The sequence below is a fragment of the Kitasatospora sp. NPDC056181 genome (assembly GCF_042266225.1).
GTDB lineage: Bacteria > Actinomycetota > Actinomycetes > Streptomycetales > Streptomycetaceae > Kitasatospora.
Genome location: NZ_JBHJUK010000007.1, coordinates 57,672 through 115,158, shown reverse-complemented (window position 1 = coordinate 115,158; position 57,487 = coordinate 57,672). Strand labels below are relative to the sequence as shown.

The 57,487-nt window shown below is 73.5% G+C and carries 49 protein-coding genes and 1 pseudogene (2 of these 50 only partly in view); 30 read left to right on the top strand and 20 right to left on the bottom strand.

Going from position 1 to position 57,487, the window contains the following annotated elements; translation table 11 throughout:
* The 3 genes in view from ACFC1F_RS05465 to ACFC1F_RS05455 are tightly spaced (at most 30 nt apart) and all read left to right on the top strand, a layout consistent with a single transcriptional unit that may run on beyond the window.
* Positions 1-212 carry the end of a cytochrome P450 gene (locus tag ACFC1F_RS05465; RefSeq protein WP_376155889.1) on the top strand. The gene continues 1,039 nt to the left of window position 1, outside the view, so 212 of the gene's 1,251 nt are visible here — the last part of the coding sequence; its start codon lies beyond the left edge, outside the window; its stop codon occupies positions 210-212.
* A 30-nt stretch (positions 213-242) separates the two neighbouring features.
* Entirely contained in the window at positions 243-986 is a 744-nt protein-coding gene (locus tag ACFC1F_RS05460) for an SRPBCC domain-containing protein (RefSeq protein WP_376155887.1), read from the top strand.
* Between the two features lie 8 nt (positions 987-994).
* Positions 995-1,195 (top strand): hypothetical protein, encoded by a 201-nt coding sequence (locus ACFC1F_RS05455; protein ID WP_209413875.1) that lies wholly within the window; start codon positions 995-997, stop codon positions 1,193-1,195.
* A gap of 120 nt (positions 1,196-1,315) precedes the next feature.
* Here the strand turns inward: ACFC1F_RS05455 and ACFC1F_RS05450 are convergent, their stop codons facing one another.
* On the bottom strand, positions 1,316-2,263 hold the full coding sequence (locus ACFC1F_RS05450) for a hypothetical protein (protein WP_376155885.1): 948 nt from the start codon (positions 2,261-2,263) through the stop codon (positions 1,316-1,318).
* 407 nt (positions 2,264-2,670) lie between these two features.
* Complete coding sequence (locus ACFC1F_RS05445; protein ID WP_376155883.1) at positions 2,671-4,359, bottom strand: MFS transporter; 1,689 nt, start codon at positions 4,357-4,359, stop codon at positions 2,671-2,673.
* A 109-nt stretch (positions 4,360-4,468) separates the two neighbouring features.
* On the opposite strand from ACFC1F_RS05445, the gene ACFC1F_RS05440 reads away from it, so the two are divergent.
* The gene (locus ACFC1F_RS05440) at positions 4,469-5,083 is read left to right on the top strand and encodes a TetR/AcrR family transcriptional regulator (RefSeq protein ID WP_376155881.1); all 615 of its coding nucleotides are present in this window, start codon (positions 4,469-4,471) and stop codon (positions 5,081-5,083) included.
* Between the two features lie 377 nt (positions 5,084-5,460).
* Positions 5,461-6,252, top strand: a complete 792-nt coding sequence (locus ACFC1F_RS05435) for a maleylpyruvate isomerase family mycothiol-dependent enzyme (RefSeq protein WP_376155879.1) — start codon at positions 5,461-5,463, stop codon at positions 6,250-6,252.
* A gap of 139 nt (positions 6,253-6,391) precedes the next feature.
* On the opposite strand, the gene ACFC1F_RS05430 is transcribed toward ACFC1F_RS05435, so the two are convergent.
* Positions 6,392-7,195, bottom strand: coding sequence for a thioesterase family protein (locus tag ACFC1F_RS05430; protein ID WP_376155877.1), 804 nt, complete (start codon positions 7,193-7,195; stop codon positions 6,392-6,394).
* 272 nt (positions 7,196-7,467) lie between these two features.
* A complete protein-coding gene (locus ACFC1F_RS05425) occupies positions 7,468-8,412 on the bottom strand; it encodes a cupin domain-containing protein (protein WP_376155875.1) in 945 nt (314 codons plus the stop codon).
* Positions 8,413-8,503: 91 nt separating this feature from the next.
* On the opposite strand from ACFC1F_RS05425, the gene ACFC1F_RS05420 reads away from it, so the two are divergent.
* The 22 genes from ACFC1F_RS05420 to ACFC1F_RS05315 all read left to right on the top strand — a co-directional run bounded on the left by ACFC1F_RS05420 (position 8,504) and on the right by ACFC1F_RS05315 (position 32,731).
* On the top strand, positions 8,504-9,262 hold the full coding sequence (locus ACFC1F_RS05420) for an MBL fold metallo-hydrolase (RefSeq protein WP_209413868.1): 759 nt from the start codon (positions 8,504-8,506) through the stop codon (positions 9,260-9,262).
* Positions 9,263-9,777: 515 nt separating this feature from the next.
* Complete coding sequence (locus ACFC1F_RS05415) at positions 9,778-11,205, top strand: alpha/beta fold hydrolase (protein ID WP_376155873.1); 1,428 nt, start codon at positions 9,778-9,780, stop codon at positions 11,203-11,205.
* On the top strand, positions 11,202-12,791 hold the full coding sequence (locus tag ACFC1F_RS05410) for an alpha/beta fold hydrolase (RefSeq protein WP_376155871.1): 1,590 nt from the start codon (positions 11,202-11,204) through the stop codon (positions 12,789-12,791). The genes ACFC1F_RS05415 and ACFC1F_RS05410 overlap by 4 nt, the downstream gene beginning before the upstream one ends.
* Positions 12,792-13,023: 232 nt before the next feature.
* Entirely contained in the window at positions 13,024-14,715 is a 1,692-nt protein-coding gene (locus ACFC1F_RS05405; RefSeq protein ID WP_376155869.1) for an enoyl-CoA hydratase-related protein, read from the top strand.
* A gap of 133 nt (positions 14,716-14,848) precedes the next feature.
* On the top strand, positions 14,849-15,895 hold the full coding sequence (locus ACFC1F_RS05400; protein ID WP_209413866.1) for a hydrogenase expression protein HypE: 1,047 nt from the start codon (positions 14,849-14,851) through the stop codon (positions 15,893-15,895).
* 141 nt (positions 15,896-16,036) lie between these two features.
* The gene (locus ACFC1F_RS05395) at positions 16,037-17,821 is read left to right on the top strand and encodes a nickel-dependent hydrogenase large subunit (RefSeq protein WP_376155867.1); all 1,785 of its coding nucleotides are present in this window, start codon (positions 16,037-16,039) and stop codon (positions 17,819-17,821) included.
* A complete protein-coding gene (locus ACFC1F_RS05390; protein ID WP_209413864.1) occupies positions 17,818-18,285 on the top strand; it encodes a thioredoxin in 468 nt (155 codons plus the stop codon). The genes ACFC1F_RS05395 and ACFC1F_RS05390 overlap by 4 nt, the downstream gene beginning before the upstream one ends.
* The gene (locus ACFC1F_RS05385; protein WP_374106075.1) at positions 18,282-18,929 is read left to right on the top strand and encodes a DUF5947 family protein; all 648 of its coding nucleotides are present in this window, start codon (positions 18,282-18,284) and stop codon (positions 18,927-18,929) included. The genes ACFC1F_RS05390 and ACFC1F_RS05385 overlap by 4 nt, the downstream gene beginning before the upstream one ends.
* A complete protein-coding gene (locus tag ACFC1F_RS05380) occupies positions 18,926-19,603 on the top strand; it encodes a DUF6084 family protein (protein WP_376155864.1) in 678 nt (225 codons plus the stop codon). The genes ACFC1F_RS05385 and ACFC1F_RS05380 overlap by 4 nt, the downstream gene beginning before the upstream one ends.
* Complete coding sequence (locus ACFC1F_RS05375; RefSeq protein WP_376155863.1) at positions 19,600-20,970, top strand: hypothetical protein; 1,371 nt, start codon at positions 19,600-19,602, stop codon at positions 20,968-20,970. Before ACFC1F_RS05380 ends, ACFC1F_RS05375 begins: the two co-directional genes overlap by 4 nt.
* Positions 20,971-21,060: 90 nt before the next feature.
* On the top strand, positions 21,061-21,567 hold the full coding sequence (locus ACFC1F_RS05370; RefSeq protein ID WP_209413861.1) for a hydrogenase maturation protease: 507 nt from the start codon (positions 21,061-21,063) through the stop codon (positions 21,565-21,567).
* Positions 21,561-21,683, top strand: a complete 123-nt coding sequence (locus ACFC1F_RS05365) for a DUF6893 family small protein (protein WP_376155861.1) — start codon at positions 21,561-21,563, stop codon at positions 21,681-21,683. Before ACFC1F_RS05370 ends, ACFC1F_RS05365 begins: the two co-directional genes overlap by 7 nt.
* 98 nt (positions 21,684-21,781) lie before the next feature.
* Positions 21,782-22,129 (top strand): hydrogenase maturation nickel metallochaperone HypA, encoded by a 348-nt coding sequence (locus ACFC1F_RS05360; RefSeq protein WP_376155859.1) that lies wholly within the window; start codon positions 21,782-21,784, stop codon positions 22,127-22,129.
* A 62-nt stretch (positions 22,130-22,191) separates the two neighbouring features.
* Complete coding sequence (hypB, locus tag ACFC1F_RS05355) at positions 22,192-22,938, top strand: hydrogenase nickel incorporation protein HypB (RefSeq protein ID WP_376155858.1); 747 nt, start codon at positions 22,192-22,194, stop codon at positions 22,936-22,938.
* On the top strand, positions 22,935-25,250 hold the full coding sequence (gene hypF / locus ACFC1F_RS05350) for a carbamoyltransferase HypF (RefSeq protein ID WP_376155856.1): 2,316 nt from the start codon (positions 22,935-22,937) through the stop codon (positions 25,248-25,250). Before hypB ends, hypF begins: the two co-directional genes overlap by 4 nt.
* A gap of 6 nt (positions 25,251-25,256) precedes the next feature.
* Positions 25,257-25,586: a HypC/HybG/HupF family hydrogenase formation chaperone gene (locus ACFC1F_RS05345; protein ID WP_376155855.1), complete on the top strand. Its 330-nt coding sequence runs from the start codon at positions 25,257-25,259 to the stop codon at positions 25,584-25,586.
* Positions 25,583-26,707, top strand: a complete 1,125-nt coding sequence (gene hypD / locus ACFC1F_RS05340; RefSeq protein ID WP_376155853.1) for a hydrogenase formation protein HypD — start codon at positions 25,583-25,585, stop codon at positions 26,705-26,707. The genes ACFC1F_RS05345 and hypD overlap by 4 nt, the downstream gene beginning before the upstream one ends.
* Positions 26,700-27,785: a hydrogenase expression/formation protein HypE gene (gene hypE, locus ACFC1F_RS05335; protein WP_376155852.1), complete on the top strand. Its 1,086-nt coding sequence runs from the start codon at positions 26,700-26,702 to the stop codon at positions 27,783-27,785. Before hypD ends, hypE begins: the two co-directional genes overlap by 8 nt.
* 424 nt (positions 27,786-28,209) lie before the next feature.
* On the top strand, positions 28,210-30,018 hold the full coding sequence (locus ACFC1F_RS05330) for a protein kinase (protein ID WP_376155851.1): 1,809 nt from the start codon (positions 28,210-28,212) through the stop codon (positions 30,016-30,018).
* A gap of 270 nt (positions 30,019-30,288) precedes the next feature.
* Positions 30,289-31,065 (top strand): hypothetical protein, encoded by a 777-nt coding sequence (locus tag ACFC1F_RS05325; RefSeq protein WP_376155849.1) that lies wholly within the window; start codon positions 30,289-30,291, stop codon positions 31,063-31,065.
* A 269-nt stretch (positions 31,066-31,334) separates the two neighbouring features.
* Complete coding sequence (locus ACFC1F_RS05320) at positions 31,335-32,489, top strand: anion permease (RefSeq protein ID WP_376155847.1); 1,155 nt, start codon at positions 31,335-31,337, stop codon at positions 32,487-32,489.
* Positions 32,486-32,731 carry a hypothetical protein gene (locus ACFC1F_RS05315; RefSeq protein ID WP_209413852.1) on the top strand — a complete coding sequence of 82 codons (246 nt, stop codon included), beginning with the start codon at positions 32,486-32,488 and terminating at the stop codon, positions 32,729-32,731. Before ACFC1F_RS05320 ends, ACFC1F_RS05315 begins: the two co-directional genes overlap by 4 nt.
* 11 nt (positions 32,732-32,742) lie before the next feature.
* Here the strand turns inward: ACFC1F_RS05315 and ACFC1F_RS05310 are convergent, their stop codons facing one another.
* The 5 genes from ACFC1F_RS05310 to ACFC1F_RS05290 form a co-directional block, all read right to left on the bottom strand.
* A complete protein-coding gene (locus ACFC1F_RS05310) occupies positions 32,743-34,878 on the bottom strand; it encodes a SpoIIE family protein phosphatase (RefSeq protein ID WP_376155845.1) in 2,136 nt (711 codons plus the stop codon).
* A 687-nt stretch (positions 34,879-35,565) separates the two neighbouring features.
* Positions 35,566-36,036: a hypothetical protein gene (locus tag ACFC1F_RS05305; RefSeq protein WP_209413850.1), complete on the bottom strand. Its 471-nt coding sequence runs from the start codon at positions 36,034-36,036 to the stop codon at positions 35,566-35,568.
* A 554-nt stretch (positions 36,037-36,590) separates the two neighbouring features.
* Complete coding sequence (locus ACFC1F_RS05300) at positions 36,591-37,868, bottom strand: M14 family zinc carboxypeptidase (RefSeq protein WP_376155843.1); 1,278 nt, start codon at positions 37,866-37,868, stop codon at positions 36,591-36,593.
* A 3-nt stretch (positions 37,869-37,871) separates the two neighbouring features.
* A complete protein-coding gene (locus ACFC1F_RS05295; protein WP_209413848.1) occupies positions 37,872-38,138 on the bottom strand; it encodes a hypothetical protein in 267 nt (88 codons plus the stop codon).
* A 429-nt stretch (positions 38,139-38,567) separates the two neighbouring features.
* A complete protein-coding gene (locus ACFC1F_RS05290; RefSeq protein ID WP_376155841.1) occupies positions 38,568-40,433 on the bottom strand; it encodes a peroxidase family protein in 1,866 nt (621 codons plus the stop codon).
* A gap of 354 nt (positions 40,434-40,787) precedes the next feature.
* Between ACFC1F_RS05290 and modA the strand changes: the two are divergent.
* Positions 40,788-41,663, top strand: a pseudogene (gene modA, locus ACFC1F_RS05285) (molybdate ABC transporter substrate-binding protein); the annotation flags it as partial.
* A 502-nt stretch (positions 41,664-42,165) separates the two neighbouring features.
* Here the strand turns inward: modA and ACFC1F_RS05280 are convergent.
* The gene (locus ACFC1F_RS05280) at positions 42,166-42,933 is read right to left on the bottom strand and encodes an HAD hydrolase family protein (protein WP_376155839.1); all 768 of its coding nucleotides are present in this window, start codon (positions 42,931-42,933) and stop codon (positions 42,166-42,168) included.
* A 401-nt stretch (positions 42,934-43,334) separates the two neighbouring features.
* Between ACFC1F_RS05280 and amrS the strand changes: the two genes are divergently transcribed.
* Together amrS and ACFC1F_RS05270 are read left to right on the top strand one after the other, a co-directional pair.
* Entirely contained in the window at positions 43,335-44,345 is a 1,011-nt protein-coding gene (gene amrS, locus ACFC1F_RS05275) for an AmmeMemoRadiSam system radical SAM enzyme (protein ID WP_376155837.1), read from the top strand.
* On the top strand, positions 44,339-44,572 hold the full coding sequence (locus ACFC1F_RS05270; protein WP_376155835.1) for a radical SAM-modified peptide, FtsH ternary system-associated: 234 nt from the start codon (positions 44,339-44,341) through the stop codon (positions 44,570-44,572). The genes amrS and ACFC1F_RS05270 overlap by 7 nt, the downstream gene beginning before the upstream one ends.
* Positions 44,573-44,596: 24 nt before the next feature.
* Here the strand turns inward: ACFC1F_RS05270 and ACFC1F_RS05265 are convergent, their stop codons facing one another.
* From ACFC1F_RS05265 to ACFC1F_RS05220, 10 genes are all read right to left on the bottom strand, one after another.
* Positions 44,597-47,743 carry a hypothetical protein gene (locus ACFC1F_RS05265; RefSeq protein WP_376155833.1) on the bottom strand — a complete coding sequence of 1,049 codons (3,147 nt, stop codon included), beginning with the start codon at positions 47,741-47,743 and terminating at the stop codon, positions 44,597-44,599.
* Complete coding sequence (locus ACFC1F_RS05260) at positions 47,740-49,389, bottom strand: hypothetical protein (RefSeq protein ID WP_376155831.1); 1,650 nt, start codon at positions 49,387-49,389, stop codon at positions 47,740-47,742. Before ACFC1F_RS05260 ends, ACFC1F_RS05265 begins: the two co-directional genes overlap by 4 nt.
* Complete coding sequence (locus tag ACFC1F_RS05255) at positions 49,382-50,068, bottom strand: hypothetical protein (protein WP_376155829.1); 687 nt, start codon at positions 50,066-50,068, stop codon at positions 49,382-49,384. Before ACFC1F_RS05255 ends, ACFC1F_RS05260 begins: the two co-directional genes overlap by 8 nt.
* Positions 50,065-50,328, bottom strand: a complete 264-nt coding sequence (locus tag ACFC1F_RS05250) for a hypothetical protein (protein ID WP_376155827.1) — start codon at positions 50,326-50,328, stop codon at positions 50,065-50,067. Before ACFC1F_RS05250 ends, ACFC1F_RS05255 begins: the two co-directional genes overlap by 4 nt.
* A 19-nt stretch (positions 50,329-50,347) precedes the next feature.
* Complete coding sequence (locus ACFC1F_RS05245; RefSeq protein WP_376155825.1) at positions 50,348-51,139, bottom strand: hypothetical protein; 792 nt, start codon at positions 51,137-51,139, stop codon at positions 50,348-50,350.
* 95 nt (positions 51,140-51,234) lie between these two features.
* A complete protein-coding gene (locus ACFC1F_RS05240) occupies positions 51,235-52,401 on the bottom strand; it encodes an AAA family ATPase (RefSeq protein WP_376155823.1) in 1,167 nt (388 codons plus the stop codon).
* A 5-nt stretch (positions 52,402-52,406) separates the two neighbouring features.
* Positions 52,407-54,284, bottom strand: coding sequence for an ATP-binding protein (locus ACFC1F_RS05235; protein ID WP_376155821.1), 1,878 nt, complete (start codon positions 54,282-54,284; stop codon positions 52,407-52,409).
* On the bottom strand, positions 54,281-55,117 hold the full coding sequence (locus tag ACFC1F_RS05230) for a hypothetical protein (RefSeq protein WP_376155819.1): 837 nt from the start codon (positions 55,115-55,117) through the stop codon (positions 54,281-54,283). The genes ACFC1F_RS05235 and ACFC1F_RS05230 overlap by 4 nt, the downstream gene beginning before the upstream one ends.
* On the bottom strand, positions 55,074-56,129 hold the full coding sequence (locus ACFC1F_RS05225) for a JAB N-terminal domain-containing protein (protein ID WP_376155817.1): 1,056 nt from the start codon (positions 56,127-56,129) through the stop codon (positions 55,074-55,076). The genes ACFC1F_RS05230 and ACFC1F_RS05225 overlap by 44 nt, the downstream gene beginning before the upstream one ends.
* On the bottom strand, positions 56,119-57,487 hold the 3' portion of the coding sequence (locus ACFC1F_RS05220) for an effector-associated domain EAD1-containing protein (protein ID WP_376155815.1). 176 nt of this gene lie beyond the right edge of the window; the window shows 1,369 of its 1,545 coding nt (coding positions 177-1,545); its start codon lies beyond the right edge, outside the window; its stop codon occupies positions 56,119-56,121. Before ACFC1F_RS05220 ends, ACFC1F_RS05225 begins: the two co-directional genes overlap by 11 nt.

Below are 57,487 nucleotides of genomic sequence, written 5' to 3'. Positions count from 1 at the left end.
TCGACCTGTCCCGCCCCGGTAACCGGCACCTGAGCTTCGGCAACGGCCCGCACTTCTGCCTCGGCGGCCCGCTGGCCAAGCTCCAGGCCGAGGTGGCCCTCGGCACGCTGGTCCGCCGGCTCCCGGACCTGCGGCTGGCCGACGGGGCGGCGCTCGACTGGCGGCCCAACCCGCTGCAGCGGCGGCTCTGCGCCCTCCCGCTCACCTACTGACGACTGAACGACGACGAAGGAGAACTGACCATGGCCCGAGAGTTCGAGGTGCGCCGGGAGCAGGACCTGCCCGCCACCCCCGAGCAGGTCTGGCACGCGGTCGCCACCGGCGCCGGAAACCTCGGCTGGCTGTACACCATGGAGATCGAGCCGCACGTCGGCGGCAGGGTCTCCCGCGGTGACGGCACGGTGAAGGTGTGGGAGCCGCCGCAACACTTCGCCATCCGGGTGGCCATGGACAACGGGTTCTCCAACACGCTCACCTACCTGATCGACCCGGTGGACGGCGCGACGAGCCACCTGCGGATGGGAATCCACTGGGTCCACGAGGGCGTCTGGGACGAGACCTGGGACGTCAAGGCGGACGCGGCCGAGAAGCACGTCGACTTCTACCAGCACGGCCTGGCCGAGTACCTGCGGCACTTCGCCGGCCGCCCCGCCGTCTACGTCAAGGCCCAGCGCCCCGAAACCACCGCCGACCCCGCCGACTTCGCCGCCCTGCTCCGACGCCTCGGCGTCCCGGACGACGCGGCCGTCGGCGATCGGTTCACGCTCCACGTCCCCGGTCCGGACGGCGGCCCGGAGGAGGTGGTCGTCGACTGGCTCGACGCCGACTTCATCGGCCTGCGCGGCCCGGACGCGCTCTACCGGTTCTTCAACGGCAGCACCTGGAACTGGCCGGTCTGGCTGGGCCACCACCTGTTCGCGGAGGACGCCGACGAGCAACGGGCCACCAAGGCGTGGAACGCCTGGCTCAACGACACCCAAGCCTAGGACCCTCGATGGAAACCTCTGTGGAAACGCTGCTCTACGCCGCCGAACTCGTCGAGGAGAACGGCAGCTACACCCTCGTCGTCCAGGACGTGAGGCGGGACACCGTCCAGACCACCCCGGTCCCCAAGGCCATGGTGGACAAGCTCCCGACCTTCCTCCTCGCGCTCAGCGCCAAGCTCGGCTCCGCACCGTCGCGCAGCCGCTGGTAGACCCACGCGTCCCCGCGAGGCCGGTGCCGTCCGGAGGTTCCCGGACGGCACCGGCCTCGTGCCGTACCCGGCCGTACCCCGCCGTACCCGGCCGCGGCCGACCGCGGCCGTCGTGGGGCGTCAGGTGACGTGCAGGGTGAGCTCCGCGGTGTGCAGCCGCCCGGCCGTCTGGAACTGCAGGAAGACCCTCCAGTTCCCGGCCGAGCCGAGCATCGCGTAGAGGGTCAGCTCCGGCCCGCCGTGGTCGCCGTCGGTCCCTCCCGTCGGGTGCACGTGGGCCAGGGCCTGGTCGCCCTCGTGGAAGGCGGTCAGGTGGGCGAAGCTGTCCAGGTACGGCTGGAGGTCGGTGACCGGCCGGCCGTCCTGGGTGACGGTGGCGGTGAGCAGGAGGGCGCCGGCCTTCGGCTCGCTCCGGAGGGCGACGGTGTAGCCGTCGACGGTGGTGCTGCCGGCCGGAGCGGGCAGCGGCACCGGGGCGGAGGCCTCGCCGGGCACCTGCACGACGCGGCTGAGCACGATCTCGCTGCCCCTGCGGGCGTTGTTCCCCGGCACGAACGAGGCGTACATCCGCCAGGTCCCCGGGGCGAGGGCGGTCAGGTCCGCGGTCCAGGTGCCGTCGGCGGCCATCACCGGGTGCAGGTGCTGGAAGCCGGTGAGATCGGCGCGGATCGCGTAGAAGTGCAGCTTCCTGGTCTGGTGCACGGCGAAGTCGGTGACCGGGCGGCCGTCCGGTCCGGTGATGGTGAACGGGTAGGCCGCCGCGCGCCCGGCGGGCAGCTCGGCGGTCGCGGCGTCCAGGCGGTAGCCGTCCCGTTCGGCGGCCAGGCCGTCGGCCGCCGGTCCCGTGCCGGGCGTGCCCGCCGTGTCCGGGGCCGTCGGGCCGGCCGCCGCGACGGGTGGTGCGGCCATCGCGCCGTGGTCCATGCCGGGCATGCCGGGCATGCCGTCATGTGCGTCGAGCCCGCCGCGCGCGGAGAAGGCGCACGCGACGAGCCCGGCGACCAGCAGCAGCGGTACGCAGGACGCCAGGGCCCAGCGGCGGGAGAGCGAACGAGGATCAACGGACATCGACAGGTCTTTCCCGTGGGAGCACGCCGGAGAGGGCGCGTGGACGATCGGATACGCGCGGCCGGACCGGTCGTCCTCCCCTCTCGCTCCGCGGACCGTGCCGGGCGGGGGCGCCCGTCCGGCGACACCGTGAACGCCGGGAGGAATCCGCCCCCACCACACGGGAGACCCGCGCCGAGCGGCCCGATAACCGAAACCCGGCAGCCCAGCCCGGCCCAGCCCAGCCCAGCCCGGCCCGGGGCCGGGGCCCTTCCGGCCTCCCGCAGGCGGTGTCCCGGCCGGGCACCGGACATGCTCGACCCCGCCGGGTCCGCGTCGGCGGGGTCGAGTCGTGTCCGGTACCGGGCCCGGCGCCGAGGGCCCCCGGGCGGGTGGTGTCGGGCCGCGGTCGGAGCACGGTCCCGAGGTCAGCGTGCGGTCCCGCGGTCCGCGCCGGGTGCGGAGTGCGGCGCGGCGCGGTCCGGGTCGCCCTCGGGCGGAGCGGTGCGGGCCGAAGCCGGCCGGGCCTGGGCGGAGCCCGACGCTGCCGTCCGGGCCGGGAGCGGTGCGGCCGGACGGGTCTCGCCGGCCGGCCGGCCGGCGACCGGGGCGGGGGCCGTCGCCGGCACGCGGGAGGGCAGTGCGAGGCGGGCACCGACCGCGCCGAGCAGGCAGACGCCCGCGCCGACCAGGCAGGCGAGGTGGAAGGCGTCCATGAACGAGGTCTGGACGGCGGCCAGCAGGTCGCCGCGCCCGAGGGTCGTCGCGGTGCCGAGCGCGGAGGCGACCGAGCCCTCGGCGGCGTCGGCCGTGCGCCGCGGCAGGCCTGCGAAGGAGCTGGTGGCGAGCCGGGCCGCGTAGAGGGAGGTGAAGACGGAGCCCAGGACGGCGACGCCGAGCGTGCCGCCCGCCTCACGGGTGGCGTCGTTGACCGCCGAGCCGACACCGGCCTTGGCCGGCGGCAGCACGCTCAGGATCGACTCGGTGGCCGGGGCGGTGGTGAGCCCGAGGCCGAGGCCCAGCAGCACCATCTGGCAGACGACCTGCGGGTACGGGGTGAAGGCGGACGAGGCCGCGATCCACGCGAACGAGGTGCCGAGCAGCACGAGCCCGGCGGTGACCACGGCGCGCGTGCCGATTCTGGTCGCCAGGGCGACACCGCCGAGCGAGCCGAGTGCGATGGTCACCGCGACCGGCAGGATGCGCACACCCGTGGAGAGCGCGCCGTAGCCGCGGATGAACTGGAAGTACTGGGTCACCAGGAAGATGAAGCCGAAGAGGGCGAAGAAGGCGAGGGTCACCGACCCGCTGGCGGCCGAGAACGCCGGCGTGCGGAAGAGCGTCAGGTCGATCATCGGATGGGACCGGCCCCGCTCGACGAGGACGAACGCCGCGGTGAGCGCGACGGCTGCGGCGAAGCCCGCCACGGTGGCCGGGGCGCCCCAGCCGCGGTTGGGGGCCTCGATGATCGTGTAGACCAGGACGCCGACGGCCGCCGAGGAGCTGACCAGCCCGTGCAGGTCCAGGCGCGCCGAGGCCGGGCTGCTCGACTCCGGCACCCAGGCCCAGGCCGCCACCAGGGCGATCAGGGTCACCGGAACGAGGGCCAGGAAGACCGAGGGCCAGCCGAAGTGCGCCAGCAGCAGGCCGCCGGCCACCGGGCCCACCGCGACGCCCAGGCCCGTCACGGCGCCCCACACCCCGATCGCCTTCGCGCGGGAGCGGCGCTCGGGGAAGGTGTTGCTGATGATCGAGAGGGTGGTCGGGAAGATGGCCGCCGCGCACGCTCCCATCGCGAAGCGCACCGCCACCAGCGCGCCGGGCGATCCGACCGCGCTGCCCAGCGCGCTGGTGGCGGCGAAGCCGGCGAGCCCGAACAGCAGGGCGGGCCGGCGGCCGAACCGGTCGCCGAGCGAGCCCGCCGTCAGGACCAGCGCGGCGAAGGCCAGGTTGTAGCCGTCGACGACCCACTGCAGGTCACGGGTGGTGGCGTCCAGCTGCTTGCTCAGTTCGGGCAGTGCGACGTTGACGATCGTCGTGTCCAGATTGATCGCGAACGCGGCCAGACAGACCGTGGCCAGGACGAGAAGGCGTCGGTGGGGGGAGAGGGCGGTCATGGCACACACTCCATTCGCCAGGAATGTTGACAGCGGTAACATGCGCTGATTGACACGTTTCCATCCAAAGTGGACACTGTCAACACATGGTCTGAAACGGGGTGGAACCTTGGAGAATCGGACATATCACCACGGCAATCTCCGCGAGGCCCTGGTCACCGCCGGCGTCGCCCTCGCCCGCGGGGGCGGACCCGACGCGGTGGTCCTGCGCGCCGCCGGGCGCGAGGCCGGCGTCTCCCACAACGCCGCCTACCGCCACTTCGCCAGCCACGAGGACCTCCTCGCCGCCGTGGCCGCCCGCTGCATGGACCGACTCGGCAGGCTCATGATCCAGCGCACCGCCGACGTCGCCCCCGCCGACCCCGAGCCCCTCGCCTGGGCGAGACTCGAAGCCGTCGGCCGCGCCTACATCGACTTCGCCCTCACCGAACACGGCTGGTTCCGTACCGCCTTCTGCGGCGCCACCCCCGACCCCGGCCACCACTCCGGGGTGCGCCCCGAACCCGGGACCGACCCGTACCTGCTGCTCTCCGCCCGCCTCGACGAACTCGTCGACACCGGCGCCCTGCCGCCCGAGCGGCGCCCCGGCGCGGAGTACGGCGCCTGGTCCGCCGTCCACGGACTCGCCCACCTCCTCACCGACGGCCCCCTGCACGACCTGCCCCCCGACGAGGTCCGGCGCGCCGTCGACACCGTCCTCGCCACCATCGCCCGCGGCCTGTGACCTTCACCGGACGCGAACCGCCGTCCGGGAGGCAGCGGGGCACGGCCGACGAGCCGGCCGGCGTCCTGGGCGGCGTCCCGTCCGACGATCCGTCCGACGATCCGTCCGACGCGCCTTCGTGCCGCCGGCCGCGCCCGGGCGGAAACCGGGGCGCCGGCCGCGCCCACCTGGTCCGCCCGGACGGGGACGGCGTCACGGTCGTCTCCCACCGCGCGGGCACGCGCCTGGCACTGTGGCGCGGCTGACGCCGTGACAGCGGGCCTACGGCGGGCCGCAGTCCGCCCCCGGCGGCCCGAGCGGCCCGGGTCGCGCCGCCGCCGCGGCGGCCGGGGGAAAACCGCTTTCCCGCGGTCTGAGCAGGGTGATAGACATCCGGGGTGCAGAACACTCTCAACTTCTCCGACCTCCTGCGGCTGATCGACGAACGGTCGACCGCTTTCCGGGCCGCGGTCGCCTCCGCGCCCGACCTCGACGCGCCGGTGCCGACCTGCCCCGAGTGGACGCTGTTCGATCTGGCGCAGCACCTGGGCGGTGGCGACCGCTTCTGGGCCGCCATCGTCGGTGCGGGCCCCGCCGACGCCCCGCCGGCCGAGGCCGCCGCCGAGCGGGCCGCCCTGACCCCGCCGCGGGAGCGCGAGGCCCTGGTGGCCTGGCTGGAGGAGTCGACGCAGTTGCTGCTGGGCGTGCTGCGGGAGGCGGGCCCGGACGCCGGCTGCTGGGCGTGGTGGAGTGACCTGCAGACGCCGCGGACCTCCGGCGGTGTCGCCCGGCACCGGGTCCAGGAGAGCGCGGTGCACACCTACGACGCCCAGCTCGCCGCGGGCGCCCCGCAGCCGCTGCCGGCCGAGGTGGCCGTCGACGGTGTCGAGGAGTTCCTGTTCACCTGTGTCGCGACGCTCAGCGCCTGGCCGCACAAGCCCACCGCCTTCGACTTCCACGCCGCCGAGGGGCGCTCCTGGCGCCTCACGGTCGACGGCGACGGCGCCCGGACGGTCCGTCTGCCCGCCGCCGGCGGTGGCGAGGGCCTGGACGCACCCGGCATTTCCCTCCACGCCACGGCTGGTGAGCTGGTGCTCTTCCTCTACAACCGCGTCCCGGCGGACTCCCTGCGGATCGACGGCGACGCCGGGCTGAACGACCTGCTCCGCGACTGGGAGCCGGAGGAGTAGGACGTCACGGGGCGCCGGCTGCGGCGCCCCGGGCCGGGGTGGGCACGACGGCCCGTGTCCGCCCGGCCCGCCGCAACACCGGCAGCGCCCTCAGGCCCGCGCGAGCGGACATGAGGGCGCGTCAGGCGGAAAGCCGGGCTCAGGCGCCGGGCAGCGGCCGGACGGTCAGGATCTGCTCGGCGTGGCCCACCGGGCCGTCGAGGTCGTGCAGGACGGAGCTGGTGCGGCCGTGGCCGGCCGGTCCGAAGCTGACCGTGGTGTCCAGGCCGGTCCACGGGCCCCGGGGCTGCCGGTGGAGGTGGACGGTCAGGTCGAGGTTGGGGAACATCCACGCGGTGGGCTGCTGCTGCACGGCTATGCCGTTGGCGGTGTCCACCAGGGCGAGGTAGGACGCGAGCGGGCTGCTCGGCTCGCCGGCGACCAGGGACATCCGGCTGGAGATCCAGGCGAGGGAGCGGCCCGGCCGGGCCGCACTCCGTCGCACCTCGATGGAGGAGACGTAGCCGCCGTCCCACTGCTCGCCCATGTTCCACGGGGCGACGGCCTCGGGAGGGGCGACCCGCTCGTGGGGGCTGTCGGCGACCGCGCCGGTGTCGGCCACGGCGAGCAGCCAGGCCCGGGCCCGGACCACCGCGCGGTCGGCGATGAGGACGACGGCCTCCAGCAGTTCGATGGTGCGGCCCGGCCGCACGCTCTCCACCCTGATCTCGCACTCGTCGAGGGCGATCGGCCCGAGGATGTCGTAGCTGATCCGCGCCAGTGCCAGCCCGTCGTCCGCGCGCGCGGCGCGGAAGCGGTCGATCGCGTGGGCGACGAGGCCCGCCAGCGGGCTGAAGTGCTGTTCGTCGGTGTTCCAGGCGCCCCCCGCGTGGGCCGTGGGCTTGTAGCGGTGCTCGTCCGTCCGCTGGTAGTAGCTGTCGGGCGCGACGGTGCCGGTGGTCACGGGACGGTTCTCCTCGGGGGGATCGCAGGGCGCGGGACACGACGGGTCGTTCGATCTTGCGGGTGCCCGCGCCGAGGATCGTAGGGGGCCGAACGGCCCGGGAGTCGAAAGGGTGAGGGATGCCACACCGCACCGAGGCGCCGGCCCTCTCCGCCGTCCGCGCGACCGGCTCCGTGACGCCCGGCGGCCCGACCGCGGGTCACCCCGTACCGACCCCGTAGCGACCCCGCACCGACCTCGGACCGACCCCGGGGCGATCCGCGCGGAGCCGCTCAGCCGCGACCCGCACCCAGGGCCGAGTGGGTGGCCCGGTAGCGGCTGGGCGGGGTGCCGCGGTGGCGGGCGAACGCGCGGGAGAAGGCGAACTCGGAGGTGTAGCCCACGCTGTTGGCGATGCGGGTGACGGAGTCCTTTGTGTCCCGGAGCCTTCGTGCGGCGATCTCCAGGCGCCAGCGTGTGAGGTAGGCCAGCGGGGGCTCGCCGACGAGGCGGGTGAAGCGGCGGGACAGGGTGGCCCGGGAGACGCCGACCTCGCGGGCCAGGGCGTCCACGGTCCACGCCCGCCCGGGTCCTTCGTGGATGAGGGAGATCGCGGCGGCGACCTCGGCGTCGCGCAGGGCCGCCCACCAGCCGGCGCCGCGGTCCGGGGCGTCCCGGGAGGCCTCCCACTGACGCAGGACGTGGACGAAGAGGACGTCGACCAGCCGGTCGGTGATGGTCTGTGAGCCCGGAGCCGGGTCGGCGAGTTCGGCGGTCAGCATGCGCAGCGTCTCGGTGAGGTCGTGCCGGCGCGCCGAGGGGTCGTCGCGCAGCAGCAGCACCGGCGGCAGGGACAGCAGCGGGTGGGAGGCGTGGGTGTCGAAGCGGTAGCCGCCGCAGACGAGGCGGGTCCGGGGCCCGGGCCCGGGGAAGTCGATCGGTGTGCCCGGTCCGCTGCGCTGCGCCCGGGTGACGTCCTCGAACCGGACCGTCGGTCCCGTCGGGTCGCCGGCCATCTCGTGGCCGGTGCCGGCCGGCAGCAGGACGAGGTCACCTGCCGTCAGGGGGAGCGGGGCGGCGCCCGGCAGACGCAGCCAGCAGCTGCCCCGGGAGACGTGGTGGAACACGGCCGAGGGCAGGCGCGGGAACTCGATCCCCCACGGCCCGGCGGCATGCACCCTGGCGGTGACGGTGCCGCCGATCTTCGTGGCGGACAGCACATCGGCGAGGACATCCATACCCGCACACTACCCGTGGTGAGACGAACGGACAGGAATCCGCCTCGGACAGGCATGGAGAGGCTCAACGGGCGGACATAGTGTCACCTTCATGGCACACACCACAGTCGTTCCGGTACCGGTCATGGGCAAACACAACGTCAACGCCTTCCTGCTGCTGGGCCGTAGGGCCGTCCTGGTCGACACCGGCATCCCGGGCAGCGGTGCGAAGATCCTGGCGCGGATCGCCGAGCACGGCATCGGGCCCGGCGACGTCTCGGCGATCGTCATCACCCACGCCCACATCGACCACTTCGGATCCGCCGCGGAACTGCGCCGGGCCACCGGGGCCCCGGTGATCGCGCACATCGCGGACATCGGGCCCTACACGACCGGCCGGATCCGGGAACCGTACCTTCCCACCGGGCGGTTCGGCCGTTTCCTGGACCGGCTGGACGCCTTCCACGAGCACGCCGAACCCTTCCGGCCGGACCTGCTGGTCGACGGGCCCACGACGTTGTCCGAGCACGGCGTCGACGCCCGGATCATGCCCACCCCGGGGCACACCGCCGGGTCGATGTCGGTGCTCACCGACGAGGGCGAGCTCGTCGCGGGCGACCTGGTCGCCACCTCGTTCCTCGGTACGGCCCATCGCAGGCCGGCCAACCCGCCGTTCCACGACGACCCGGTCGGCAACCTGGCCAGCCTGCGGGCCATGCTCGCGCTGAAGCCGACCACTCTGCACGTCGGCCACGGCGGGCCGCTGGACCCGGCGCGGGTGGAGCGCTGGGCGGCCCGGGAACAGCACCGGCTGGACGGGCTCGCCGCCCGCGGCCGGCTGCGCACCCGGGCGGAAGCGGCTCCTCGGTGACCGGTCGACCGGCCGGCGTTCGACAGCGCTCGTGCCGCGACCGGCCGGCCGAGGTGGTCCCGATGCCGGCGCCGACCCTGCGCGGAGACGGAGTTCGAGCGGATCGGGACCGGGGCGGCGGGAGCGCGCCCGGGGCGTGACGCCGGCCTGCTCCGTGTGGAGCCCACGAGTGGTGGGCGTCTCCCCGTCGACGCACGCTGGCCGTGCAGTGCCCGCACGAACCACGCGGCGGGCAGAACCGCGCAGTGCCGTCCCCCTGCGCGACGTGAGAGAGACGAGATCACATGAGGGATCAGGGCATCAGCCCGGGCTGCCTGCCGTCCGTCCGCGGGATCGGCAGGTCCGGACGAAGACGGGTGGGGCACCGGTCCGCGCGGCGGCGCCCCGGGGGTTCGCGCACCGGGGTGGCGCTCGCCGCGGCCGGCCTGGCCTTCCTGGGCGCGGTCGGCCCGACGCCGAGCAGTGCGGTGTCACCGCCCGTCCGTGAGCCCCTGTCAGAGGCTCCGGCGCGGTTCATGCCCGGGCCCTGCCCCGAGACGCCCGAGCCGGTCCCCGGGCGGTGCGGGTTCCTGGAGGTGCCCGAGAGCCGCGAGCCGCACGAACCCGGCGGGCGGGGCGGGCGGACGATCCGGCTGGCCGTGGCGGTCGTTCCGGCCGTGTCGGCGACGCCGGCCGCGGAGCCGGTGGTGTTCATGGAGGGGGGTCCCGGCGGCGACGCGTTCGGGAGCATTCCCTTCCTGGTCGCCTCCGGTGTCAACCGCGACCACGAACTGATCGTCATGGCGCAGCGGGGGACGCTGCACTCCCGGCCGAGCCTCGCCTGTCCGGAGATCGACCGGTTCAACGCGACCGCCGTGGGGCTGCGGTACGACGCGCCGTCGACCGGTCGGCTCCTGGTGCGCGCGGCCCGGGAGTGCCGTGACCGGCTGACGGCCGACGGGGTCGAGCTGAGCGCCTACAACACCACCGAGAACGCCGCCGACTTCGCCGACCTGCGCAGGGCGCTGGGCATCGGGCGGTGGAACGTCTACGGGTACTCCTACGGCACCGAACTGGCCCTCACCTACCTGCGCCTGCACCCCGAGGGCATCCGCTCGGTGGCGATCGACTCGGTCGTACCCCCGCAGATCGTGAGCCTGCCATGGACCTGGGACAGCGCCCGGGAGGGGATCGGTGCGATCTTCTCGGCGTGCGCGGCCCAGCCCCAGTGCAGGGACCGTTACCCGGACCTCCCGCGCACGCTGACGGAGCAGGTCCGGCGGCTGGAGGCGCACCCCCTCACGGTGAGCGCGCAGCCCCCGGGGGGAGGCGCCCCGGTGAAGGTCGTCCTCGACGGGGGCGCGCTGGTGAACCTGCTGGTCGCCAACGCCGTCAAGGCCGTTGACGTCCCCGCAGCGCTCGACGAACTCGCGCACGGGAACCCGGAGCGCTTCGCCCGCGCCCAGGCCGCCGGCGCGGCGCCCGTCATCGGCGAGGTCGCCCACGGTCTGACGCAGTCGGTGGCCTGCAGCGAATGGGTGCCGGGCCACTCGGAGGCCGACCTGCTCCAGGCGGGGCGCCGGGCCTTCCCCGGGTGGCCGGACACGGTCCTGGCCCAGGCCCCGCAGCTGCCCTTCGAGCACGACGTCTGCCGCGCCTGGAACGTCCCGGACCGCACCGCCGTCCAGCGGGTGGCCACCCGCAGCAGTGTTCCGGCGCTCGTCGTCTCCGGAAGCTTCGACGCGAAGACCGGGGCGAGCTGGGGCCCGTACACGGCCCGGACGCTGTCCCGCTCGACCACCGTGCTGATCCCGGGAATCGGCCACTTCGTCGTGCCCCAGTCGCCCTGCGCGCAGAGCGTCCTGGCCTCCTTCCTCGCGCGCCCGACCGCGCCCGACACCGCCTGCGTGGCGGGGCTGGAGCCCCAACCGTTCACCATCGCCCCTGAGCCGGAGACCGCATGATGCCCGTCCGCCCGCCCCACCGCCGCCGCACCGTCCGACGGCTCCGGACCACGCTGGCCGGGGCCGCGGCCGGTGTCCTCCTCGCCGGCCTCGCCGCCCTGCCCGCCCAGGCCGGGGACGGCGCCGAGGAGCCGCTCGGCACGGTCGCCAGGACGGCGGGCCACGCCCGGTTCGAGCCGGGCCCCTGCCCGCGGACGGCGGACCCGACCCCCGAACTGGAGGGGGCCCGCTGCGGAACGCTCACGGTGCCCGAGAACCGGTCCCACCCCAGGGGACGGAGGATCACCCTCGCGGTCGCGATCGTGCCGGCCACGCAGAAGCGGGCGCCCGACCCGATCGTGTGGTTCGCCGGCGGCCCCGGCGACGACGCGAACTCCGAGATCCGGTTGGCGGTCGCCGGCGGCCTGAACCACGACCGGGACGTGATCTTCATGTCCCAGCGGGGGACCTACTCGGCCGACCCGGCCCTCACCTGCCCGAACGTCGACCAGTTCAACGCGGACGCCCTCGGCCTCGTCTACGGTGCGCCGTCCACCGGGCGCCTGCACGTCGAGGCGACGCAGGTCTGCCGCGACCAGCTGGTGGGCCGCGGGGCCGACCTCGGCGCGTACAACAGCACCGAGAGCGCCGCCGACTACGCCGACCTGCGCGTCTCGCTCGGCATCCAGCGGTGGAACGTGTTCGGCATCTCCTACGGCACCGACCTGGCGCTCCTCTACATGCGCCTGCACCCGGAGGGCCTCCGGTCGGTCGGCATCGACGGCGTCCTGCCACCGTCCCTGGCCGGGGGAGCCGTGACCTGGAAAGCCGCACGGGAGGGCTTCGACGGCATCTTCAAGGCCTGCGCGGAGCAGCCCGCCTGCAACGACCGCTACCCGGACCTGAAGGCCACCTTCGAGCGCCTCGTCAGTGAGCTCGAAGCCCGGCCGGTCACCACCACCGTCACGGTCCCGGACCACCCGGACCCGGTGGAGGTCGTGCTGGACGGCGGAGTGCTGGTGAACTGGCTGACCTTCGCCAGCCACCTGGCGGCCGGCGTGCCCCGCTCCATCGACGAGCTGGCGCACGGCAACCCGCAGCGGATCGCCGAGCAGTGGGCGGGCGGGAAGCTCAGCCCGCAGGCCATGGGGAGACTGTCGTACGGGCTCTCCTACGGCGTCTTCTGCGGTGAGTGGACACCGTTCGAGAGCGAGGCCGACGTGATCGAGGCGGGGCGGCGCGCGTTCCCGTCGTTCCCCGAGTCGGTGCTGGCCAACGCACCGCTGCTCGCCTGGCTGCACGCGGACTGCCGCGCCTGGGACGTCCCCGCGGCACCGCGCTCGGTCCGGGACGTGACGCGCAGCGACATCCCGACGCTCGTCCTGTCGGGCGGGTTCGACTCCCAGACCGCACCGAGCAGCGGGCCGTACGCCGCCCGTACGCTGAGCCGGTCCACCGAGGTCACCGTCCCCTACGTCGCCCACGTGGTCTTCGCCGACTCGCCGTGCGCGCAGTCGATCACCCGGTCGTTCTTCGACACTCCGACCGCGCCGGACACGGAGTGCCTCGCGTGTCTCCAGCCGCCCGAGTTCGAGATCGGGGCCTGAGGCCGAGCGGCCGGCCGGTCCGGGAGGAACACCCTCGCCGGAGGACTGCCGAAGACACCGGGTCCGGCCCCGCCGTGCGAACGGCGGGGCCGGACCCGTGACGTTCCGCCGCCGGTGGTCCCGCCGCCGCCCGGGTGAACGGGCGGCGCGGCGGGCCGGACGGGGCCGGGGCCGGGCGGGTGCGGGGCCATGATCGCCGGGTTACCGGAGGCCCACATCGTCGGAGGCGGACATGCGGATCCTGCTCCTCGCCAGCGCGTTCAACAGCCTCAGCCAGCGGCTGTACGCCGAACTGCGCGAGCGGCGGCACCTCGTGGACGTCCAACTGGCGGGTGATGACGACGAGTTGCGGGCCTCGCTGGCCCGCCTGCAGCCGGACCTGCTGCTCGCCCCGATGCTCCGGACGGCGATCCCGCAGGACGTCTGGTCGGCGCTCACCTGCCTGATCGTCCATCCCGGCCCGCCGGGCGACCGCGGCCCCTCCTCCCTCGACCGGGCGATCCAGGACGGCCGGGCCGAGTGGGGCGTCACGGTGCTCCAGGCCGAGGCGGAGATGGACGCCGGGCCGGTCTGGGCGTGGGCGCCCTGCCGGCTGCCCGAGCGCGGCAAGAGCGACCTGTACCGCAACGAGGTCTCCGACGCGGCCGTCGCGGCCGCGCTGCTCGCCGTGGAGCGGGTCGCCTCGGGCTGCCACACGCCCCAGCCGCAGCACGGCCCCGGCTGGCGCCACCCGGTGCGCACCCGGCCCCTCCTGCGGCAGGAGGAGCGCCGGATCGACTGGGCCGGCGACTCCACCGGGACGGTGCTGCGCAGGCTCCGCGCGGCGGACTCCCAACCCGGGGTGCTCGACGCGCTGTGCGGCGGCGAGTGGTACCTGCACGGCGGGCACCGCGAGCCGGTGCTGCGCGGCCGTCCGGGCGAACTGCTCGCCACCCGCGCCGGCGCCGTGTGCCGCGCTACCCCGGACGGCGCAGTGTGGATCCCCGAACTCCGCCGCCGCCGTACGCCCGGCGGCCCCGCGACCTTCAAGCTTCCGGCCGTGACGGCGCTCGGCGCCCTGCTGCCGCCCGTCCCGGAGGTGCCGGTGCCGCTGATGCGGGGCGGGCGGGAGGGCGCTGCATGGTCGGACATCCGCTACCGCGAGGACGGCCCGGTGGGCTTCCTGCGCTTCTCGTTCCCGGGCGGGGCGATGTCCACCGACCACTGCCGGCGGTTGCTGGAGGCGTACCGCTTCGCCGCCGCCCGCCCGACCTCGGTGCTGGTGCTCGGCGGCGGCCGGGACTTCTTCTCCAACGGCATCCACCTCAACGTCATCGAGGCCGCACCGGACCAGGCCGCCGAGTCCTGGGCCAACATCACGGCGATGGACGACCTGGTCGCCGAGGTCCTCACCACCACCGACCGGCTGGTGGTCGCCGCCGTCGCGGGGAACGCGGCGGCCGGCGGGGTGATGCTGGCCCTGGCCGCTGACGAGGTGTGGTGCCGCCACGGCTCCGTCCTCAACCCGCACTACCGGCTGATGGGGCTGTACGGCTCGGAGTACTGGACGTACACCCTCCCGCGCCGGGTGGGCGCGGCGGAGGCCGAACGGCTGACCCGTCAGGCGCTGCCGGTGTCCGCGGCGGCCGCCGGGCGGATCGGCCTGGTCGACCGGATGCTCGACTGCGGGCCGCAGGAGTTCGGGCCGAGTGTGGCCCGCCTGGCCGGGCTGCTCGCCGCCTCGCCCACCGCCCAGCGCCGGATCGCGGCGAAGAAGGCCGCCCGCGAGGCCGACGAGCGGGCCAAGCCGCTGGAGGCGTACCGCGAGGAGGAGCTCGCGGTGATGCACCGGCAGTTCTTCACCCCCGAATCGCCGTACCACGCGCTGCGGTCCGCGTTCGTGCGCAAGCGCCCCGCGCCCGCCGGGTCCGCCGCGCCGATGTGACCCGAACGGCCCCGCCCGCTTGCGGCGCCCGGGTGACCCCTTCGGCTTTCCGGACCGGCGTTCGATCCCAACCGTTGCTATGACTTGTCTTCGAGCCATTTCGTCCGGCTCCCATCCCCGAGGAGGCATCCTCATGGGTGCTGCAACAACCGACACCGACGTGGTGCACATTCTCTGGATCAACGCCGGCCTCAGCTGCGACGGCGACTCCGTCGCACTGACCGCCGCGATGCAGCCGAGCATCGAGGAGATCGTCACCGGCGCGCTGCCCGGCCTGCCGAAGGTCGCGGTGCACTGGCCGCTGATCGACTTCGAGTGCGGCCCGGTCCAGGGCGCGGACAACTTCGTCGAGTGGTTCTTCAAGGCCGACCGCGGCGAGGTCGAACCGTTCGTCCTGGTCGTCGAGGGGTCCATTCCCAACGAGAAGATCAAGAAGGAGGGCTACTGGTGCGGCTTCGGCGACGATCCGGCCACCGGCCAGCCCATCACCACCAGTGAGTGGCTGGACCGGCTCGCTCCCAAGGCGACCGCCGTGGTGGCGATCGGCACCTGCGCCACGTACGGCGGCATCCACGCGATGGCCGGCAACCCGACCGGCGCGATGGGCGTGCCGGACTACCTCGGCTGGGACTGGAAGTCCAAGGCCGGGCTGCCGATCGTCTGCGTGCCGGGCTGCCCGATCCAGCCCGACAACTTCGCCGAGACGCTCACCTACCTGCTGTACCAGCTGGCCGGGTCGGCGCCGATGATTCCGCTCGACGACAAGCTGCGGCCCGCCTGGCTGTTCGGCGCCACCGTGCACGAGGGCTGCGACCGCGGCGGCTACTACGAGCAGGGCCAGTTCGCCACCGACTACGGCACGCCCGAGTGCCTGGTGCGGCTCGGCTGCTGGGGGCCGGTCGTCAAGTGCAACGTCGCCAAGCGCGGCTGGATCAACGGCGTCGGCGGCTGCCCGAACGTGGGCGGCATCTGCATCGCCTGCACCATGCCGGGCTTCCCGGACAAGTTCATGCCCTTCATGGACCCGCCGCCCGGCTCGCGGGTCTCCACCAGCGCCAGCACCGCGTACGGATCGCTGATCCGGCGGCTGCGCACGATCACCCAGAAGACCGTCGACAAGGAACCGAAGTGGCGCCGCACCGGCCGCCACCTGACCACGGGCTACCGCCCGCCCTGGTGACAGGCGAGGGCCGCACACCGACCGGTGTGCGGCCCCGTCGGCCTCCGCCCCGCTCGCAGACCCCGCAGACCTCGTAGACCCCGTAGACCCCGTAGACCCCGTAGACCTCGAAGACCCCCTAGACAAGGACACGCAGACACGATGGCAACACCGACGACCAGGGCGGCCGGCGACGGCAGCGGCCTGACGGAGATGTCCTGGGACCCGATCACCCGGATCGTGGGCAGCCTCGGCATCCACACGAAGATCGACTTCAAGCAGAAGAGGGTCGCGGAGTGCTACAGCACCTCCTCGGTCTTCCGCGGCTACAGCGTCTTCATGCGCGGCAAGGACCCGCGCGACGCGCACTTCATCACCAGCCGGATCTGCGGGATCTGCGGCGACAACCACGCCACCTGTTCGGTCTACACCCAGAACATGGCGTACGGCGTGAAGCCCCCGCACCTGGGCGAGTGGATCATCAACCTCGGCGAGGCCGCGGAGTACATGTTCGACCACAACATCTTCCAGGAGAACCTGGTCGGGGTCGACTACTGCGAGAAGATGGTCCGCGAGACCAACCCGGGCGTCCTGGAACTGGCCGAGCGCACCGAGGCCCCGCACGCCGGCGACCACGGCTACAAGACGATCGCCGACATCATGCGCTCGCTCAACCCGATCGAGGGCGAGTTCTACCGCGAGGCGCTCCAGGTCAGCCGCTACACCCGGGAGATGTTCTGCCTGATGGAGGGCCGCCACGTGCACCCCTCCACGCTCTACCCGGGCGGCGTCGGCACGGTGGCGACGGTGCAGCTGTTCACCGACTACCTGACCCGGCTGATGCGCTACGTCGAGTTCATGAAGAAGGTCGTGCCGCTGCACGACGACCTCTTCGACTTCTTCTACCAGGCCCTCCCCGGCTACGAGGAGGTCGGCCGCCGGCGGGTCCTGCTCGGCTGCTGGGGCAGCCTCAACGACCCGGACCACTGCGACTTCACGTACCGCAACATGACGGACTGGGGCCGCAGGATGTTCGTCACCCCCGGTGTCGTCGTCGACGGCAAGCTCGTCACCAACGACCTGACGCAGATCAACCTCGGCATCCGGATCCTGCTCGGCAGCTCCTACTACGAGGACTGGCAGGGCAAGGAGCTCTTCGTCACCCACGACCCGCTGGGCAACCCGGTCGACCCCCGGCACCCGTGGAACCAGCACACCATCCCCCAGCCGCAGAAGCGCAACTTCGACGACAAGTACAGCTGGGTGATGTCCCCGCGCTGGTTCGACGGCAAGGACCACCTCGCCCTCGACACCGGCGGCGGCCCCCTCGCCCGGCTGTGGTCCACCGCCCTGTCCGGGCTGGTCGACATCGGCTACGTCAAGGCCACCGGCCACAGCGTCCAGATCAACCTGCCCCGCTCGATGACCAAGCCCGAGGTCACCTTCGAGTGGAAGATCCCGCAGTGGAGCAACGCCATCGAGCGCAACCGGGCCCGCACCTACTTCCAGGCCTACGCGGCCGCCGCCGCCCTGCACTTCGCCGAGAAGGCGCTCGACGAGGTCCGCGCCGGGCGCAGCCAGACCTGGGAGCGCTTCGAGGTGCCGGACGAGTCCATCGGCTGCGGCTTCACCGAGGCCGTGCGCGGCGTGCTCTCGCACCACATGGTGATCCGCGACGGCAAGATCGCCAACTACCACCCCTACCCGCCCACCCCGTGGAACGCCAGCGTCCGCGACAGCTACGGCACGCCGGGACCGTACGAGGACGCGGTGCAGAACACGCCGATCTTCGAGGAGAACTCCCCGGAGAACTTCAAGGGCATCGACATCATGCGCGCGGTGCGCAGCTTCGACCCCTGCCTGCCCTGCGGCGTGCACATGTACGTCGGCGGTCGCACCCTGCAGACCATGCACGTGCCCACCGGCCTGAGCGGGCTCACCGCATGACGGCCGAACAGACCGGGCTGCGGATCCAGGAGGCCCTGGACGCCCTGGCCGGCAGCGGCGCCGAGCACGCGGGCGAGCAACTCGTCCGCGACCTCATGGAGTTCTACGGCGAGGGCCTGGCCAGGCTCGTCCCGGCCCTGCCCCCGCCCGCCCTGGAGCAGATGCTCGACGACCCCGCGGTGGCCGGGCTGCTGCTCCTGCACGACCTGCACCCCGAGGACGTGACCGCCCGGATCGAGCGGGCACTCGCCAACCTTCCCGAGCGGATCGAGGTGCTCGGCTTCGAACCGGACACCGGCACCCTGCGGGTGCGCCGCACCGCCTCCGGCTGCGGCTGCGGGGAGCAGGACGTCGAGGCGGCGCTCGCCTGCCACGCGCCCGAGGTGACGGCCCTGGAGCTGGAACGCGCCCCGCAGCTGCTCCAGATCGCCACCCGCCCGCCGCAGCCCGCGGAGGCCCGGTGAACACCCGCCGGGTCTCCCGCGACGGGACCGCCCTGCTGCGCCGGCTGCGCGAGCCGGCGCCGCCGCGGCCCGAGCGGTGCGGGTTCTGCGGCCGGGACCTGCCCGCCGGCCACCGCCACCTGGTGGACGTCGAGGAACGCGCCCTGACCTGCACCTGCACCGCCTGCAGCCTGCTGTTCCAGCAGCCGGGCGCGGCCGGCGGCCGCTTCCGCACCGTACCGGACCGCTACCTCGCGGACCCGGAGGGCGAGTTGGACGAACGGGCCTGGTCGGTCCTGGGGATCCCGGTCGGCACGGCGTTCCTGTTCCGCAACGCCGTCCTGGACCGGCTGCTCGCCTTCTACCCCGGGCCGGCCGGCGCCACCGAGAGCGAGGTGGACGAGGAGGCCTGGGAACGCGCCCTCGGCGCCAGCCGGCTGGCCGCGGCCCTGGAACCGGACGTCGAGGCGCTGCTGCTGCGCCGCACCGACCGGGGCGTTGCGTGCTTCCTGGTGCCGATCGACGTCTGCTACGAGCTGGTCGGCCGACTACGGAGGTGCTGGCACGGCTTCGACGGCGGGGCCGAGGCGCGGGCCGAACTCGACGCGTTCTTCGAGCGGTTGGCCGCCCGGGCCCGCCCGCTGCGCGCGGAGGTTACGGCATGAGTGAACGGAGTGAGCGAACCGTCGAGGGGTGCGCCCTCGGCTTCACCTGCACCGGCGTGCGGTCCGACCCGTACGCGGCGGCGCCGACCCTGGTGTTCCGGCTGCGGATCACGGCGCCGGCCGACACCCGGGTGCACGCCCTCGCCCTCCAGTGCCAGCTGCGGATCGAACCGGGCCGCCGGTCGTACGCCGCCGCCGAGGGCGGGCGGCTGACCGACCTGTTCGGCGAACGGGAGCGCTGGGCCTCCACGCTCAACCCGATCCAGTTCGCCACCGTGCCGCTGCTGGTGCCCGGCTTCGACGGGGAGACCGAGGCCGACCTGGCGGTGCCGTGCAGCTACGACCTGGAGGTGGCCTCCGCCCGCTACTTCCGGGCGCTGGACGGCGACGAGGTGCCGCTGCTGCTGCTCTTCTCCGGTACTGCCTTCGCCGGCCCCGGCGGCTTCCAGGTCACCCCGGTGCCCTGGGACAAGGAGGCCCGGGTGCGGATGCCGGTGCGGGTCTGGCGGGAGGCGATCGAGCAGCACTTCCCCGGCTGCGGCTGGCTCCGACTGCCCGGCGACGTGATGGACGACCTGGTGGCCTACCGCTCCCGGCGGGCCCTGCCCTCCTGGGAGGCGACCGTGCGCGAACTGCTCGCGGCGGCGGCGGCGGTCGGGGAGGGCGTCCGGTGAGCGACTTCCCCGAGGGGATCGAGCACGGCTTCACGGCCGCCCGGCAGATCGCCGACGCGGTACTGCTGGAGGGCTACGTGCTCTACCCGTACCGCGCGTCGGCGGCGAAGAACCGGCTGCGCTGGCAGTTCGGCGTCCTGGTGCCGCCCGAGTACACCCTGCAGGGCGGCGAGCACTCCCACCAGCGCACCGAGTGCGTGATGGAGGCGCGCCTCGGCGACCGGCTGGCGGTCGAGCTGCGCTTCCTGCGCGTACAACGGCGAACCGTCGAACGGGTCACCGCCACCGGCGGGTTCGAGCCCGTGGAGCGGCTGGAGCTGGCCGACCGGGTACTCGTCGAATGGGACGAGGGCGTCGAGGAGCGGATCGAACTCCTGCTGCCGGTCGAGGAACTGATCGGGGAAGGAGTGCAGCGGGGGTTCCGGCTGCCGGGCGTCGGCACGACGGAGCTGCTGCACGAGCACGGCACGCCCGTCGGGCGGCTGGTCCGGCGGCGCGAACGGGTCGACGGCATAGTGCGGTTGAGGGTCGAGGAACTGCCCGTCCCGTACCTGGCGCAGCGCCTGACGGCGGTGGTGGAGAACACCTCCGCGTGGACGCCGCACCGGCGCGCCGGGCGCGAGGAGGCGCTGCCGCGCTCCCTGGTCTCCGCCCACCTGCTGCTCGGGCTGGAACACGGCGGCTTCCTGTCCGTCACCGATCCGCCCGAGTGGGCCCGGCCGGCCGTCGAGCGGTGCCGCAACGAGCGCACCTGGCCCGTCCTGGCCGGACCGGACGGCGGGCGCCAGGTGGTGCTGTCCTCGCCGATCATCCTGGAGGACCACCCGCGGGTCGCCCCGGAGAGCCTCGGCACCCTCTACGACGCCACCGAGATCGACGAGATCCTGGCGCTGCGGACGGCGGCCCTGACCGAGGAGGAGAAACGGGAGGCCCGGGGCACCGACGAGCGGGCCGGGGCCGTGATCGACCTGGCCGAGACCATGCCGCCCGAGGTGCTGGAACGCCTGCACGGCGCCATCCGCGGGCTGCGCGAGGTCACCGGCGGCGCCGGCGACGCGGAGCAGCCCTGGTGGGACCCGGGCAACGACCCGCAGGTCGACCCCGAGCGGGACCGGGTGCTGGTCGACGGCCACCCGGTCGGCGCCGGCAGCCGGGTGCTGCTGCGACCGGGACGGCGGCGCACCGACGCCCAGGACCTCTTCCTGGACGGGCGCACCGGCGTCGTGGAGGCGGTGCTGCACGACGTCGACGGCTCGGTGCACCTGGCCGTCACCGTGGAGGACGACCCGGGCGCGGACCTGTGGCGGGCGCAGGGACGCTTCCGCTACTTCCAGCCCGACGAGGTGACCCCGCTGGAGGAGTCGTGAGCGAGCGCGCCGTCGAGTGGTGTGTGTCGTGCGAAGCGCCCGGCGTGGGAAGTGAGGAGGGCGCATGAGTGGGCGGAGCGAGGTGGGCGCATGAGCGGGAACAAGGTGCTGGTCGCCGGGGTGGGCAACATCTTCCTCGGCGACGACGGCTTCGGGGTCGAGACCGTCCGGCGGATCCGGGCCCACCCGCTGCCGGACGGCGTCGAGACTGTCGACGTCGGTGTGCGCGGTGTGGACCTGGCGTACCGGCTGCTCGACGGCTACCGGACCGCCGTCCTGGTCGACGCCACCTGCCGCGGCGGGGTGCCCGGCACGGTCTACCTCATCGAGGCGGCCGCCGAGCCGCTGGAGGCGCCGGTGCTGGACGGGCACCGGATGGGGCCGGACGCCGTGCTCGGGCTGCTCGCCACGCTCGCCGCCGGCACCGGCGGCGAGCCGCCCGGGCGGGTGCTGGTGGTCGGCTGCGAGCCGGCGTCACTGGAGGAGGGCATCGGGCTGAGCGAGCCCGTCGCCGCCGCCGTCGAGGAGGCGGTCCACGTGGTCCTGCGAGTCGTGGACGAGGCCACGCAACTGGAGAGGGAGACGACACCATGGTGAGGAAACTGTTCTGCGCGGCCCTGCTGGCGGGGATCGGCGTGCTGGTCTGGCAGAGCCTGCCGGACATCAGGCGGTACCTGAAGATCTCGGGTTTGTGTGGCCGGTTTGGCTGCTAAGGGTGCTCCCCGGGGCGCTGTGGCGGCGCGGCTTCGAGCCGTCGCCGCCACTGCGCCCTGTAATGGGGCCCGTTGCCGTCCGCCCCGGGAAGGGACCGATGCACGAGATGTCGATCGCCGCCGCCGTCGTCGAGCAGGTGGACGAGGCCGCGCGCCAGCACGGGGTCCCCGGGGTGGCGCGGGTGCGGCTGCAGGTGGGCGAGCTGGCCGGGGTCGTCCCCGAGGCGCTCGACTTCTGCTTCGAACTGGCCTGCGCCGGAACGCTGGTGGAGGGCGCGGCGCTGGTCACCGAGCCGGTCGTGGCGCGGGCCCGGTGCGCGCCCTGCGCCGTCGAATGGGCCGTCGGCATGCCGCCGGACCTCGGCTGCCCGAAGTGCTCCGGGGGCGGCGGCGTCGAGCTGCTGTCCGGGCGCGAGCTCCAGATCCTCGACGTCGAGTGGGCTTAGGAAGAGTCTTCCGGATACGCCCCGGCGCTCCGGCGTCCGGGCCGAACAGAAAGGCTGACGCGATGTGTCAGACGGTCGACCTCCGCCAGGCGGTCCTCGCCCGCAACGACGACAGCGCCCGCGAACTGCGGGCGGCTCTGACCGCCCGGGGGACGGTGGCGGTGAACCTGCTGTCCAGTCCCGGCAGCGGCAAAACCGCGCTGCTGGAGGCCGAGTTGGGACTGGCCCGGCAACGCGGTGTGCCGGTCGCCGCGCTGACCGCCGACCTCGCCACCGAGAACGACGCGCTGCGGCTGGCCCGTTCCGGCGCACCCGTGAAGCAGGTGCTCACCGACGGGCTCTGCCACCTGGAGGCGCGGATGCTCGCGGGGCACCTGGACGGCTGGCTGCCGCAGGACTGCCGGCTGCTGTTCGTGGAGAACGTCGGCAACCTGGTCTGTCCGGCCTCCTACGACCTCGGTGAATCGCTGCGGGTGGTGCTGGCCTCGGTGACCGAGGGCGAGGACAAGCCGCTCAAGTACCCGACCGCGTTCGGGCTGGCCAACCTGGTGCTGGTGACCAAGGCGGACCTCGCCGCGGCCGCGGAGTTCGACGAGGCGGCGTTCCTGGCGAACGTCCAGCGCGTCAACCCCGGGGTGGAGGTGCTGCACACCTCCGCCCGCACCGGCGACGGCGTCGGAGCGCTGCTGGAGCGCGCCCTGGCCGTACTGGACGGCGCCGAGGTGCACCGGCCGGTGATGGCGGCCGACCACGGCGGCGGTCACCACCACGGCGGTCACCACCACGACCCGGTGCAGGCGCCCCGGTGACGGCCGGCCACCCGGAACTCGACCGCGAGCGGCGGCGGGTCGCCGTCCGCGGCCTCGTCCAGGGGGTCGGCTTCCGGCCGTTCGTCTTCACCCTGGCCGGCGAACTCGGGCTGGCCGGCAGCGTCACCAACACCGGCGAGGGCGTGCTCGCCGAGGTCGAGGGCGGCCGGGACGCGCTCGACGCCTTCTGCCGACGGGTGGCCAGCGACGCACCGCCGCTCGCCCAGGTCGCCTCGGTCGAGCACGCGCCGCTCGCCGCCACCGGCGCCACCGGCTTCACCATCACCCCGTCCAGGGCCGACGGCCCCCGCGCCACCCTGATCCCGCCCGACGTCGCCGTCTGCGCCGACTGCCTGGCCGAGCTCGCCGACCCGGCCGACCGGCGCCACCGGCACCCCTTCATCAGCTGCACCAACTGCGGCCCCCGGCACACCATCGTGACCGGCCTGCCGTACGACCGGGCCAACACCACCATGGCGGACTTCCCGATGTGCGCGGACTGCGCCCGGGAGTACACCGACCCCGCCGACCGCCGCTTCCACGCCCAACCCGTCGCCTGCCACGCCTGCGGTCCGCGCCTCGCGCTGACCGTCCCCGGCCGGGCCGACGCGGGCGGGGAGGAAGCGCTGACGCAGGCCCGCCGGCTGCTGGCCGACGGGGCGGTCCTCGCCGTCAAGGGCCTCGGCGGCTACCACCTCGCCTGCGACGCGCGCGACGCCCGGGCCGTCGCCCTGCTGCGCCGGCGCAAGCGGCGCGGCGACAAGGCGTTCGCCCTGATGGCCCGTGACCTCGCCACCGTCGAGCAACTGCTGCCGGTCGGCCCGGTCGAGCGGGAACTGCTCACCGGACCGGTCCGGCCGATCGTCCTCCTGCGCCGCCCCGGCGGGTCCGCCGAGCAACTCCCGGCGGTCGCCCCCGGCAGCCCCGACCTCGGAGTGATGCTCCCGTACACCCCGCTGCACCACCTGCTGCTCGCCGCCCCGGGGCCGGACCTCCTGGTGATGACCAGCGCCAACCTCTCCGGCGAGCCGATCGTCACCGACGACCGGGAGGCGCTGACCGGGCTCGCCCCGCTGGTCGACGGCTGGCTCCGCCACGACCGGCCGATCCACGTGCCCTGCGAGGACTCCGTGGTGCGGGTGGTGGACGGCGAGCAGCTGCCGCTGCGCCGCTCGCGCGGGTACGCCCCGCTGCCGCTCCCGCTGCCGGTGCCCGTCCGACCCGTGCTGGCGGTCGGCGGCGACCTGAAGAACGCCTTCGCGCTGGCCCGGGACGGCTACGCCTGGCTGTCCGGGCACATCGGCGACATGGACGACCTGGCCACACTGCGCGCCTTCGACCGTGCGGTCGAGCAGCTCGGCACGGTCAGCGGGGTGCGCCCGGAGCTGCTCGTCGCCGACCGGCACCCCGGCTACCGCTCGGTCCGGCACGCCGAGCGGACCGCCGCCGGCCGGCCGGTGCGCCGGGTGCAGCACCATCACGCCCACATCGCCGCGGTGATGGCCGAACACGGCCTGGACGGCGGCCGGCCGGTGCTCGGGGTGGCCTTCGACGGCACCGGCTACGGAGAGGACGGCGCGATCTGGGGCGGGGAGGTGCTGCTGGCCGACTACGACGGGTTCCGGCGCCTCGCCCACCTCGGGTACGTGCCGCTGCCGGGCGGGGACGCCGCCGTCGAGCGCCCGTACCGGACGGCGCTCGCGCACCTGCGGGCGGCCGGGCTGCCCTGGGCGCCCGGACTGCCGCCGGTCGAGGCCTGCCCCGAAGACGAACTCAAGCTACTGGAGCGACAGTTGGAGCGCGGGCTGAACTGCGTGCCGACGTCCAGCATGGGGCGGCTGTTCGACGCGGTCTCCTCGCTCGCGGGGGTCTGCCACCGGGCCGGGTACGAGGCCCAGGCGGCGATCGAACTGGAGGCGGCGGCCGCCGGGTTCGGCCCCGCGGCGGGCTACGGGTTCGGGCTGCTGCCCCGGGAGGACGGCTGGACCGCCGACCCCGGGCCGGTGCTGGCCGGCGTCGTGGCGGACCTGACCGCGGGCGCCTGCGCCGGGCTGGTCGCCGCGCGTTTCCACACCGCCGTGGCCGACCTGGTCCGGCGGATCTGCGCGGCCGTCCGGGACCGCCACGGCACCACCACGGTGGCCCTCAGCGGCGGCGTCTTCGCCAATGCGCTGCTCTCCTCGGGCTGCGCGCGCGGCCTCCGGGAGGACGGTTTCACCGTGCTGCGGCACCGCCGGGTGCCGCCCAACGACGGAGGGCTGGCGCTCGGCCAGCTGATGGTGGCCGCCCGGTCGGCCACCCGGGAGGAGTGAGAGCGGATGTGTCTGGCGGTGCCCGGCAGGGTGACGGAGATCGAGGAACGCGACGGGACCAGGATGGCGGTCATGGACTTCGGCGGGGTGGTCAAGGACGTGTGCCTGGAGTACCTGCCCGACCTTGAGGTGGGGGACTACGCGATCGTCCACGTGGGCTTCGCCCTCCAGCGGCTGGACGAGGAGTCGGCCCGGCGGACCCTTGAGCTCTTCGAGGAACTCGGGCTGCTGCAGGAGGAGTTCGGCGACCCGTGGGAGGCGGCGCGGGCGGCGCAGGCGGCCGGGGCGGCCGGGGCGGTCGGGGTGGAACGAGGGGCCGAGGAGGCCGGACGGTGAAGTACCTGGAGGAGTTCCGCAACCCCGAGCTGGCCGAGGGACTGCTCGCCGACATCAGGGCGACGGTCACCCGGCCGTGGGCGCTGATGGAGGTGTGCGGCGGCCAGACGCACAGCATCATCCGGCATGCCATCGACCAACTCCTTCCGGAGGAAGTGGAGTTGATCCACGGGCCGGGCTGCCCGGTCTGCGTCACCCCGTTGGAGGTGATCGACCGGGCGCTGGCGATCGCCGCCCGGCCGGAGGTGATCTTCTGTTCCTTCGGGGACATGCTGCGGGTGCCCGGCACCGACCGGGACCTCTTCCGCGTCCGCGGCGAGGGCGGCGACGTCCGGGTGGTGTACTCGCCGCTCGACGCCCTGCGGATCGCCCGGGAGCACCCCGACCGGGAGGTCGTCTTCTTCGGCATCGGCTTCGAGACCACCGCCCCGCCCAACGCCATGGCCGTCCACCTGGCCAGGGAGCAGGGCCTGCGCAACTTCAGCATGCTGGTCTCGCACGTGCGGGTGCCGCCGGCCATCGACGCGATCATGGACTCGCCGGACTGCCGGGTCCAGGGCTTCCTCGCCGCCGGGCACGTGTGCAGCGTCATGGGCACCGCCGAGTACCCGGCGCTCGCGGAACGCCACCGGGTGCCGATCGTCGTCACCGGCTTCGAGCCGCTGGACATCCTGGAGGGCATCCGACGGACCGTACGGCAGCTGGAACGCGGCGAGCACACCGTCGACAACGCCTACCAGCGCGCCGTCCGGCCCGAGGGCAACCCGGCGGCCCGCGCGATGCTGGAGGACGTCTTCGAGGTGACCGACCGCCCCTGGCGCGGCATCGGCGTCATCCCGCAGAGCGGCTGGCGGCTCTCGCCCCGCTACCGGGACCACGACGCCGAGCACCGCTTCGACGTCGCGGGGATCGCCACCAGGGAACCGGCCGCGTGCCGGGCCGGCGAGGTGCTGCAGGGGCTGCTGAAGCCCCATCAGTGCGAGGCCTTCGGCACCGTCTGCACCCCGCGCACGCCGCTCGGCGCCACCATGGTCTCCAGCGAGGGGGCCTGCGCCGCCTACTACCTCTACCGGCGGCTCAGCACGCCGGCCGTGCCCCAGGAGGCGAGTCCCGTTGGCTGACATCGAGACGCTGGTGGAACCCTCGGCCGCGCCCGACTTCTCCGGCTGGAGCTGCCCGCTGCCGCTGCGCGACCACCCCCGGGTGGTGCTGGGGCACGGGGGCGGCGGGGCGATGTCCGCCGAGCTGGTCGAGAACCTCTTCGCGCCCGCGTTCGGCGGCCCGGCGCTGGCGGGGCTCGGCGACTCCGCCGTACTGGAGCTGGGCGGCGCCCGGCTCGCCTTCTCCACCGACTCCTACGTGGTGCGGCCGCTGTTCTTCCCCGGCGGCTGCATCGGCGACCTCGCGGTCAACGGCACGGTCAACGACCTCGCCATGAGCGGGGCCCGGGCGGCCTACCTGTCCTGCGGCTTCATCCTGGAGGAGGGGGTGGAGATGGCCGTGGTGGACCGGGTCGCCCGGGCGCTCGGCGCCGCCGCCCGCACCGCCGGGGTCGAGGTGGCCACCGGGGACACCAAGGTGGTGGAGGCCGGGCACGGGGACGGCGTGTACCTGAACACGGCCGGCATCGGCCTCGTGCCGGCCGGGGTCGACATCCGGCCGCAGCGGGCCGTCCCCGGCGACGTGGTGATCGTCAGCGGGCCGATCGGGCTGCACGGGGTCGCCATCATGAGCGTCCGGGAGGGCTTGGAGTTCGGCGTCGAGGTGCGCAGCGACAGCGCGGCGCTCGGCGGCCTGGTCGAGGCGATGCTCGCCGCCACCCCCGACCTGCACGTGCTGCGTGACCCCACCCGCGGCGGCCTGGCGGCCTCGCTCAACGAGATCGCGACGGCGGCCGGGGTGGGCGTGGTGCTGAGCGAACGCGCCGTCCCCGTCCCGGACCCGGTGGCCAACGCCTGCGCCGTCCTGGGCCTGGACCCGATGTACATCGCCAACGAGGGCAAGCTCGTCGCCTTCGTCCCGCGTGGCGAGGCCGACGCCGTCCTCGCCGCGATGCGCGCCCACCCGCTGGGCGCGGAGGCGGTGGTGATCGGCGAGTGCGTCGTGGACCACCCCGGGATGGTCGTCGCCCGCACCGGCTTCGGCGGCACCCGGGTGGTCGACCTGCCGATGGGCGAACAACTGCCGCGGATCTGCTGACGCCGTTCCGGACGGGGCGCCGACGGCGAGTGCTGCCGTCGGCGCCCCGCCCTGTTCGCCTCGGTCGGCGGCGTCCGTGCGCTCGGGCCACCGGTCCCCGGGTCGGGACCGGCCGCACAAGGGCTGCCTGAGCTGCGGCCCGGGCGGATTCCGGGCCGGGTCGGATGCCGGACGGCCCGCGGTGAGCCGAGGCAGCGCGATGGAGCCGAGGGGAAGCCGCGGGAAGGCCGCGAGAAGGCCGCGAAGAGGCTGCGGGAAAAGCGGGCTGACACGGCGTCGGCAGGGCCTTGAGGGCGAGGCTGTGATCATCTGACGATGATTCTGTGACCATGATCCCGTCCCACAGATCGCCCCGGACCGATAGCGTCTGCTCCGGACGCGTGTGGCGGGAACGGCCGCGCCGGGCGTCGAGGGGAGCGTGGGCATGGAGCCGCTGGCAGTGGACGATCCGCGGCAGCTGGGCGACTACCGGTTGCTGCGGCAGCTCGGAGAGGGCGGGATGGGCCGGGTCTACCTCGGCCGGACCACGGGCGGGCGGACCGTCGCCGTCAAGGTGGTCCGTCGCGACCTGGCCGGGGACTCCGAGTTCCGGGCCCGGTTCCGCCAGGAGGTGGCGGCCGCCCGGCGGGTCGGCGGCACCTGGACGGCACCGGTCCTGGACGCGGACATCGAGGGCGGGCACCTCTGGGTGGCCACCGGCTACGTCGCCGGGCCCGCGCTCGCCACCGCCGTACGGGAGTTCGGGCCGCTGCCCGAGCCGGCCGTCCGAACCCTCGGCGTCGGCCTCGCCGAGGCGCTCGCCCATGTGCACGGCCTCGGGCTGGTGCACCGGGACGTCAAGCCGTCGAACGTGCTGCTGACCCTGGACGGGCCGCGGCTGATCGACTTCGGCATCGCCCGCGCACTGGACACCGCCACCGCCCTCACTCAGTCCGGCCAGGTGATCGGCTCGCCGGGCTTCATGTCGCCGGAGCAGGCGAACGGGCTTCCCGCCGGGCCGGCCAGTGACGTCTTCTCGCTCGGCGCGGTGCTCGCGTACGCGGCGACGGGCACGATGCCGTTCGGTTCCGGGGTGAGCGCGCCCGTCCTGCTCTACCGGGTGCTGCACGAGGAGCCCGACCTCTCCGGGCTGGACGGCCCGCTGCACTCCCTCGTCCGTGACTGCCTGGCCAAGGACCCGTCCGCCCGCCCGACGCCCGGACGGCTGCGGGAACGACTGGACGGCGACGGCGCGGCCGCCGCCCGGCTGGGGCAGGGGGACTGGCTGCCGGCGGCGCTGGCGGCGGCGGTCGGGCGCAGTGCCGTGCAGCTGCTGGACCTGGAGGGGGAGCGGGACTCCGGGGAGGCGGCGGCCGGAACCCGGGCTCCCACCGGGGGCCGGACGGTTGCCGACGCGGCGCGGGCGGCGCGGGCGGCCGAGGCGGCGGGGGCCGTACCGGGCGGCGGGGCTCCCGGGGCTCCTGGCTTCGGGCCGCCGGTCCCGCCGGGTTTCGGCCCGCCGACCGCAGGGCCCGTCGGGCCGGCCGGACCGTACACGCCGACCCCGGTTCCGACGCCGGTGCCGATGCCGTCGACAGGGGCCACGGGGCCGGGCTACGGGCCGTACCCACCGCAGCCACGCGGCCGGAGGGGGTACGGCGTGCTGGCGGCCGTGCTGGCCGTCGTCCTGCTGCTGGGCGGCGGATACCTGCTGATCGAGCGGCTACGGGGGGACGACGGGAAGGCCGCCGCCTCGAACCCCGGACAGAGCGCCCCGGCCGGGGGCAGGACGGCGTCCGCCGCCCCGGCTTCGAAGAACCCCGAGCCGACCGGCGGTGGTTCCGATCCGGCCAGCGACAGCCCCGCACCCAGCGCGGCCCCCACGGACCCGGGGCAGGGCATCATCCCCGCGAAGTTCCTCGGGACGTGGGTCGGCGAGCGCAAGGCCGCCAACGGGGACGTCACCACCGTCACCCTCACCATCGTCCAGTCGGCGCCGAGTGAGGAGAAGAGCAGGATCCGCGCCGAGACGCCGAGCACCGGCACCTGGTGCGAGGGCGCGTGGACACTCAGCGATGCCAACGAGAGCCAGGTCTCCTACGCGTCCCGGGAGACCGGCTCCTCGCCCGGTGACACGTGCATCACCAACAGGTCGATCTACCGCCTGATCACGGCGCCGTCGGACGGAACACTCCACTACAGCCCGGATCTGCTCAAGCCGGAGGAGTACATGGTGCTGCAGAGGCGGGGCTGAGGCGCGCGGGGTCCTCTCCCTGGCCGACAGGGCTCCGGGGAGCGGGCGTCGGTAGGCCGCGACGGGTGGGCGACGTCGAGCCGCACCCCGCCGTGGGGAGCGGGCGACGTCGAGCCGCACCCCGCCGTCGGGACCGGGCGACATCCGTGACGGGATGTCATCAGTGCGGACGAGAAGGAACCGTTCACCTTTTCCACCCGTCATCTCCACGGGGGATGCCAAGGCTCAACACCCCTTCCGCTCATCACTGCCGAGGTTCCGAGGAGATCCATGGTCGACACCGTCAACTCACTGGTCACCCGCGTTCACGAACTGCTGGTGGCGTTCCTGACCAAGGGACCCGCCGCGGTGGGCACCGCGGGCCTCCACGACGTCGTCGCACGTGCCACGGCGCTCGGCCCCGAGGGCACGTGGCTCGTCGCGGCGGGCCACGTGGGCCTCGGCGACCTGGCCATCGCACGCGGACAGGCGGAGGAGGCGATCTTCCACCTCGACGCCGCGGTGGCGGCCGGCTACAACGACTGCGTGGCGCTCCACGTCGCCCCCGTACTCCCGCTGCACCACGATCCCCGCTTCCGGGCCCTGTACCAGCGGATGCGCATCACCCAGGCGGACCTCGACGAGTTCTACTGGTTGCACCAGGAAATGCAGATCATGGCGAGCGAGGCCCGGAGCGCGACCGTCGACAACATCGGCCGCCTCGACACCGGGGTGTCCCTGCTCCCGCAGGCACCCATGCCCACCCGCGAACCGAACACCCCCGGCGTCCTGATCACCCGCATCGATCTCGCCGCGGTCCAGACCGCGCTCCAACAGGCCGCCGTGAAGGCGGAGTTCCAGCGCAGCTCCGGCAACACCAGCCTCAGTCTCATCGACGGCTCGTGGGATGACCACCCCCGCGCCAGGTACGACGCCTGGCACGCTGACGAGCTGGACACCCGGCGCCGGCAGGCCGCCGAGGCCCGGGCTTTCGTCGAACGCCCCGGCGCCGGGACCGCGCTGATCCCCTGCCCGCCGCTGGGCTCGATCCGGTACCCGGCCCGTTGAGGGCCTTGACCCGGTAGCCCGGGCCGACGGCGTTCAGCAGGGTGCACCAGGAGGTGTGGCCCGGCTCCGGGGCGGCCACGAAGGAGGGCGGCCCGTCGGAGAGCCGCGATCGGGGGGCGATGCGCCGCGCCCGTGCGGGCCGATCCGACCGGTGAGGCGGTACGGGCCGCCGCGGTGTTGGTCCGATCGGATGGCGGCCCTTCCGCCGCCCGGCGCGCCGGGTCGCCGCAGTCCCGGGCCTGCGTGGCCCACGGGCTAGGTTCGGGCCCGTGAGCGGCAACGACGCGGTCCTGGTGCTGGTGGTCGTCACGGCGCTGGGCTTCGACTTCACCAACGGCTTCCACGACACCGGCAACGCGATGGCGACCTCGATCGTCACGGGCGCTCTCCCGCCACGTGTCGCGGTCGCCGTCTCGGCGGCGCTGAACCTGGTCGGCGCGTTCCTGTCGACCGCCGTCGCGGCGACCATCGCCAGCGGACTGGTCAACAGCCACGACGTGACCCTGACGGTGGTCTGTGCCGGCCTGGCGGGCGGCATCCTGTGGAACCTGACCACCTGGTTCCTCGGGATCCCCTCGAGTTCCTCGCACGCGCTGATCGGCGGGGTGGTCGGGGCGACGATGGCGGCGGCGGGCGCCTCGGCCGTCAAGTGGCAGGGCCTGGTGTCCAAGGTGATCGTGCCCGCCGCGCTGTCGCCGTTCATCGCCGGCGGGGTGGCCGCGGTCGGCACCCTCCTGGTCTACCGCCTCACCAGGGGCGTGCCCGAACGCCCGCGCAGTCACGGCTTCCGGCTCGGCCAGGTCGGTTCGGCCTCCATGGTCTCGCTCGCCCACGGCACCAACGACGCCCAGAAGACCATGGGCGTCATCACCCTGGCCCTGATCGCCAACGGCACCCTGCCGGCCGGGGCGAGTGCGCCGACCTGGGTGATCGCCTCCTGCGCGCTGGCGATCGCCCTGGGCACCTACGTCGGCGGCTGGCGGGTGATCCGGGCACTGGGCAAGGGGCTGGTGGAGATCGAGTCGCCGCAGGGGATGGCCGGCGAGTCGGCTTCGGCCGCCGTGATCCTCTCCTCCACCGACTTCGGCTACTCGCTCTCCACCACCCACGTGGCCACCGGGTCGATCCTGGGCTCGGGAGTCGGGAAGAAGGGCGCCGAGGTGCGCTGGCACGTCGCCCGCCGGATGGTGACGGCCTGGCTGTTCACCCTGCCGGCCTCCGCGGTGGTCGGCGCGCTCGCCTACTGGGTCGCGAACGGGATCGGCGGGACGGCCGGCGTGGTGGTGATCTTCATCGTGCTGGTGCTGGCCTCGATCGCCTTCTTCATCGCCTCCCGCCGCCCGGCCGTGACGCCGGAGAACGTCAATGCCGCGTGGACCGGATCGGTGGCCCCGGCGTCCGCCACGGACGAGGTGGTCTCGTGAACGCCTGGATCAACCTCAACGCGCTGTGGAAGATCGTCGTGGTCGGCCTGCTCACCGGCGCCGGCCTGCCCGCGCTGTTCGCCGTCGGCCTGCGCCTGCTCAACCCGCCCGTCCCGGTCGGCGGGCCGGCCGCCGACCGGCCGACCGCCGGGCCGGTCGGCTACATCCTGGCCGGACTGTGCTTCGCGGTGGTGCTCGCAGCGATCGGCTGGGGCATCTCCGTCATCGTCAACCACAGCTGACGTACCGTCCGTCAGCTCGCCAGGGGGAATTCGCACCAGACGTTCTTGCCGCTGCCGAGTGGCTCCACGCCCCAGCTCCCGGTGAGGGCGTCCACCAGCAGCAGGCCGCGGCCGGAGGTGGCGGTCTCGCCGGGGGCCCGGCGGTGCGGCAGGACGCTGGAGCGGTCCCGGATCTCCAGGCGGATGCAGGGGGTGGTCCCGGCCCGTAGTTCTATGGTGAGCAGTGCGCCCCCGTCGGTGTGGACCAGGGCGTTGGTGATCAGTTCGTCCGCAGTGAGTTCGATGTCGGACAGGAGATCGGCCGCACCCCACGCGGCCAGGGCCTGGCGGAGCATGGCCCGGGTCTCGGCCAGCCCTTCCGGATCGGCCTGGTGGACGTGCTGGGTCATCTGCCGGGTGGCGTAGGTGCCGGGGACGGCTGTGCGGTGCAGCAGCAGGAGCGCCACGTCGTCGCTGCTGCCGAGGCGGCTCGGGTGGCCGCCGCAGAGGTGGTCGGCGAGCGCCTCGGTGTCGCGCGGGCCGGCCCGCATGGCGGCGGCGAGGGCTTCGATGCCGTCCGCGATGTCCCGACCGGGCTGTTCGACCATTCCGTCGGTGCACAGGAGCAGGGTGTCCGCGGGGTTGAGGTCGAGACGGGTTTCGGGGTAGCCGTCCTGGCCGAACAACGTGGCCACGCCGAGCGGCAGGCCGCCGCGGACGCTGGCCCAGCTGGTACGGCCGGTGCTGAGCCGCACGAGTGGTTCGAGGTGGCCGGCCCGCACCAGGCGCAGTGTTCCGGTCTCCAGGTTGGCGTCGACGTAGATGCAGGTCGCGGACCGCTCGGTGTCGAGATCGGCGAGGAACCGGGACGCGCGGGCCATGACCGTGGCGGGAGTGTGCCCCTCGGTGGCGTAGGCCCGCAGAGCGATCCTCAACTGACCCATGATGGCGGCCGCGTGGCTGTCGTGCCCCTCCACGTCGCCGACCACCAGACCCACCCGCCGACCCGGCAGGGGGATGACGTCGTACCAGTCCCCGCCCACCTCGCGTCCGCTGCGGCCGGCGCGGTAGCGGACGGCCACCTCGCCGCCGTTGATCTCGGGGATGCGACGCGGCAGCATGGTGGTCTGGAGCGTGGTCGCGAATTCGCGTTCCTGGTCGAAGAGCATGGCGCGTTGCAGCGACTGCGCGACAGCGCTGCTGAGCGCGATGCAGATGTTCCGGTCCTCGGTGCTGAACTGGTGCCTGTCCCGGTAGAACAGGCCCAGCGCGCCGATGGAGCGGGCCTGGGCGGCCAGGGGCAGGAAGGCCGCCGCCTCGATCTTCATCTCCTCGGCGTAGGGGAGCAGGCGGGGGTAGCGGGTGGTGAGCTCGTCCCTGGTGCTGACGAACCGCGCGCGCTGGGTGAGTACGGCCTCGGACAGCGGCAGCCCCTCCTCCAGTTGTGTCATCGACAGGTCGTCCCGGGCCCTGAGCTCCGCCGACGGTTGCTCGGTCGCGGCGACGAGGCGCATGACGCCCCCGTCCACCAGCCCGAGGGCGAGCCCGTCCGCCCCGAAGCGTCGCAGCCCTTCGCTGTCGGTCAGCACGTTGGTCACGTCGCGGACGGTGATGGCGCGGGCGAGGGCCTCGGTGGTGGCGCGCACGGAGTCGGTCTGGCGGCGCCGGTCGGCGGCGAGCGTACGCATCCCCTCGGCGTGGGCCAGCTCCTCCTCGGCGTTGCGGACGATGCCGACGATGCGGTACGGGTGCGCCTGCGGGTCGCGCAGGATGCGCCCCTGCGTGTGGGCCCAGCGCAGCGTTCCGTCGCGGCAGACCAGGCGGAAGTAGGACGCGAAGGTCAGGTGCCCCTCGCGCAGCGCGAGCGACACGGCTTCGTCGAGCCGGTCGCTGTCCGTCGGCAGCACCCTGGCGGACAGTGACGCGGGCACTCCGTCGAACTCGTCGGCCCGTAGGTCGAACACCTCCAGACCCACGTCGTCGAGGTGGTAGGTGCCCCGGTCGAGGTCCCAGTCGAAGCTGCCCATGCCGTTGAGCGCCAGCCGGTCGTTGGCCGCGGTCGGCTCGGTGTCACCGGGGGAGCCCGACGACGTCGAAGCGGCACGGGCGGACACGGGGCGGGTGACCTCGGGGTCGTAGCCGCCCGGAGACCTGGACGTGTTCGCCATGGCAGGGCTCCCGTCCGATCGATGGCCCGTTGCCGGATCATCCGCGACCGGGCCGGCCGCCGCCGTGCGGTCGCGGAGAGTGGCGTGCACGTGCGACAGCGAGGTGCCTGAGGGCTCCGTCGCCCGCGCCGGGTCCGTTCCTGGAACGCCTGGTCAGTCTATCCAGGGGCCGACGGCTCGGCATCGACGCGTGAGCCGTGCTGCCGGCGTTCCCGGCCGCGCCCGGGGTGGGCGCCCTCGCCGGCCGCACTCCGGGCACGGGAGCAGGAGCTCGCTCATCCGGCCAGGGAGTCCGGCCAGGGCATCCGGGGGCGTCCGGGGGCGTCCGGTCAGGGCGTCCGGGCCCCGAGGATCGGTTCCGCAGGGTGCACGGGCGGTCGCCGAGGGCGGTGGTGCGCTCGCCGTCCGCCCGCGCCTCTCGTCCTTGACGACGACGGCTCCGCCCACGTCGTCGTCGACCCCTGGAGGAGTCATTCCGAAGTGATCGTGATCAGCTTGTCGATGGGCCAAGGGGTCATTCGATGGCCTGCTGCCGGCCCGCGGACATGCACGCCTCCTGTGCCAAGGCGGGCTTTGCAACCCTCGAGAAGCCAGCGAAGTAGATGACGCTCGCCGCACAATGGAGGCCGGAGCTGGTGCTGCTTGTCCCGGGCCGCTCACGGCAGCTGCCGAATCCCTCCCCGGGGTTCAACTCAGCTGGTCGCGCACGAGATCAAGGAATGCCTGTCGGCTCGGATGTATGTGTGCCCAGACCTTCTCGTCCTGTGGCTCTCCCGGGTCTTCGGGGCCATTTCTGATCACGTCCTGTAGTGCGAACGCGAGGCTGCGTGCCGCTTCGCTGACCTCGGACGCGCACAGTACGTGGATCGTCTTCTGCATCACCCACACCCTGTCAAGGACCTGCCTTGCCCGGGCCTGCCACTGCTCGTCAGCCAGGTCGTGGTGATGCCGATCCACCGCGACTCGTTCTGCTTCCTGCACCGCAGACAGAAATTCGATGAGGTGAGTGAGACGCTCGTTGCGGCGCGCCTCGGCAAGTTCACGAACACTGCGGCGCGCCTCGCCGCGTTCCAAGGCGCGTCCTGCCGAGCGCTGGGCCAGCATCGACATGAGCCCGCCGAGTAGGACGCCGATGAGCGGCGCAAGCGTTGTCCACATAACGTCCGACTATGACACCAACGGCATGAACACGGCACGGGGTTTCGGGCAATATCGGGCCGAGACCGGGACGCGAAGGCGGCCAGGTCGTCGCCGCCTTTGACGCCGGCGGGCAGCAGACGGCGGAAGATCTGAGACCTTCGCGTTGTCCTGGGTGCTCTTGGCCACAGCGCGGACCGGGAGGTCCGGCACGGGCGGCCATGGCGGCGGCGGCGTCCGGTCTCCCGCAGCTTGTGGCCTACTCAAGCGTGAAGCCGAGCGATGGGGCGGCCCCTGCCGGCGGCCGGAGAGACAGACAGGGCGGCCAAGATCGTTCTGTGACGAATGACCTGGATACCCTGCTCACCGCACTGGTGATCACTTCGGAATGACTCGTCCAGGGCTCCTACGACGCTCGCGGGCTCCTGCGAAGCCCACGGCGCCGACCTGTTCACCGCGGTGTCCGCGCCGGGCCGACCGCCTCGCCGCCCCCGCCTCGCCGCCCCCGCCTCGCCGCCTCGGCGTCGGCGGCCGGTCCGGTACCGTTCCGGATCCGGCAAACGGCAATCCGGTGCTCAGGCGGCGAAGTTGCAGAGGGCCGTGAGCGCCGCGTGCACCTCCCGTTCGATCTTGGCGTAGTGCCCGGGCGGGCTGTCGTAGTCGGGGTGGAACCCGGACTCCTCCTCGTGCCCGGTCTCGATGGTGAAGGCGAAGACCGGTGCCCTGGCCGGGTCGTCGAACTGCCGGCGGAAGGCGTAGTCGTCGGTGGTGCCGGTGACCGGTCCGCCCATCGGGTGGTAGAGCGAGGCGCTCTGGCCGACGTCGTAGGTGGAGTGGGCGCGCCGGGGGCTCGCGGTGCTGACGGTCGGGTCCACCCCGGCGCTGCGCAGGATGGCGTCCCGCATCTCACCGGCGATGGTGCCGAGGGTCTTGCGCACGAAGTGCGGCGGGGAGTTGGTGACGAACTCCCGGTAGTTGGGGCGGTCCGGTGGCAGGCCAGGGCTGCCCGGGCGGAGGCCGTCCCGCTTGCCCGTCCAGGTGGGGGAGGAGAAGTTCATGGACGGGTCGCTGCCGTTGTCCTCGATGCCCCAGCAGAGCAGGACCTTGCGGCCGAACTGGTGGACGTCGACGAAGTACGTGGCCCTGGCGTCGTCGATAAGCCACTGCACGTTGGCGGTCTCCGGTTCGGAGGCCGCGGACGGTCCCCGGTAGGTCTCCGCCCTGCTGTCCGTGGAGGCGGGGCCGTCCCGGTAGAAGGACAGGTAGACCTCCATGTCGTAGTAGTCCTCGAACTTCCAGGCGATGTCGTGGTTGCGGTTGATGTCCACCCCGATCTTGGCCGGGTCGGGGTGGGACCGCCGGTTCTTGCGCCAGCCGGCACCGATCGGGTCGGACGGCGGGTTCAGCTGGTCGAAGAGCCGGCCGTCGGGGTTGATCAGCGGCGCGACGTAGAGGTCGACGCCGTTCAGGATCCGCTCCACCTCGACGGCCGGGATGGTGAACGGAGGGTAGTTCACCGTCGGCCCGGCCGGGAGCGGCCGGCAGGACGACGCGGGGAAGACGATGTCGGCGCCGGTGGTGCGGCTCACCAGGAGGTTCTGCGCGAAGTGGACCAGCGCGTCCGGCGGCGCGGACTCGCGTGCGTGGACGCCACCGGTCAGCACCACGGCCGGACGGCCGTCCTGCGGTGCGTCCGCGATGCGGATGAAGTGGATCACCCGGTCCTCGACGCTGCGGTTCGGGAACTCACCGAGCGTGCACAGGGCGGGGAAGGTGGCCGCGAGGTCGGCGAGCGCCGCCTCGATCTGGGCCGGTGTCTGCGGCACGGTCGGCGTGGCGTAGGGCGGGGGCATCGCTCACACCTCCCCGCGCTCGGTGTACCCCCGGCCGATCACGGCCGACATCCGGGCGTGGTGCTCGTCGACGTCCTCCGAGGAGAGCAGCACCGTCACCTGCGCACCCTGCGCGACCGCGGCCTCGACCGCCCGGTCGGACGCGTACGCCGCGACCTTGTAGCGGTAGTCGGAACGGGCCTCCAGGCTCGAACGCACCAGGTGGAGCTCCGCGATGCCCTGCACGGCGCGCAGCACATCCTCGGAGCCTTCGATCTGAACCAGGCTCACGACACTCACCACCTTGCCGGTGGCCCCGCTCGACGGCTGCGGTGCGTGAGCGCGGGACCGGGCTGCCCGCCGCGTCCGACGGGCCTCCGGGCCCGGCCGACCGGAGCCCGGGCACACAGCGTCACCGATGGCCCGCACCGGTTCGGGTGACGGACGGTGACAATTCCGGAACACCGGAGCCGGGTTTCCCGCCGTCGGGTGCGGGGAACCCACGCACGCTTTCAGCCTGGCACACCGGGCCCCGGACGTAAACCGCCGTCGGCGGCCGGGGGCGCGGGCGGCGTCCGGTCCGACGGCTCGCCCGTGTCGGCGTGGACCGGACCGGCCTGGCCGGCGGCCCCGCAGGCGGCCCCCTCGTTCGGCAAGCGGGTGGCCCCTCGTTCGCCCGGCGGGAGGCCCCATCGTTCGCCAGGGCCAGGGGGAGGCACGTCAGCTCGGCGGCCTCCCGGCGGTGTGCCACGGCACGAAGGCGTTCGTCAGGCCCGCGAGGGCCGTCCGTAGCTCAGGGTGGTGGCGCAGCAGCACCGTGACCATGGTGTTGTCGTCGATCCAGGCCATGCCGGCCTTGGAGTACACCCCGGGGGTGTAGTACTCGGTGAAGAAGCGGTCGCTGTTCAGCCGCCGTGACGCCATCAGGACGAAGATGCGGAACGCGGTGTCGCTGAAGGCGAATCCGGTGGGCAGCTTCTCCGCGTACATCCCGACCGTCAGGTCGACCTTCTCGATGTCGCCCTCGTAGAGCCGCTCGATCTCCTCGGCCCACTCCGGGTTGTCCGTCAGCTCCTGGAAGTCCTGCGCGGGCTTCAGCCGCAGCAGCCGCCGGAACTCGTTGTAACGGGGGACGCCCAGCTCCCTGCTGCGCAGGATGTCGGTGGCCGCGAGGTCCTGCAGGTTCCCGTCCGGACGCCGGTACTCCTGCAGGAACCTCGGGAAGTTGTGCAGGGTGACCAGGCCCGGCGGGAGCGTGCCGAAGCTGTACAGCAGGTCGGCCGTCCGCAGGGTCCCGAGGACCTTCAGCGCGTCGGGCCCCGAGATGTCACGGAACGTGCACTGCCGCAGGCCGGCGTCGTCGTCGGCGGACCGCAGGGGCCAGTCGTCGCGGACGAGCGGGTGCATGCGGTAGACGGCCACGAACTCCTCGGTGAGGGAGTAGGGGACGCCGTAGTGGTCGGTGCCGCCTCCTGGGATGCCGCTGACGACCTCGCTCCCGCTGATCCGGCCGAACAGCCTGTGCACGCGCTCGCCCGCGACGCCCCACCAGTTGGCCCGCAGGGCGGCAACGGTGGTGGGGTGGCTGATCACGGCCGGCGTCCACTCCACGGTGTGGATCTTGGCGAGGAGTGCGGCGTTGACGAGCCGGGCCCGCTGGAACAACTCCTCGTCGTCCCAGGACGGGTAGGCGCCGTGCAGGTGGTCGCAGATCGCGTTGTGCTCCCGGACGAAGAGGTCCTGCATCAGGGCCAGGCCCAGCCAGAAGCCGGGAATGCGGGAGGGGTCACGCGAGGGGTCCGCGGAGAACGGGGTCTGTCCGTTGTCCGACACGTGCAGCTTGCCCAGCTCTCCGGTGCGCAGCAGGCGCTGTTCGGTCCCGTCGCTGCCGTAGAGCTGGGAGGCGTCCCACCAGTGGGAGGAGACGTTGACGCGGGTGTCGGGGGTCCCGGCGGGGGCGTGCGGGTCCCGGGTCGGGTCCTCCGGTGTCCGCATGATCCGCATCGGCCGCTCGGGCCACGGGTCGTCGTCCAGCAGCGGCACCTCCCACGGGTGGTCGGTGGGGCTCGTACCGTGGCTGAACCAGTCGCGGATCATGAACTGCAGCCAGGCGGCGACCAGAGAGTTGACCGACTCGGCCGCGATCAGCTCGTGCCGGGTGAGCAGGGCGCGGCTGACCTCGCGCGGGTTCGGCCTGGACAGGACGGACTCGGGCGTGGCCGGGGCGATCCGGTCCAGCGGGACGTTGCGACCGAAGCGGGTGCCCGCCATGCCCATCCGGGGCTCGCCGAGGTCGTTGTGGCTGCCGTCGGCGGTCCGGTTGACCCGCTGTTTCGCGGACGCGGGTGCGGGGGTCGGCGGATCGACGGAGGGGAGCCGGCCGGTGTCGTGGAGGTTCTGCTGACGCAGTCTGACCCGCAGTCCGAGGAGGGTCAGCAGGCCCGGGGCGACCGGCAACCGGTCCCAGCCGATGCGTCGGTCGACGTACTCGGAGGCGCTGGTGATGATCCGCCAGGGGAGGGAGGTGCGGTAGCCGCCGCCGGTCGGGGCCGGGGCGGAGCGGCGGGAGTCGCGGGGCGTAGTCATGATGACTCCCCGTAAGTGCGGTGACGTGTTGTGGTGCTGGGGGACTGGGTGCCGGGAGTCGGCGCGGGCCCATGGCAGGGGCGATTCCTCTGTGGACGCTCAATTCCACGATAGGAGGGCCGTCGTCCACCCGCGCGTCGGGCTTCCGGCGGGCCGGGTGCGGCGGGTCCCACCGCAGCGTCGTCGGGCGGGTGGGGCAGGAGGGGGTCGGGGCACGCCGGGAGGTCGCGCTCGGTGACGGCGTCGAGGGTGGTGGCGTCGACGGTGACGGCGGCGGGGATGACGGCGGCGGGGATGACCTGGCCTGGCAGGTGCCAGGCCAGGTGCTCGTTCAGTCGGGCTAATGCGAGCCGGATGTCCCCTATCTGCTGGTATCACCCGCCCTATGCTCGCGAGGACCGCCCCCCACGGCCCAGGGAGATCACCGTGTACCGCTCCGTCACTGCCGGCGCCGCCGCCGCAGCTCTGCTGGCGCTCAGTGCCTGTTCCTCGAGCGGTTCGAGCGGTTCGAGTGGCTCGTCGATCCCCGCCGCCTCCGCCTCGGCCTCGCCGACGGTCACCGGCACGGTGACCGTCTTCGCCGCCGCCTCGCTGAAGAACACCTTCACCCAGATCGGCAAGATGTTCGAGGATGCGCATCCCGGCACCAAGGTCGTCTTCAACTTCGGCGGCAGCGACACCCTGGCCGCCGGCATCGTCAACGGCGCACCGGCGGACGTGTTCGCCTCCGCCAGTCCCGCCACCATGAAGACCGTCACCGACAAGGGCGACGCGGCCGGCACTCCCACGGTCTTCGTCAGCAACGAGCTGGAGATCGCCGTCCAGCCCGGCAATCCCCTGCACATCACCGCGCTGCAGGGCCTCGCCAACCCCTCGGTCAAGGTGGTGCTCTGCGCGAAGACCGTCCCCTGCGGCGCCGCCGCCCAGACCGCGCTCGCGGCGGGCAACGTCACGGTCACGCCCGTGAGCTACGAACAGGACGTCACCGCCACGCTCACCAAGGTCGAGCTGGGCGAGGCCGACGCCGGGCTCGTCTACCAGACCGACGTCAAGGGCGCGGCCGGCAAGGTCGACGGCGTGAACTTCCCCGAGGCCGCCTGCGCGATCAACAAGTACCCGATCGCGACGCTCGCCCATGCCCCGAACTCGGCCGGGGCCTCGGCGTTCGTCGCGTTGGTGCAGTCGCCGGACGGTCAGAAGGTGCTCACCGACGCCGGTTTCCTCGGCCCGTCGGCCTCCCCGTCCGCCGCGCCTTCGACGTGCCCGTCCACGTCCGTGTCCACGTCCGTGTCCGCGTCGGCCTCGGTATCCGCGTCGGCCCCGGCCTCGGCTGCCAACTCCGCCTCCCCCTCGTCGGCCACGTCCTGACCGGCCGCAGGCGTGGCCCGGGGGAGACGTCCGGTCCCCGGGTCGTGGGCGCGGGCGGGCGGTGCCACCGCGAACCGGACGACGGGGAGGCGGCGATCCCGCAGTCCTGACGTGACGTCGGATTCGATGTCGAATGACTGTTTGGCTCGACCGGACCGGGCGTGGCCGCGCACAGGCGGGCGCGGGCGGCCGGGGTGGGGCGTGCTCCCGGCGATCCGGTTCCCGTGGATCGCCGGAAGTGGCCCTGCTGGCAGGGGTGTTCGCCCCGGCGACGAGTCTGCGCGAGAGCCAGGTGGCCCGGAATCCGTCGCGGTGAAGCACCGGGTGCGGTTGGGTCACCTGACCCCTACGCCGCTGTCCGCGGTCAGCCGCGGGCAGCGGCGGCCAGCGAGGAGATCGCCCCGGCGACGTCCTCCGGTGATGCCGGCACGGTGAGCTGTGCGGCGTCGTCGAGGCCAGGGTGGGAGCCGACGCGCACGGAGTGTTCCGCGTTCCGCAGGAGGTCGAGGTCGTTGATGTCGTTGCCGAATGCGGCGTAGTCGCTGATTCCCAGCGCTTGCAGGGCCTCCCACTTCGTGGTCGTCCCGGGTGCGTAGTCGATGATCCCCTCGTCGAGGTGGTGGTTGACCGTCAGCCCCAGCGCCCGTCCGGCATCGGCCATCGCCATCATGTCGGAAGCGCCGACGACGAGGAACTTCACGACCTCGGGGAGCTCGGCGATGTCGACGTGGCGCGCGAGGTTGCCCTGGTCGACACGATTGCGGATCGGGTGGTCGTCAGGCCCGGTGTACGCGTAGTCCCAGGGGCCGTCCGCGAGGTACGTCCCGGCGTGTCGACCGACCGCGTCGAGCAACATGCCGACTGTTGCGAGGTCGAACGCTGCCCGGGCGCGGACCTTGCCGTAGACCGCGGTGAGACTTCCGTTCCCGCCGATCAGTGTCGCTGCCGGGAAGGAGCCGTCGAGTACGGGCAGGAGGTCCCGGATCGGTCGAGCGGAGGCGAAGACCAGGTGGAGTCCGGCGCGTTCGCACTCGCCGAGCGCGGCGAGGATCCGGTCGTCGATCGTCCGCCCGTCGAAGCAGAGGGTTCCGTCGATGTCGAAGACCGCGGTGCGACTGCGAAGCTTGATCATCTCAGGATGCTATCCGCCAGCCGATGCGGTCACGCGTTCGAGGGTTCCCGTTCGAGGGTTCCATGAGTGGCGCCGAGGCCCGTACGGCCGGCCAAGGCTGCCCGATCCGACCGACGGCTCTGGCTGAAGGCTCTGGTGTTCACCGACGACGGCATCGCGCTGGACTGCCGGGGGCGGGAGCCGTGTTCGGGAACGGGCTGGCGAAGGCGCTCCTGATGCCGGCGTCGATCAGGAGCGACTGGGATCCGAGGCGGCCGAGCGGGGTGCAATTCGCGTGGCCTACGGGGAATTCGTGCGAACGGGCCCGGGGTGGGCGGTGAGTTGGCAGGATGGGGCGGTGCCGTGCGGTGGGTGCACGACGGCGCCCCCATGGGGGCGGGGGCCAGAGGTCAGGGAGCGCGATGGAGTGGCGCCCGGCGGCGTTCCATGAGCCGATCGAGCACGATCTGATTCAGTGTCAGCTCTGCCCGTTGCGCTGCGGCCTGCGGGACGGGGAGGACGGCGCCTGCCGGGTACGCCGCCGGCGCGGCGGCGTACTGGAGACGGCCGCGTACAACACGAGCGCGGTCCACGTTCAGGCCGTCGAGCGCAAGCCCCTGTTCCACTTCCGCCCGGGGTCGGAGGTGGTGACGATCGCGCCGCCGGGCTGTACCTTCCGGTGTGACTACTGCGTGAACCACCGGGTGTCGCAGTACGGTCGCGACACCGATGCGGTGATCGACCACGTTCCCGTGCGGCCCGAGGAGGTCGTGCGCGACGCCGCCCGGCGCGGCGCCGCCGTGGGCCTGTCGTACACGGAGCCGTCGCTGGCAGCGGAGGTCACGCTCGACCTGGCAGCGGCGGCGGCGCCGCTGGGTGTGCCGCTGGTGTGGAAGTCGAACGGATTCCTCACCCCGGAGGCCCTGACCGTGCTCGCGCCCGTCCTGACGGCCGTCAACCTCGACCTCAAAGCTGCGGACGACGTCGCGCATCGCCGTCTCACCGGGGCACCGCTCGCCCCGGTGCTGGAGACCCTGCGGGCCCTTCACGCCTCCGGCGTGTGGGTCGAGGTCTCGACTCCGCTGATCCCCGGGGTGAGTGCGGAGCCCGGGCCGCTGCGGTGGATGGCCGAGTTCCTGGCGTCCGTCGGTCCCGGAATCCCCTGGCACGTGATGCGGTTGACTCCGGCCTACCGGATGAGGTCCGTGCCCCCGACGCCGCCGCAGGCGCTGGCCGAGGCCGCGCGGATCGGCCGGGAGGCGGGCCTGCTGCACGTCTATGTGGAGCGGGCGCTCGGCGACGAAGGGCGGGCCACCCGGTGTCCGGGCTGCGGTGCCGAGGTCGTGCGGCGGGGCCTGTGGCGGCTTGAGGAGAACCGGCTGTCGGACGGCCGCTGCCCGGACTGTGCGATCCGATTGGAGGGACGATGGTGAACGACCGTCAGCCGAGCGACGTGAGGTACCGGGTGGTGCCCGACCTCCCCGATCTCATCGAGCCCGAGGAATACCCCGACCACCCCGACGGCCACTTGGTGCGCCTGCGGATCACCTTCGGCCCTGATGGTGTCGCGGTGCTCGGCGACGCCTTTCGGCCCGAGCTACTGGAACGCCTGCTGGAGAGCCTCGGTCCGGAAGACATCGAGCAGATGATGTGCGGCTGACCTCTGGGAGGGGGACCACGGGGATCACAGGGCGGCGAACACCTCGTCGAGTACCCGGAGCAGTTCCGCCGGGTCGGGCGTCGGAGGCAGCACCCAGCAGCGGCTCCCGTGCGTCGGCACGGGCCGGTCCGGGTAGTGCACCCGGACCGCCACGGCATCGGGGGTCGGCAGGGCGGGCTCGAAGGGGTGCGTCAGCAGTACCGGCGTGGGCGGCCCCGTCACTGCGTCGTGCAGCTGCCGGGCCAGCCCGTCGAGTTCGGTCAGAGCGACTTCCCGGTCGGGCGGCCCCGGGGCAGCCACGGACCACAGGGCCGCCAGATCGCCCACCTCGTGGAGCTGCCGCGCCCCGGGCGGTCCGCCGAGGGTGACCAGGCCCACGCCGCGTCCCGTCAGGATCAGCCGCTGCGCCAGCAGATGGGCGAAGGACCGCAGGCTGTTGCCCACCTGCCCGTGGGCCGCGGGCGTGTCGTCGAGGACCAGGACGGCGGAGCGCAGCCGGTCCGGGGGCTGCGACCGGCGGGCGCGGTACAGCAGTGCGTCCCGGGCGAGCAGGGCGTGCCAGATCTCTCCGGGCAGGGCGAGCTGCGAGGCGAGCAACCGCTGTGGCGGGCCGTGCCGGGTGAGCTCGCCGGGCGCGGACGCGCCGGTGGCGGCGTCGACGGCGTCCCCGGCGCGGCCGGGACCCAGCACTCCCCACCGGGGGAGCTGCCGCCCTGCCGCCTCGACCGACTGTGCCCAGGGCAGCCGGAGCAGCCGACGGGCGAGCCCGGGGTCCTCGCGGACGGCGTCCGGACCGAGCAGCATCACCAGGGGCAGCAGCTCGCGGTGGAAGGATTGCAACGCCTGCCCGTACCGTCCGGGTGACACGGCTCCGGGCGGGGTGGCCGTACTGCCCCCCTCCAGACCCCACAGCAGGGCGTCGCGCAGCTCGCGAGGGCCCGCTGTCGGCGGGGCGGCGAAGCTCGGGTGGCCGGGCAGGAACGAGGCGACCATGCCTACCAGCGCGGGGTGGGCGGAGCGCGGCCAGGCAAGGGCCCGCAGGGCGGCCGCGGACCGGTGTCCCCACAGCAGGCGCAGGTCGGCGCGCGGGTTCGGGCGGAGCAGTCCGCTCAGCGCGGCCAGGTCGGCGAGCGAGGGCTGCGCTCCGGCGGCGGCTGCGGCGAGCGCGAGGTCGGCGAGGGACTCGGCGGGCATGGGTAGTGGCGCGGCCGGTGCGGCGCCGCGACCGCGCCGCAGCGACCACAGGCGGATCGGCCCCGCGGTGTGGGCGGTGGCGAGCTGTCGGCCCTCCGCGGACCACCGCACGCTCCACAAGGTGCCCCGACCGCTGGGCGGGCCGGGGAGGGTCAGCGCGACGGTCTCGCCGGTCACGTCCCACAGGTCGACGGCGGAGCCGTCCGGGCCGGGGGCGGCCAGCAGGGATCCGTCCGGCGACCAGGCGATCGTCGCCGACCAGCCCAGGCCGCCGGGCCGGCCGAGACGGTGCCGCAGCCGCCAGTTCTCGGTCGACCACACCGTCAGCGGCTCGCGGTCGCTGGCCGGCGCGGCGGCGAGGTGCCGGCCGTCCGGTGACCAGGCGAGTCGGGAGACGAAGCCGATCGCCTCGCTGGTCGCGCGGTGAACGAGCTCGAAGGCGGGCATCTCCCACACGACCATGCCGCCCCTGGTTCCTGCGGCCAGCCACCTCCCGTCGGGGGACCATGCGAGTCGGCCGACGCCGTTGGCGACCGGCCGGTGTTGCCGGTCGGCCGCCGAGCCGTCGGGGTTCAGCCGATGGAGCAGCACCTGTCCGGGCCGGCCTCCGCCCTCGGGCACCGCGAGCAGCGGCTGCCCGCACGGGGTCCAGACGGCGCCCTGGCCGCCGTCCAGCCGCGCGGTCTCGCGTCCGTCGGCGGAGCTCAGTACATGGACGGCCCCGACATCGTTGCGGGTCGAGACCGCCAGGAACCCCCCGGGGGTCGGCTGGACGGCGATCTCCAGGCAGCCGCGCGGGATCCGGGCCTCCCACGGCGTCCCGGGCTCCCCGGCCGCGCGACCGAGCGGGTCCGGCGAGGCCCCGGTGCGTGCACTGCCCGACCACCGGACCAGCCGTCCGGGGCCGTCCGCGAGGTAGAGACCCTCCCCGGCCGGCAGCCACCCGGTGTCCGGGAGCGCCGGTACGGCTTCCGCGGCTGCCAGGTCCTGGTGGCGTTCCACTTGCGGACGCGGGCCGTCGAGCCGGGGCAGCGCCCGGCCTATGGAAGCGCACATGGCGGCCGACCAGCGGCGGAGCTGTCGGCCGGGCCGCTGCGCCGCAGGGTTCACACCGGCTTCGGTCATCGCCCACAGCTCGGTGTCGTGCGGGCCGTTGAGCAGCAGCCGTCCGCACCGCGACAGCGCTGCGTCGCAACGGGTGCGCGGATCGCCCGCCCATTCGGCAGCCGGGGTGCGCCCGCCCTCGTCGAACACTGTCAGGCCTTGGCCCGCCACGGTCGCAGCCACCCGACCATCCGGCATGCAGGTAAGTGCGATGACCCGGCCGACCGAGCGGGCCACGGGAACGACCGGGCCGCCGCGCAGCCCGGTGCGGTGGATACCCGCGTCGTCGGCGACGTAGAGCTCCATTCCGTTCGGGGTCCAGGCCACGGCGGTGATGCCGGGGTGGTTGCTCAGAGCCGCCCGGTGCATCCGCCGGCCCTCGACGTCCCACAACTGCAGCGAGTTCTCGGTCGCCCGGCACAGGATGTCCCCGCCGGGTCGCCAGGCCAGGTCGACGGTCTCGTCGGTCATCGGGAGGTGGCGTGTGGTCCCCCCGGCACGGTGGATGACCGCAATGCCGCCACGCTCGGCCGGGTAGGCCACCCGCAGACCGTCCCGGGAGAGTGCGAGGCGGCGGGCCCCGGGCCCGGGTGGCAGCCCCGCGGCCAGCGGCCGGTGGCGTCCGGTGTCGGCATCGACGACGTCGACGGCCCCGGCGCGCAGCAGCAGGATCTCGTCGCCGTCGTGGCTCCACACCGCGTCGACGACCTGGCCCGCATAGCCCGGTGCGGGTGGCGGCGTCGTCCACACCGGTCGGCCGCCGTCGTCCAGGCAGTGCAGCGCGTCCCGGTCGCAGAAGAGCAGGAGCAGGCCGTCCGGGGCCAGCGCCAGGGCGCGGCCGTGGCTGAGGGACAGCAGTGGCCGGGCGGTCACGACTCGGCCGCGGCCTCCGCCGCGGCGCGTTCGTAGAGGTGGCCTGCCTGCAGCGGGTCCCCCGCGAGCCGGTAGCACTCGGCGGCCTCGGCATAGCGGCCCTCGGCGCGCAGCCGGGTGGCCCGGGCCAGTGGCTCGGTCGGATCCGCCGGGACCGCGCCGGCCGGGGCCTGCACCGACGCCGCGCCGAGCAGCTGCTCGGCGGCCGCCAGCAGGGCTTGGGCCGTGGGGGACAGACTGGGTGGGCGCTGCTGGGGGGCTGGCGGGACCCACAGGGTCCAGGCGGGGACCAGATGCTCCAGGGCGAAGCGGTGGAAGCCCTCCGGCCGGCAGACCACCAGGGTCTCGGCGTCCAACCCGAGGGTGCGCACCAGCGCGCCGGGCGGCAGCGCCGGGGTGAGCACGTGCGCGGCCTCGACGAAGCAGTTCCCGACGCCCAGCCGGTAGCAGGGGTCGCCGAACGGCAGTGCCGAGAGCAGTTGGGTGGGTTCGAGCAGCAGGTGGAGCCCGTCGCCGAGGAGCAGGAAGGCCCGTTCGCCGAGCGGACGGCCGGGCAGGTAGCGGCGCAGCAGGTCGAGTTGGCCGTCGTCCAGCAGTACGCCGGCCACCCGTTCTTCGCGGCCGCGACCCGGTACAACCCGCAGCCGGTCGAACGGCGCCCGCGGCGACGCGACCGAGGCCGGTGCCGCGGCGTGGGCCGGTACGGCCGGGACGGGGCCCGTGGCAGCGGTGTCCGCGACCTGCAGCGGTTCGCCGCTCACCCGTAGCCGCTGGGGCGGCAGTTCGGTTCCGTCGGTGACCAGCCACAGCTCGCCGTCCGGGACGGCCGTGGCCAGTGGAAGCCGGCCGCCGGGCAGCCGTAGCCGGATGTCGAGCAGTAGCCGCTCGTCCGGGCCGCTCCGGCTGCAGACCGCGGTGCGCGGCAGCCGGGCCAGCGAGTTGACCAGGGCAGCAGGCAGCGCCGCCTTGCCGCTCTGCCCGGCGGAGGACAGCAGCAGGAGCAGCGTCTCGGACCCGGCCGTCGGTTCCCGTCCGCCGGTGTGCAGCGGGCCGCTCACCACCGGGAGCAGCGACGCGTCGACTCCCGCCGAGGCCGTCCGGCGTAGCACCGAAGGGAGGAGCTGGGGGACCGTCAGGACGGCGACTTGCGAGGGCGGGTTCGTCGGGAGGTCGAGCGAGACCGGGCAACCGGCCGCCAGCTCCACTGCGTCCACCGGCGTCCCGGCGAGGACCGTCCGGAGCGCGAGGTCCAGGCCGGCCTCGGCACCACCGGTGATCCATTCCCCGTCGACGGCCGCGGCCCGGCCGCCGGCCGCCCGGACCAGCGCTTCGCCGGTCAGCGGTCCCAGCGAGGTGAGCAGCCACCAGTCGGCGGGGTCCGCCCGGAAGCAGGACCACCGTTCCTCGCCCGCCGCGGCGAGCGCCGACACGCAGGCCAACACGCCGGCCGTGGAGCCGAACCGGCCAGCGGTGCGCCACGGAGCGGGCCCGGCCGGCTGGACGGGGACGGGTGCGCCGGTACCGGGGACGGGCCCGTCGGGGTCCGCCGGCCGGCGCGCTGTGAACGGCGGCGGCTGCTGCGGGGGCACCGTGGGCTCGGACCAGAGCCCCGGCCACCGGCTCCCGGGCCGCGGGGTGTCAGCCACGCACGCCTCCCCTCCGGGGCGATGCGGCCTCGGGCGCGGGTAGTCCCCAGGTCCCGCCCAGGTGTTCCTGCGCCCACTGCCGCCACTGGTCGATCAGCTCCGGGTCGTGCCCGGTCTCCTCGGTCCGCCGCCAGGCCGCGGCGAAGAGTCGGCCGCCTCGGTCCAGCCGTCCGGTCCGGACCGCGGCCTCCAGTGCCCAGGAGAGCAGGGTCTGCCGCTCCTGCCGGTGGCCCGGGCGGGAGAGCTGGTGCTCCGCGAGGGTCAGCGCCCGGGTTGTCGGGCCCGGATCGGCATGCTCGGTCCACTCGTGGAGGCCGGTGGCGAGCGCGAGCCGTTCGGGCTGGGCACCGGCTGCGGCCGCCCTGGCGAGGAGGTGCCCGGCGGGCCGGCCGACGAGCAGCAGTTCCCAGGCGGCGTCGAGCGGCCGGTCGTACTCCTCCCAGCAGGCCGCGGCCCGGTCGGTGAGCCCAAGGGCGCGGAAGCAGTGGGCTGCCTGCTCCGGGTTGCCCGCCAGCCGGTACACCTCTCCCGCCTGTTCGGTCTCGCCCGCTCGCGCGTAGGCATCGGCGGCCGTCCAGCGCTGTCCGAGTGCGTCGTAGCAGCGGGCCGCGTCGGCGTACGCGCCTGCCTCGATGAAGCACTCAGCGGCTTTGCGCAGCAGTTCGGCCCGTCCGGTCATCGGTTGCTTTGCCGCTCCTGCTCGGACCGGCTGACATCCTCCTCCTCGATGTGCCAGGGCAGGCCCCCGACCGGGATCGGCAGAGGGGCGCCGGGCCGGACCTCATCGATCCGCGGGCGGCGGGCCATGACTTCGCCGAGCTCGCCGGCGATCCTGTCGTGCTCGGCCTCGTGGTCGGCGCCCCGGCGTCCGGCGGCGTCGACGTCGTCCACCTGGAAGAGCTCGACCTCACCGGTCCGGGTGTTGAGACGGACGTTCACTCGTACCCGCATTCCTGAGTCACCCCTCGATCTCGAACTGGATGTCGATAACTCCGTCGCCCTCGCGCTGGTCGACGTCGACCGCACCGTGGGCGCGTGCGTAGTCCACGACGGCGCGCCGGTAGGCGTCGGCGAGCACCGAGTTGACGGCCAGCAGGGCTTCGTCGCGGAGGTCGTCGAGCCGGGCGCGGTTGCGCTCGTCCAGCTCCCGTCGCTTCTCCCGCTCGGTGGTCCGGTGCTGCTCGGCGACCCTCAGGTCGGCCTGCGTCTGGGCGTCCTCGCCCAGTTGCTGTTCGGCCCTGTCCTGCTCGCTGCGGGCCGCGGCGGTCATGCCGGCGGCCGCCGCGGTGATCTTGGCGGCGAGGTCGGCCTCCGCTTTCGCCTGCGCGTCGCGACGGGCGTCGGCCTCGCTGCGGCGGCGCGTGTCGGGGTCGTACCTGCCCTCGCCGTGGCCGGAGATCTCCCGCGTGACCGTGCCGGCGTCCCGCAACCGCGTGGTGACGGCGGTGTCGACGGTGTCGCTGAGCCGGGCCACCACCCGCAGGGTGCCGTCGGCGGGGTGGTACCGGACCTCGGCCGCGTTCAGCGACAGGACGATCTCGGCTCCCCGTTCGCTCCAGCGGCCGGAGGTGCGCAGCCCGGATTCGAACGCGACCCGGGTGGCGGGGCCCAGCGAACTGCCGAAAGGGAGCGTGACGGTGAGTTCGGAGGTGACGTCGCTGCTGAGCCGCGCGGTGCGTTCGACCTCGATCTCCCACGCCTCGGCGAGTTTGTGTGCGGCGGTGATGACGACCCTGCGCGGATTGCACATGTGTTCCCCCGTCGGGTTCAGTCCGTGGGCGATTGAGATGACGTAACGTCAATTCTATGACAGGACAGGCGAGTAGATGTGGGGGATCTCCACGGTCAGTTCGTGGGCCACAGGGCCAACACCCGGTCGATCTGGTCCCGTACCTCGGTGACCCGGGACCTGGCATTCGGGTCCCCGTTCGTCAACTCCATCCGGATCTCGTTCAGCCGGCGCAGCACGCTCTCCTTCGCGGCGTCCGTCGAGTCCGGGGAGACCTGGCTCGCCAGGAAGCGGGCCCGGGTGACCAAGAGGTCCGCGTCCGGCGCCGCGCGCAACGGGTTGCCGCCGTCGTCCTCGACCCGCTGCTCGACCAGTCGCCGTACCGTCTCCGCCTCGTCCGGGTCGCTCCAGACGTGGGCGAGCGGCCACAGATCGCGCGGCGAGGCCTCGTCCGCCTCACGCAGGGTGGCGGCCGAGGCGACCAGGCCCATCCCCCTGACGATGCGCCGGTCGGACAGCCGAACCCCTTCGTCCAGCAGCTCCCGGATCAGCTCGGTGTAGCCGGGCACCACCTTTTCCACTCGGACGTCGAGCCGCCGCCGGTGCAGCCGGTCCAGGTCCTCCACTCGCAACGGGAAGCCGGTCGGCTGCGGAGGCCCGGCCAGGAATCCCTGCTGTGGACCTCGCCCGAGGCGGGACTCCACCAGGGCCTCCAGGTGTCGGCCGGCCACCGGAGCGACCTCCGCGCGCAGCAGGAAGCGATCGGCGAACGCGGCCGTGGACGGGTCCCGGGGCAGTGCGTTGTCGGCGCCGACCAGCGACACCAGCGGGACCTGCCGCAGCTCGGTCCCGTCGTGGAAGACCCGCTCGTTGAGTACGGTGAGCAGGGTGTTGAGGATCGGGCTGCCCCCCTGGAAGATCTCGTCGAGGAAGGCGATCGGGGCCTCCGGGAGCATGCCCTCGGTGCGCACCGCGTACCTGCCCTCGCGCAACTTCCCGACGTCGACCGGGCCGAACACCTCGGCCGGCTCGGTGAACCGGGTCAGCAGCCGAGTGAACACGGGGAGCTGCATGCCCTGCGCGAGGCGGGTGACCAGCTCGGTCTTGCCGGTCCCCGGCGGGCCGAGCAGCAGGACGTGCTCCCGGGCGATCAGCGCGACCTGCAGGATCTGCAACACCTCGTCGCGGCCCACGAAGTGCTGCTCGACGGCGCGGGCCACCCCCCTGAGCCTCAGCAACGACTGACGCTCCACCTCCTCGCGGTCCCAACGGCCTTCGTCCACCGCGTTCATCTCCTCGCCGCCTTCTTGTCCCGGTGCGTCTGCAGCACCTGCCCCACCAGTGATCCCAGCCGCCACGCATCCGGCTCCTCCTGGCGGTACACCAGGCCCACGTACGCGTCCCGGACGATCGACCGCAGCTCGTCGCCGTTGCACAACTCGGCCGCGTTGGCGACCATGTCGAGCAGGCCGTGCCGGCCCAACCGGGCTTCGAGACCGTAGCGCCTGGCATGGTGCCGCAGGATCGCCCGGCGGGCCTCGACGTCCGGCAGAGCGATGGAGATGCTCTGGAAACGGCTCGGGCGCAGAAGCGCCGGGTCGATCATGTCGATCCGGTTGGTGGTGCCGATCACCAGCATCTGGACGTCCGGCCGGAAGCCGTCCATCTCGGTCAGGATCTGCGCCACGATGCTGTTGCCCGCGCGGCTGGCACCGTCGCTGCGGCCGGAGCGCTCGGTGGCCAACGCGTCGAACTCGTCGAAGACGATCACCGAGGGGGCGCTGCGCCGGGCCGCCGCGAACAGCTCCCGGATCTTGCGCTCGCTCTCGCCGACGTACATGTCGGTCATCTCCGGGCCCGACACCACCTGCACGGTCGCCTTCATCTCCCGCGCGATCGCCTTCGCGAAGAGGGTCTTCCCCGTTCCCGGCGGGCCGTGGAAGATGAACCCGCGCGGAATCAGCTCGCCCTGGACCGCGCGCAGCAGACCGGTGTCCTGCCGGCGGTCCTGGATGATCCGCAGCGCTTGGCGGATCTGCGTCTTCACGTCCTCGTAGCCGCCGATGTCGTCCAGCGTGACGTTCGGCAGCTCGAAGCTCTGGGACTGCTGCGCCTTGAACTCCAGCAGGGTCTGTCGCAGGTCGTCGACCGTGGCAGGCTCCGGTCCGCCGTGCCGCTGATGGGCGTACCGCATGGCCTGCCGCAGCCGCACCGGGCTCATCCCGGCCACGTACTTGAAGAACTCCTCGGCGTCGAAGCCCGTGAAGTGGCCGGCCTCGGCCTCGGTCACCAGGGCCTCGCAGAGCGGGATCTCCGTCCCGGGGGAGCGCGACACCTGTGGCGGCATCCCGGACAGGCCCACCCGTACACTGAACCGCTCGGCGAGCACCTCGGGCAGTGGGAGGGCGGTGTGGGCGAACGCCAGCACCAGGCGCTCGGGGTACTCGTACAGGAGCTCCACCAGGTCGCGGCCCTCGGCGTGGGCGCTGATGTCGGATCCGCCGCACAGCAGGTCCAGGTGAGGCAGGACCAGTACCTCGGTGTGCTTCAGCTCGCGCAGCATCTCCCGCAGCCGGGCGAGTCGGCGCTGACGGGGGTTCATGCTCACGCCGGCGAGCATGTCCTCGGCCGACGCCGGTGCGTCGGACGCCACGGCCTCCGGCTCCAGCAGAGCCGGCCGCAGCTCGGCGAGGAGGCAGATGGCCTCGTGCAGATGGCGGGTCAGGGTCTTGTCGCAGACCACCAGCACCGGGAGGCCGTTGCCGAGCAGCGAGGCGACCTGCTCGATCTGCTGGGCGTAGGTGAGCCGGACCGCCTCCGCCTCCTCGATCGACTCCGGGTGGCCGCGGGCCGCGAGCGGACCGGTGGGCTTCGGACCTGCGGGCCTCGGCCCGCCGGGGGGAGCGACGGGCGGCGGAGCGGCCGCGGGCCCGGTGTCACCTGGCACCGGGTGCAGCACCGTCCACGGCGGCAGCTCGTGGAGAGACCGGAACTCCACGGCGAAGTCCTGCCACCGGCGACCGTGCAGCGTCTCCGGGAGAGGTTCGATCAGCCGGAGGCCGCGGCCTCGCAGGGCCTGCAGGATCGGCGTGTCGTCCCGGGTGCCGCGGAGCACGGTGCCGAGGTCTTCCTCCGGCAGCACGATCGTCAGCGGGAAGAGGCTCACAGGGTCGGTCCTCTGCTCGAATGACGACGGAAGAGTTCGATACCGGGCCGGTGGTCCACCAGCAGCGGGCGCTCCTGGAGTTCCATCACCCGGTTACGGTGGATCCAGGCCAGCGGCCCCCACCAGGCGCACACCGCCCGTGCCCAGGGGTCGTCCCCGGCCCGCAGCAGGTCATCGGCGCGCCGTACCAGCTGCAGCGTCTGCGGGCCGTGCTGGAGGAGCGCCGTCTCGTAGACGTCCAGGACGAAGTGACGGCCCTCGGCGGTGAGCCGGTAGCCCTCCAGCACCTCTGCCCGCCAGCCGACCGTCCGCGCGGAGTCGGGCGCAGGTTCGGCCAGGGTGCGGACGACCATCCGACGGGTGTCGGGGCGGAGCAGGAGATCGTCGAGCAGTTCACCGCACTCGTCGGCGCGGTGCGGCCGCGGGTGCGTCAGGACTCCGGTGAGCGGCGACCGGTCCAGCAACAGGTCGGCCAGCGTCGGGTCCAGGCGCAGCCCGGCGGCCGGGCACAGCGCCCAGGACACCAGCCCATGCCGGGCCAGCAGTTCGGTGCCGTCGGCACTGGACCGGACCCCGTCGATCAGCAGGGCCGCCTGCGGCGCCGGGTCCGGGCGGGTGAGCGCGGCGGCGAGCAGCAGGACCTCGGCCCCCGGCGGCTGCCACTCGCCGAGTGGCGGCTGCTGCAGGCCGAGCCGGGCCGCGGTGACCGCCGCCAGCCGGGCCGCGGCGGCCGCCGGGTCCTCCGTCGGCGGCTGCCAGGAAACCGTCGCGAGTGACGGTCCCGACGGCTCAGCGCAGGCCGAAGCCAGCAGTCGCGAAACGGACCGCTCCATCACGCTCATCCCGGCGTCCCAGCGGGCACAGCACCATCTCCTCGGCTCTGCGTGCGTAGCAGCGAAGGACTCGGGCGTCCTCGGTCAGGTTGATCAGCGCGGCCACCTGCCACGGACGCCGGAAGGTGGCCAGGTGCAGGTCCACGTCTGTGCCGGAGAGCCCGAACTCGTCAGTGGCCGGGAAGAGGTGCGTGTGGTACCAGCCCACCAGCCGCTCGCCCGGGAAGCGCTCCGTCAGCTCACGGCTCATCTCCCGGAAGGAGTCGCCGGTGAAGGTGAAGTGGGTTCGTGAGGCGCCGGAGAAGCGGGCGGGTAGGACGTGGTGCACGACGACGATCCAGCGGTCCGGGTCGTCCGGGTGCCGGAACGGCTGTCCTGACAGGAACCCGCCCTCCTCCAGCTCCCGCGAGAACCGCAAGCCCCGGGCCAGTTGCCGCGCGGCCTCGGGCGCCAGCAGCGTGGTGACCTCCGCTGCGGCCCGGGCCGGGTCGATCCCCCAGCCCTGCGGGTCGAAGGCCGGCAACTCGGGCTCTTCGGCACGTCGTACGGTGAATGCGAGCGGCGGGGCCGACTGCGGGTCGACGTCGACCGCGCCGCTGACCTCGGGTGCCTGCCTGGCCGGCGCCTCGGCCCGGGCCGGGCCGATCTCGAAGGCCCAGGTCTCCTCGTCCGGGTCGAGTCGGCGCACCAGCTGGACCAGGCCGACGGCCAGGAACTCGTTGACCGACCGGGACCGCTCGTAGACCACCTGCTCGCCCACCCGGACCCGGACGCCGATCTCGCCGATCTCGCGGCTGAGATTCACGATCCGGGGCGGACCGAGGATCTCCGAGCGGTCCGGGACGGCCCGCAGCGCCACCTCGACCCGCCACAGCTCGTCCGGGCGGGTCCGCAGGGCCGGGGTCGAGGCCAGCGACAGCCGGAGCAGACTCTCCAGTGTGCAGGAGCAGCTCGGCACCAGCCGCGGCCCCTTGAACAGCCGGACGTCGTACGACCGTTTCTCACTGGTCATCGAGCGTGCCCCTGCGCCGGATCCGGATCGCGGTCGAGGTGGCGTCGAGAGGCTCGGGCTCGACGTACGGGACGCCGTCGGCGTCCAGCCGGAGGGTCTTCCCGCCGAGCCGTGTGATGTGCGCCTGGCCCTGCGGCGAGCGGGCCCACGCCGCGGCTTCGTCGTTGACCCAGCCGCCGCCGCCCTCGTCGTGGTGGAGCACCTCGTAGTTGGTGTAACGAGCCATGTCGACAAGGATCTGGCAGAGCCGCCCGAAGTCCATGGTCGGCTGGTACGCGCTCATCAACTCGCCCAGACAGACCATGCCCTCCGGCGCGGTGGGGTGGTCCGGCCCCGTCACGTTCGGGTGGAACACCGGGCTCTCCCAGAGCACCAGCGGCGCCCGCAGCGGGAAGTCGTCGCCGAGCACGATCAGCACCCGGTGCTCGCCCGCGGGCACCGGATCGTCTCCCAGGTACCGCGGCGGGGCCAGGCCCTCGGCGGTGAACTCGACCTCGAACTCGGTGGGGAAGGTGACGTCGTCGATGTGGACGACGGCGAAGTCCTCCTTGTGGGCGGCCGCGTAGCGCTCGATCTCCCCCCGGACCCGGTGCACCGCCTCGAACCGCAGGGGGAGGGGCGCGCCCGCGGTGGACTCCGGGAACACGTTGAGGGTGTCACCGTCCCGGACCCCGGACGAGGCGAGTGAGAGGGCCGGATCGAGCCGTACGAAGCTGCCGTCCGGCTGGAGGTGGTCCACCACGGTGCGCCGCCGCCGACCACGCCGGTCCCGCGACGCGGAGTCCTGGTACTGGCCGAGCACCGCCTGCGCCACTCCGCCGGCGGTCGTGGTGCTCGGTACGTCGGGGAGCTCGAAGGGCGCGTGGTCGGGCCCCTGGATGTTGATCCTGAGCAGGTGGGGCCGGTGATCGAAGTCGTGCTGCTCGATGGTGCCGTTCCGGCCGCCGACCGGGCATTCGAGCTCCTGCCTGAGCTGCGCCACCCGGTACTCGTCCCATGGACGGGTCAGCGCCATCGCCAGCTGCACGTGCTGCCCGAAGCTGTGGTAGGCCAGATGAGCACCGGGATCCGCGAGCGGCACCGCCCGGGCGAACCGCAGGGCCGTCGCCTCCTGGCCGATGTACACGAGGGTGGGGAAGGAGGGCTGCCGGCGTCCGGAGGGAGCCTGAGCGCCGTGGGGCGGCTCGGCGGGCCGAGGGGGCACAATCGGAACCTCCGCGGTGTGGGGCGACGGCGTGACGTCCGGTGCCGGCCTGGTCACGTCCGGGCCCTCCTGACTCACCAGGCCGAGTGCGCGCCCGGCCTCCCGGAACACCTGGTTGGACGGCCACTCCTGCATGAGTACGCGAATCAGCTCT

Bases quoted from the DNA above. Each gene is read 5' to 3' on its own strand.
- ACFC1F_RS05380 (WP_376155864.1), top strand. From the start codon at position 18,926: ATGAGTGAACGGAGTGAGCGAACCGTCGAGGGGTGCGCCCTCGGCTTC.
- ACFC1F_RS05290 (WP_376155841.1), bottom strand. From the start codon at position 40,433: ATGACTACGCCCCGCGACTCCCGCCGCTCCGCCCCGGCCCCGACCGGC.
- ACFC1F_RS05405 (WP_376155869.1), top strand. From the start codon at position 13,024: ATGCGGATCCTGCTCCTCGCCAGCGCGTTCAACAGCCTCAGCCAGCGG.
- ACFC1F_RS05330 (WP_376155851.1), top strand. From the start codon at position 28,210: ATGGAGCCGCTGGCAGTGGACGATCCGCGGCAGCTGGGCGACTACCGG.
- ACFC1F_RS05445 (WP_376155883.1), bottom strand. From the start codon at position 4,359: ATGACCGCCCTCTCCCCCCACCGACGCCTTCTCGTCCTGGCCACGGTC.
- ACFC1F_RS05360 (WP_376155859.1), top strand. From the start codon at position 21,782: ATGCACGAGATGTCGATCGCCGCCGCCGTCGTCGAGCAGGTGGACGAG.
- ACFC1F_RS05225 (WP_376155817.1), bottom strand. From the start codon at position 56,129: ATGACCAGTGAGAAACGGTCGTACGACGTCCGGCTGTTCAAGGGGCCG.
- ACFC1F_RS05300 (WP_376155843.1), bottom strand. From the start codon at position 37,868: ATGCCCCCGCCCTACGCCACGCCGACCGTGCCGCAGACACCGGCCCAG.
- ACFC1F_RS05230 (WP_376155819.1), bottom strand. From the start codon at position 55,117: ATGGAGCGGTCCGTTTCGCGACTGCTGGCTTCGGCCTGCGCTGAGCCG.
- ACFC1F_RS05420 (WP_209413868.1), top strand. From the start codon at position 8,504: ATGGCACACACCACAGTCGTTCCGGTACCGGTCATGGGCAAACACAAC.
- amrS (WP_376155837.1), top strand. From the start codon at position 43,335: ATGGAGTGGCGCCCGGCGGCGTTCCATGAGCCGATCGAGCACGATCTG.
- ACFC1F_RS05325 (WP_376155849.1), top strand. From the start codon at position 30,289: ATGGTCGACACCGTCAACTCACTGGTCACCCGCGTTCACGAACTGCTG.
- ACFC1F_RS05310 (WP_376155845.1), bottom strand. From the start codon at position 34,878: ATGGCGAACACGTCCAGGTCTCCGGGCGGCTACGACCCCGAGGTCACC.
- ACFC1F_RS05415 (WP_376155873.1), top strand. From the start codon at position 9,778: ATGCCCGGGCCCTGCCCCGAGACGCCCGAGCCGGTCCCCGGGCGGTGC.
- ACFC1F_RS05365 (WP_376155861.1), top strand. From the start codon at position 21,561: ATGGTGAGGAAACTGTTCTGCGCGGCCCTGCTGGCGGGGATCGGCGTG.
- ACFC1F_RS05425 (WP_376155875.1), bottom strand. From the start codon at position 8,412: ATGGATGTCCTCGCCGATGTGCTGTCCGCCACGAAGATCGGCGGCACC.
- ACFC1F_RS05400 (WP_209413866.1), top strand. From the start codon at position 14,849: ATGGGTGCTGCAACAACCGACACCGACGTGGTGCACATTCTCTGGATC.
- ACFC1F_RS05395 (WP_376155867.1), top strand. From the start codon at position 16,037: ATGGCAACACCGACGACCAGGGCGGCCGGCGACGGCAGCGGCCTGACG.
- ACFC1F_RS05305 (WP_209413850.1), bottom strand. From the start codon at position 36,036: ATGTGGACAACGCTTGCGCCGCTCATCGGCGTCCTACTCGGCGGGCTC.
- ACFC1F_RS05370 (WP_209413861.1), top strand. From the start codon at position 21,061: ATGAGCGGGAACAAGGTGCTGGTCGCCGGGGTGGGCAACATCTTCCTC.
- ACFC1F_RS05255 (WP_376155829.1), bottom strand. From the start codon at position 50,068: ATGACCGGACGGGCCGAACTGCTGCGCAAAGCCGCTGAGTGCTTCATC.
- ACFC1F_RS05450 (WP_376155885.1), bottom strand. From the start codon at position 2,263: ATGTCCGTTGATCCTCGTTCGCTCTCCCGCCGCTGGGCCCTGGCGTCC.
- ACFC1F_RS05455 (WP_209413875.1), top strand. From the start codon at position 995: ATGGAAACCTCTGTGGAAACGCTGCTCTACGCCGCCGAACTCGTCGAG.
- ACFC1F_RS05270 (WP_376155835.1), top strand. From the start codon at position 44,339: ATGGTGAACGACCGTCAGCCGAGCGACGTGAGGTACCGGGTGGTGCCC.
- ACFC1F_RS05410 (WP_376155871.1), top strand. From the start codon at position 11,202: ATGATGCCCGTCCGCCCGCCCCACCGCCGCCGCACCGTCCGACGGCTC.
- hypB (WP_376155858.1), top strand. From the start codon at position 22,192: ATGTGTCAGACGGTCGACCTCCGCCAGGCGGTCCTCGCCCGCAACGAC.
- ACFC1F_RS05390 (WP_209413864.1), top strand. From the start codon at position 17,818: ATGACGGCCGAACAGACCGGGCTGCGGATCCAGGAGGCCCTGGACGCC.
- ACFC1F_RS05245 (WP_376155825.1), bottom strand. From the start codon at position 51,139: ATGTGCAATCCGCGCAGGGTCGTCATCACCGCCGCACACAAACTCGCC.
- ACFC1F_RS05460 (WP_376155887.1), top strand. From the start codon at position 243: ATGGCCCGAGAGTTCGAGGTGCGCCGGGAGCAGGACCTGCCCGCCACC.
- ACFC1F_RS05345 (WP_376155855.1), top strand. From the start codon at position 25,257: ATGTGTCTGGCGGTGCCCGGCAGGGTGACGGAGATCGAGGAACGCGAC.
- ACFC1F_RS05280 (WP_376155839.1), bottom strand. From the start codon at position 42,933: ATGATCAAGCTTCGCAGTCGCACCGCGGTCTTCGACATCGACGGAACC.